The 56,539-nt window shown below is 42.6% G+C and carries 59 protein-coding genes and 1 pseudogene (2 of these 60 only partly in view); 31 read left to right on the top strand and 29 right to left on the bottom strand.

Features of this window, described 5'->3' with window-relative positions:
• A protein-coding gene (locus MmiAt1_RS03470; protein WP_318785508.1) for a mechanosensitive ion channel family protein crosses the window boundary here: on the bottom strand, positions 1-916 show its 5' portion. The gene continues 242 nt to the left of window position 1, outside the view; 916 of the gene's 1,158 nt are visible here — the first part of the coding sequence; it begins with the start codon at positions 914-916; the stop codon falls past the left edge of the window.
• A 283-nt stretch (positions 917-1,199) separates the two neighbouring features.
• Between MmiAt1_RS03470 and MmiAt1_RS03475 the strand changes: the two genes are divergently transcribed.
• The 10 genes from MmiAt1_RS03475 to MmiAt1_RS03520 all read left to right on the top strand — a co-directional run bounded on the left by MmiAt1_RS03475 (position 1,200) and on the right by MmiAt1_RS03520 (position 12,453).
• Positions 1,200-3,401 (top strand): autotransporter outer membrane beta-barrel domain-containing protein, encoded by a 2,202-nt coding sequence (locus MmiAt1_RS03475; protein WP_318785509.1) that lies wholly within the window; start codon positions 1,200-1,202, stop codon positions 3,399-3,401.
• A gap of 267 nt (positions 3,402-3,668) precedes the next feature.
• A complete protein-coding gene (locus MmiAt1_RS03480) occupies positions 3,669-4,049 on the top strand; it encodes a 50S ribosomal protein L18e (protein WP_318785510.1) in 381 nt (126 codons plus the stop codon).
• 11 nt (positions 4,050-4,060) lie between these two features.
• Positions 4,061-4,483: a 50S ribosomal protein L13 gene (locus MmiAt1_RS03485; protein ID WP_318785511.1), complete on the top strand. Its 423-nt coding sequence runs from the start codon at positions 4,061-4,063 to the stop codon at positions 4,481-4,483.
• A 5-nt stretch (positions 4,484-4,488) separates the two neighbouring features.
• Complete coding sequence (locus tag MmiAt1_RS03490; RefSeq protein ID WP_318785512.1) at positions 4,489-4,896, top strand: 30S ribosomal protein S9; 408 nt, start codon at positions 4,489-4,491, stop codon at positions 4,894-4,896.
• A gap of 11 nt (positions 4,897-4,907) precedes the next feature.
• Positions 4,908-5,096, top strand: coding sequence for a DNA-directed RNA polymerase subunit N (locus MmiAt1_RS03495; protein ID WP_318785513.1), 189 nt, complete (start codon positions 4,908-4,910; stop codon positions 5,094-5,096).
• Positions 5,097-5,215: 119 nt separating this feature from the next.
• Positions 5,216-5,401, top strand: coding sequence for a DNA-directed RNA polymerase subunit K (locus tag MmiAt1_RS03500; protein WP_133517917.1), 186 nt, complete (start codon positions 5,216-5,218; stop codon positions 5,399-5,401).
• Between the two features lie 182 nt (positions 5,402-5,583).
• A complete protein-coding gene (gene rpsB / locus MmiAt1_RS03505) occupies positions 5,584-6,216 on the top strand; it encodes a 30S ribosomal protein S2 (protein WP_318785514.1) in 633 nt (210 codons plus the stop codon).
• Positions 6,217-6,794: 578 nt separating this feature from the next.
• Positions 6,795-8,039 (top strand): thiamine-phosphate kinase, encoded by a 1,245-nt coding sequence (gene thiL, locus MmiAt1_RS03510; protein ID WP_318785515.1) that lies wholly within the window; start codon positions 6,795-6,797, stop codon positions 8,037-8,039.
• 99 nt (positions 8,040-8,138) lie between these two features.
• Complete coding sequence (locus MmiAt1_RS03515) at positions 8,139-11,960, top strand: S-layer protein domain-containing protein (RefSeq protein WP_318785516.1); 3,822 nt, start codon at positions 8,139-8,141, stop codon at positions 11,958-11,960.
• A 202-nt stretch (positions 11,961-12,162) separates the two neighbouring features.
• Positions 12,163-12,453 carry a hypothetical protein gene (locus tag MmiAt1_RS03520; RefSeq protein WP_318785517.1) on the top strand — a complete coding sequence of 97 codons (291 nt, stop codon included), beginning with the start codon at positions 12,163-12,165 and terminating at the stop codon, positions 12,451-12,453.
• 36 nt (positions 12,454-12,489) lie between these two features.
• On the opposite strand, the gene MmiAt1_RS03525 is transcribed toward MmiAt1_RS03520, so the two are convergent.
• Positions 12,490-13,008 carry a helix-turn-helix domain-containing protein gene (locus tag MmiAt1_RS03525; protein WP_318785518.1) on the bottom strand — a complete coding sequence of 173 codons (519 nt, stop codon included), beginning with the start codon at positions 13,006-13,008 and terminating at the stop codon, positions 12,490-12,492.
• 4 nt (positions 13,009-13,012) lie between these two features.
• Positions 13,013-13,147: a hypothetical protein gene (locus MmiAt1_RS03530; protein WP_318785519.1), complete on the bottom strand. Its 135-nt coding sequence runs from the start codon at positions 13,145-13,147 to the stop codon at positions 13,013-13,015.
• Positions 13,148-13,676: 529 nt separating this feature from the next.
• On the opposite strand from MmiAt1_RS03530, the gene MmiAt1_RS03535 reads away from it, so the two are divergent.
• The 6 genes from MmiAt1_RS03535 (at position 13,677) to MmiAt1_RS03560 (ending at position 21,403) form a co-directional block, all read left to right on the top strand.
• Positions 13,677-14,663: an ABC transporter substrate-binding protein gene (locus MmiAt1_RS03535; RefSeq protein WP_318785520.1), complete on the top strand. Its 987-nt coding sequence runs from the start codon at positions 13,677-13,679 to the stop codon at positions 14,661-14,663.
• Positions 14,664-14,955: 292 nt separating this feature from the next.
• Positions 14,956-17,985, top strand: a complete 3,030-nt coding sequence (locus tag MmiAt1_RS03540) for a U32 family peptidase (RefSeq protein ID WP_318785521.1) — start codon at positions 14,956-14,958, stop codon at positions 17,983-17,985.
• A 787-nt stretch (positions 17,986-18,772) separates the two neighbouring features.
• Positions 18,773-18,967, top strand: coding sequence for a DUF1699 family protein (locus MmiAt1_RS03545; protein ID WP_420891279.1), 195 nt, complete (start codon positions 18,773-18,775; stop codon positions 18,965-18,967).
• Positions 18,968-19,288: 321 nt separating this feature from the next.
• Entirely contained in the window at positions 19,289-19,771 is a 483-nt protein-coding gene (locus MmiAt1_RS03550) for a hypothetical protein (RefSeq protein ID WP_318785522.1), read from the top strand.
• A gap of 69 nt (positions 19,772-19,840) precedes the next feature.
• Positions 19,841-20,638, top strand: a complete 798-nt coding sequence (locus MmiAt1_RS03555; protein WP_318785523.1) for an ABC transporter permease — start codon at positions 19,841-19,843, stop codon at positions 20,636-20,638.
• Positions 20,639-21,403, top strand: coding sequence for an ABC transporter ATP-binding protein (locus tag MmiAt1_RS03560; protein ID WP_318785524.1), 765 nt, complete (start codon positions 20,639-20,641; stop codon positions 21,401-21,403).
• 329 nt (positions 21,404-21,732) lie between these two features.
• Here MmiAt1_RS03560 and MmiAt1_RS03565 read toward each other — a convergent pair whose 3' ends face one another.
• The 5 genes from MmiAt1_RS03565 to MmiAt1_RS03585 all read right to left on the bottom strand — a co-directional run bounded on the left by MmiAt1_RS03565 (position 21,733) and on the right by MmiAt1_RS03585 (position 24,692).
• Positions 21,733-21,909, bottom strand: a complete 177-nt coding sequence (locus tag MmiAt1_RS03565; RefSeq protein WP_318785525.1) for a preprotein translocase subunit Sec61beta — start codon at positions 21,907-21,909, stop codon at positions 21,733-21,735.
• 106 nt (positions 21,910-22,015) lie between these two features.
• Positions 22,016-22,510 (bottom strand): 5' nucleotidase, NT5C type, encoded by a 495-nt coding sequence (locus MmiAt1_RS03570; RefSeq protein ID WP_318785526.1) that lies wholly within the window; start codon positions 22,508-22,510, stop codon positions 22,016-22,018.
• 159 nt (positions 22,511-22,669) lie between these two features.
• Entirely contained in the window at positions 22,670-23,701 is a 1,032-nt protein-coding gene (locus tag MmiAt1_RS03575) for an S-methyl-5-thioribose-1-phosphate isomerase (protein ID WP_318785527.1), read from the bottom strand.
• A gap of 122 nt (positions 23,702-23,823) precedes the next feature.
• Positions 23,824-24,513, bottom strand: a complete 690-nt coding sequence (gene radB, locus MmiAt1_RS03580; RefSeq protein WP_420891283.1) for a DNA repair and recombination protein RadB — start codon at positions 24,511-24,513, stop codon at positions 23,824-23,826.
• Positions 24,480-24,692: a hypothetical protein gene (locus MmiAt1_RS03585; RefSeq protein WP_318785529.1), complete on the bottom strand. Its 213-nt coding sequence runs from the start codon at positions 24,690-24,692 to the stop codon at positions 24,480-24,482. Before MmiAt1_RS03585 ends, radB begins: the two co-directional genes overlap by 34 nt.
• A 26-nt stretch (positions 24,693-24,718) precedes the next feature.
• Between MmiAt1_RS03585 and MmiAt1_RS03590 the strand changes: the two genes are divergently transcribed.
• Positions 24,719-24,934, top strand: a complete 216-nt coding sequence (locus MmiAt1_RS03590) for a hypothetical protein (protein ID WP_318785530.1) — start codon at positions 24,719-24,721, stop codon at positions 24,932-24,934.
• A gap of 141 nt (positions 24,935-25,075) precedes the next feature.
• Positions 25,076-25,357: a hypothetical protein gene (locus MmiAt1_RS03595; RefSeq protein ID WP_318785531.1), complete on the top strand. Its 282-nt coding sequence runs from the start codon at positions 25,076-25,078 to the stop codon at positions 25,355-25,357.
• 152 nt (positions 25,358-25,509) lie between these two features.
• Here MmiAt1_RS03595 and MmiAt1_RS03600 read toward each other — a convergent pair whose 3' ends face one another.
• Complete coding sequence (locus tag MmiAt1_RS03600) at positions 25,510-26,937, bottom strand: RecJ family nuclease (protein WP_318785532.1); 1,428 nt, start codon at positions 26,935-26,937, stop codon at positions 25,510-25,512.
• A gap of 194 nt (positions 26,938-27,131) precedes the next feature.
• On the opposite strand from MmiAt1_RS03600, the gene MmiAt1_RS03605 reads away from it, so the two are divergent.
• The gene (locus MmiAt1_RS03605; RefSeq protein ID WP_318785533.1) at positions 27,132-28,067 is read left to right on the top strand and encodes a GLUG motif-containing protein; all 936 of its coding nucleotides are present in this window, start codon (positions 27,132-27,134) and stop codon (positions 28,065-28,067) included.
• Between the two features lie 139 nt (positions 28,068-28,206).
• Here the strand turns inward: MmiAt1_RS03605 and hisF are convergent, their stop codons facing one another.
• Positions 28,207-29,022 (bottom strand): imidazole glycerol phosphate synthase subunit HisF, encoded by an 816-nt coding sequence (gene hisF / locus MmiAt1_RS03610; RefSeq protein ID WP_318785581.1) that lies wholly within the window; start codon positions 29,020-29,022, stop codon positions 28,207-28,209.
• Between the two features lie 192 nt (positions 29,023-29,214).
• Positions 29,215-29,448, bottom strand: a complete 234-nt coding sequence (locus MmiAt1_RS03615) for a hypothetical protein (protein WP_318785534.1) — start codon at positions 29,446-29,448, stop codon at positions 29,215-29,217.
• A 19-nt stretch (positions 29,449-29,467) separates the two neighbouring features.
• Here MmiAt1_RS03615 and MmiAt1_RS03620 point away from each other — a divergent pair, with 19 nt between their 5' ends.
• Positions 29,468-29,689 carry a hypothetical protein gene (locus tag MmiAt1_RS03620; protein ID WP_318785535.1) on the top strand — a complete coding sequence of 74 codons (222 nt, stop codon included), beginning with the start codon at positions 29,468-29,470 and terminating at the stop codon, positions 29,687-29,689.
• A gap of 279 nt (positions 29,690-29,968) precedes the next feature.
• Here the strand turns inward: MmiAt1_RS03620 and hisB are convergent, their stop codons facing one another.
• The 3 genes and pseudogenes from hisB to hisG form a co-directional block, all read right to left on the bottom strand.
• Entirely contained in the window at positions 29,969-30,553 is a 585-nt protein-coding gene (gene hisB, locus MmiAt1_RS03625; protein WP_318785536.1) for an imidazoleglycerol-phosphate dehydratase HisB, read from the bottom strand.
• Between the two features lie 209 nt (positions 30,554-30,762).
• A complete protein-coding gene (gene hisA / locus MmiAt1_RS03630) occupies positions 30,763-31,500 on the bottom strand; it encodes a 1-(5-phosphoribosyl)-5-[(5-phosphoribosylamino)methylideneamino]imidazole-4-carboxamide isomerase (protein ID WP_318785537.1) in 738 nt (245 codons plus the stop codon).
• Positions 31,501-31,567: 67 nt separating this feature from the next.
• Positions 31,568-32,440, bottom strand: a pseudogene (gene hisG, locus MmiAt1_RS03635) (ATP phosphoribosyltransferase).
• A gap of 632 nt (positions 32,441-33,072) precedes the next feature.
• On the opposite strand from hisG, the gene MmiAt1_RS03640 reads away from it, so the two are divergent.
• From MmiAt1_RS03640 to MmiAt1_RS03650, 3 genes are all read left to right on the top strand, one after another.
• Positions 33,073-33,402, top strand: a complete 330-nt coding sequence (locus MmiAt1_RS03640) for a hypothetical protein (RefSeq protein ID WP_318785538.1) — start codon at positions 33,073-33,075, stop codon at positions 33,400-33,402.
• Positions 33,403-33,686: 284 nt separating this feature from the next.
• Complete coding sequence (locus MmiAt1_RS03645) at positions 33,687-34,895, top strand: methionine adenosyltransferase (protein WP_318785539.1); 1,209 nt, start codon at positions 33,687-33,689, stop codon at positions 34,893-34,895.
• Positions 34,896-35,141: 246 nt separating this feature from the next.
• Entirely contained in the window at positions 35,142-35,537 is a 396-nt protein-coding gene (locus MmiAt1_RS03650) for a hypothetical protein (protein ID WP_318785540.1), read from the top strand.
• 131 nt (positions 35,538-35,668) lie between these two features.
• Here the strand turns inward: MmiAt1_RS03650 and glmM are convergent, their stop codons facing one another.
• The 10 genes from glmM to MmiAt1_RS03700 form a co-directional block, all read right to left on the bottom strand.
• The gene (glmM, locus tag MmiAt1_RS03655) at positions 35,669-37,072 is read right to left on the bottom strand and encodes a phosphoglucosamine mutase (RefSeq protein WP_318785541.1); all 1,404 of its coding nucleotides are present in this window, start codon (positions 37,070-37,072) and stop codon (positions 35,669-35,671) included.
• Positions 37,073-37,170: 98 nt separating this feature from the next.
• Entirely contained in the window at positions 37,171-37,953 is a 783-nt protein-coding gene (locus tag MmiAt1_RS03660) for a proteasome assembly chaperone family protein (RefSeq protein WP_318785542.1), read from the bottom strand.
• Positions 37,954-38,087: 134 nt separating this feature from the next.
• The gene (locus tag MmiAt1_RS03665) at positions 38,088-38,264 is read right to left on the bottom strand and encodes an RNA-protein complex protein Nop10 (protein ID WP_318785543.1); all 177 of its coding nucleotides are present in this window, start codon (positions 38,262-38,264) and stop codon (positions 38,088-38,090) included.
• Positions 38,265-38,464: 200 nt separating this feature from the next.
• A complete protein-coding gene (locus tag MmiAt1_RS03670) occupies positions 38,465-39,265 on the bottom strand; it encodes a translation initiation factor IF-2 subunit alpha (protein ID WP_318785544.1) in 801 nt (266 codons plus the stop codon).
• A gap of 206 nt (positions 39,266-39,471) precedes the next feature.
• Positions 39,472-39,825, bottom strand: coding sequence for an RNA polymerase Rpb4 family protein (locus MmiAt1_RS03675; protein WP_318785545.1), 354 nt, complete (start codon positions 39,823-39,825; stop codon positions 39,472-39,474).
• 184 nt (positions 39,826-40,009) lie between these two features.
• Positions 40,010-40,309: a 50S ribosomal protein L21e gene (locus MmiAt1_RS03680; RefSeq protein WP_318785546.1), complete on the bottom strand. Its 300-nt coding sequence runs from the start codon at positions 40,307-40,309 to the stop codon at positions 40,010-40,012.
• A 511-nt stretch (positions 40,310-40,820) separates the two neighbouring features.
• Entirely contained in the window at positions 40,821-41,903 is a 1,083-nt protein-coding gene (locus MmiAt1_RS03685) for a class I SAM-dependent methyltransferase (protein ID WP_318785547.1), read from the bottom strand.
• Between the two features lie 81 nt (positions 41,904-41,984).
• A complete protein-coding gene (locus MmiAt1_RS03690) occupies positions 41,985-42,506 on the bottom strand; it encodes a COG2426 family protein (RefSeq protein WP_318785548.1) in 522 nt (173 codons plus the stop codon).
• A gap of 161 nt (positions 42,507-42,667) precedes the next feature.
• Positions 42,668-43,630 carry a replication factor C small subunit gene (locus MmiAt1_RS03695; RefSeq protein WP_318785549.1) on the bottom strand — a complete coding sequence of 321 codons (963 nt, stop codon included), beginning with the start codon at positions 43,628-43,630 and terminating at the stop codon, positions 42,668-42,670.
• A gap of 198 nt (positions 43,631-43,828) precedes the next feature.
• Positions 43,829-45,151, bottom strand: a complete 1,323-nt coding sequence (locus tag MmiAt1_RS03700; RefSeq protein ID WP_318785550.1) for a hypothetical protein — start codon at positions 45,149-45,151, stop codon at positions 43,829-43,831.
• A gap of 878 nt (positions 45,152-46,029) precedes the next feature.
• On the opposite strand from MmiAt1_RS03700, the gene MmiAt1_RS03705 reads away from it, so the two are divergent.
• The 4 genes from MmiAt1_RS03705 (at position 46,030) to MmiAt1_RS03720 (ending at position 48,281) form a co-directional block, all read left to right on the top strand.
• The gene (locus tag MmiAt1_RS03705) at positions 46,030-46,995 is read left to right on the top strand and encodes a DNA integrity scanning protein DisA nucleotide-binding domain protein (RefSeq protein ID WP_318785551.1); all 966 of its coding nucleotides are present in this window, start codon (positions 46,030-46,032) and stop codon (positions 46,993-46,995) included.
• Positions 46,995-47,432 (top strand): ApeA N-terminal domain 1-containing protein, encoded by a 438-nt coding sequence (locus MmiAt1_RS03710; protein WP_318785552.1) that lies wholly within the window; start codon positions 46,995-46,997, stop codon positions 47,430-47,432. The genes MmiAt1_RS03705 and MmiAt1_RS03710 overlap by 1 nt, the downstream gene beginning before the upstream one ends.
• Positions 47,433-47,543: 111 nt before the next feature.
• Entirely contained in the window at positions 47,544-47,903 is a 360-nt protein-coding gene (locus MmiAt1_RS03715; RefSeq protein WP_318785553.1) for a hypothetical protein, read from the top strand.
• A 21-nt stretch (positions 47,904-47,924) separates the two neighbouring features.
• Positions 47,925-48,281, top strand: coding sequence for a HEPN domain-containing protein (locus MmiAt1_RS03720; protein WP_318785554.1), 357 nt, complete (start codon positions 47,925-47,927; stop codon positions 48,279-48,281).
• Positions 48,282-48,284: 3 nt separating this feature from the next.
• On the opposite strand, the gene pyrI is transcribed toward MmiAt1_RS03720, so the two are convergent.
• Together pyrI and pyrB are read right to left on the bottom strand one after the other, a co-directional pair.
• On the bottom strand, positions 48,285-48,788 hold the full coding sequence (gene pyrI / locus MmiAt1_RS03725; RefSeq protein ID WP_318785555.1) for an aspartate carbamoyltransferase regulatory subunit: 504 nt from the start codon (positions 48,786-48,788) through the stop codon (positions 48,285-48,287).
• On the bottom strand, positions 48,785-49,729 hold the full coding sequence (gene pyrB / locus MmiAt1_RS03730; RefSeq protein WP_318785556.1) for an aspartate carbamoyltransferase: 945 nt from the start codon (positions 49,727-49,729) through the stop codon (positions 48,785-48,787). Before pyrB ends, pyrI begins: the two co-directional genes overlap by 4 nt.
• Positions 49,730-49,953: 224 nt before the next feature.
• Here pyrB and hxlA point away from each other — a divergent pair, with 224 nt between their 5' ends.
• The gene (gene hxlA, locus MmiAt1_RS03735; RefSeq protein WP_318785557.1) at positions 49,954-51,243 is read left to right on the top strand and encodes a 3-hexulose-6-phosphate synthase; all 1,290 of its coding nucleotides are present in this window, start codon (positions 49,954-49,956) and stop codon (positions 51,241-51,243) included.
• Positions 51,244-51,304: 61 nt separating this feature from the next.
• The gene (locus tag MmiAt1_RS03740) at positions 51,305-52,474 is read left to right on the top strand and encodes a pyridoxal-phosphate-dependent aminotransferase family protein (RefSeq protein ID WP_318785558.1); all 1,170 of its coding nucleotides are present in this window, start codon (positions 51,305-51,307) and stop codon (positions 52,472-52,474) included.
• Positions 52,475-52,599: 125 nt separating this feature from the next.
• On the opposite strand, the gene pyrE is transcribed toward MmiAt1_RS03740, so the two are convergent.
• Both pyrE and MmiAt1_RS03750 read right to left on the bottom strand, forming a co-directional pair.
• The gene (pyrE, locus tag MmiAt1_RS03745; protein WP_318785559.1) at positions 52,600-53,139 is read right to left on the bottom strand and encodes an orotate phosphoribosyltransferase; all 540 of its coding nucleotides are present in this window, start codon (positions 53,137-53,139) and stop codon (positions 52,600-52,602) included.
• Positions 53,140-53,281: 142 nt separating this feature from the next.
• The gene (locus MmiAt1_RS03750) at positions 53,282-53,872 is read right to left on the bottom strand and encodes a CDP-2,3-bis-(O-geranylgeranyl)-sn-glycerol synthase (RefSeq protein WP_318785560.1); all 591 of its coding nucleotides are present in this window, start codon (positions 53,870-53,872) and stop codon (positions 53,282-53,284) included.
• 759 nt (positions 53,873-54,631) lie between these two features.
• Here MmiAt1_RS03750 and MmiAt1_RS03755 point away from each other — a divergent pair.
• The gene (locus MmiAt1_RS03755) at positions 54,632-55,015 is read left to right on the top strand and encodes an MreA family transcriptional regulator (protein WP_318785561.1); all 384 of its coding nucleotides are present in this window, start codon (positions 54,632-54,634) and stop codon (positions 55,013-55,015) included.
• Between the two features lie 211 nt (positions 55,016-55,226).
• Here MmiAt1_RS03755 and MmiAt1_RS03760 read toward each other — a convergent pair whose 3' ends face one another.
• Positions 55,227-56,153 (bottom strand): S4 domain-containing protein, encoded by a 927-nt coding sequence (locus tag MmiAt1_RS03760; RefSeq protein ID WP_318785562.1) that lies wholly within the window; start codon positions 56,151-56,153, stop codon positions 55,227-55,229.
• A 203-nt stretch (positions 56,154-56,356) separates the two neighbouring features.
• Here MmiAt1_RS03760 and MmiAt1_RS03765 point away from each other — a divergent pair, with 203 nt between their 5' ends.
• Positions 56,357-56,539, top strand: partial view of a pyridoxamine 5'-phosphate oxidase family protein gene (locus MmiAt1_RS03765; RefSeq protein WP_318785563.1) — the start only. Its footprint extends 237 nt past the window's final position; the window shows 183 of its 420 coding nt (coding positions 1-183); the start codon lies at positions 56,357-56,359; the stop codon falls past the right edge of the window.

Genomic DNA, 56,539 nt, shown 5'->3' on the forward strand with positions numbered 1-56,539 from the left:
AGAAAACTTCGGGCGTCGGATCTTCTAAAATGTGGTCGAAATTGTGTGCGGCATCCTTTGCGATTTCAAGCAATATTTCTTTGACTCTGACAATGTCGGAATTGTAGCTGACGAAATATTTGAACCTGACTTTGATTTTAATGTCGGGAAGCGCATAATTTGTGATAATGCTGTTGGACACGGTGGAGTTGGGAATCGTCATCAATTCGTTGTCCAATGTCCGGATGCGCGTGCTGCGGTTTCCGATGTCCATGATATCACCGACATGATCACCGATCTTGACACGGTCGCCGATTTTAAATGGACGGTCCAGATAAATCATCGCGCTTCCGAAGAAGTTGCCGAGCATATCCTGCGCGGCCAATGCGATTGCAATACCGGCAATACCCGCGCCGGCCAAAAGCGGCGTTAAGCTGATATGATAAATTCTCAAAATGACTAAAAATGCGACAAACCAAATCAGATAAACGGACAGCAAATCCAAAAGACCCAGGAATCGGGCGGTAAAGTCTCTTTTTGAGCCGCGCGCCGTTCCGTGAATGAATTTACGGCCATAAAATTCCATGATATTTTGAACCAAAGCCGAGACGAACCAGGCGGCAATGATGACAAAAAAGACTTCATTCAATTCGGTTTCCCGATAAAGCGCTAATCCTTCGGGCGTTAAAATATACTGAGAAAAACCGTAATAAGCCGGAACCAAAAGCGCAATAATTGTCGCAGGCTTTCCGAAAGACGCGAGTAATATGTCGTCCCATTTCGTTTTTGTCCCTTGGGCCTTCAAAATTAAGACTTTTCGAACTTTTCGCATCACGGCAAACAAAAGAAAGCCGAGAAAAATAAAAAAAATGCCGATGAAAACAGTTTCGGTTTGATTGATATACGGCAATATCCTTTCTGCAACAAAAGATTCCATTATTTTCCCATCCAACTTCTACTTTCTAATTATTTCCTTCTAAATAATTATTTCGCAAATTTTGGCCTTTTCCAAAACAAAAACTCAGCTTTTTCTTTTCTTTCTGTCCGCAAAAAATTCATTTATTTTGATAAATCCGGTTGAAATGTTTTCCTGACGGTAAAGGTATTTATATCAATGTTTGTTTTTCTTTTTATTTATCTTCAATCGTTATGCTGTCAGGCATATCAGGTTTTTAAAATTTAAAAAATATTTAAGGGTTTTAACAGGGAAAAATATGCGTTTGGTTTCATTATCTCGGATATTGCTGAGTGTTTTAATTTTATTTTGTTTGATTGGAGTTGCTTCGGCCGACACTGTTATTGTCCAAACGGGAAGCAACGATTATACAATCGTTCTTGATCCGAATATTCAAAACATCAGCAGTATTATTACAGGGACAAATGGGGTAATATATACAGATACGGTTGATACTGGAACATTTGCATTTAATCTTTATTTTGAAAGCACTTATCAGAATCTTACGGTCCGTTATGATTTTAACGATTCCATGGCTTATGTTTTTGCTGTTGATATCGGGGAGTTTGCATCTCCTTTAAACGTTACTTTTAAACTAATTGCCGGGTGTACCTATGATAATCCTTCACATGATACGCTTCTTGTGATTCAGAATACTGATTATCTTAATTCTCATAATATCATTTTGGATTTTGAAAATATAAATATTCAAGACAATGTGAATTTATCCGGCAGCACTGTAGGTTTTGGAAATGTTTCGATTTCGGGACTTAACTCTTCTGCAGGCAATTTAGATATTCAGTATGTTAATGAATCTGCGTCCGATATTTCTCTTTTAAATTCAAAGGTTACCGGAAATTTTACATTGTCTGATGTGGGAGACGGTTTATCTATTCCTGCGGCTCTTCAAGTCAATGTTGATAATCTGACTTTAACAAACGGAACATTGAATTTTACTTCCGTTTTTTCCAAAAACATTGCAATCAACAATTCGAATTTTGCAACAACGACATCGTCCGATCTGATTTTTTTGAGTGTGACAGCCGACAATTTCGAACTCAGCAACTCAGCGTTTGACGGCGGTGATATCATTGTTAACTATGCTGATGTCAGTTCTGTTTTTATTTCCGAATTGGACATGAATGGCAGTTCAATGACTTATGATTTCGATTTGCCGAGCAACGCATCAAGCGTATCCGTTGACGGATTGACGGTGTCAGACGGATACATTCGTTTCTGGCGGTCAGGTAACGATTCGCATTCTCTTTCCCTTACAAATTCGAATATTACAAACGGACATCTTTGGCTTTCTTCTTTGAATTGTTCTGTTTTGGTCCATGGCAATAAAATTTCAAACTTTGGTCAAGTTTTAACTCTTGAAAATCTCTCGGTGAACACATCTGAAATTTTCAATAATGTTTTCATAAATTCCGGTGCCGATTATATTGATTATTCGTCGGGTGCGAGCAGTTCTCTCTCAAATTTGGTTTTTTATAAAGGTCCGTATTCGGACGGATTAAATATTATGGGCGCACCGTGGACTGCCGGCAATTATTGGGGAACTTTTAATAATGACGGTTATTCTGATTTGTTGCCGAAAGAAAAAACCGGCTATTCGACAGTGCCTTACTTATTTAATATTACAACAGTTCTTGACGGTACTGTTGAATTTGAAGATCTTTATCCTTTAACAAAACTTCCTTCGAATAATCCCGGCGGCAGCGGAGATCCAGACCCGACAGAGCCCGACCCGATAGAACCTGAAGACCCTCCGGTAACTCCGCCTGAACAGCCTCCTGAGTTGCCGCCTGAACAACCGCCCGAACCCGGTGGCCCGGGTGATAACAAAAATCCCGGATATTCAGGCAGCGGAAACAGTTTTAACAGTATATTGGTCGGCTTGAACGAAAACGGAATGCCGACAGAAGAGGTTATTCGGGATTATATTGCGCCGGCAGCAGCTGTTCTCGGCGCGGCGGCCGGATCAATCTTATTGATTATTGCGGGTCTGACTGATTTCTTCTTTGATGTTTCCTCCACTCAGGTCCGAAATATCATGAAGGGTAAGGTGTCGTTCAAATTTAACCCGCCGGGATTGTCTCAGATTCTGACGGCCAGAACCGCTTATTTGGTGCTTTTCTTTATATTCGGTATCGGTGTGATTGACACCTTCTTGGGAGATGCGGTTGACGCGTCCCTGGACGGCGGCCTGCTGTCACCGTATGCGGCGTACATCTCTCCGCTTGCTCTCGGAACGCTTGTTAACATCGGCGGCGGTTTGTTCTTTGATGAGATTTTGGAATTTATCTTTAAAAGAACCGGCAAGTTCGTCAACAGCAAAACCGGCATTTTGGATTTGATCAGCGCGAGCGGAAAACTCAATGCGGTTCTTTTTGTCAGTCTGATCGTTCTGGCGGCGGGATTGCTGGCATTTTGTATTTACTTTTTGGAATGGTCTCTGCTCTGAATGAGCAGAACCTTTTCAGCATTTTTTAAAAACGGTATTTGTCGGCGATTTTCATTTAATCCGCAATGCGCGGATTTAAGAAACCTTTATATGCCATTACTCCTTTCTAAGCGGTCACCTATAGGAAAATAGCGTATATCTGATTTTGTAAGATATCTTTTTTGATATTCATTTCAGGGTACTTTATTTTCGAACGCAATCGGCTTTTCAATTTTTAAGCAAACTGCGTGAGTAGGATTTTTTCAAAAAATCTTGCGGAGGAAAATAATGGGTAAGAGAACACTTGTAAAGCTCTCGAGAAAGACAAATCCGAGAATGATTAACCTTATTTTGACGCTTAAGAGCGCCAGTACAGAAAATGATGCACCGATCTGGTCAGCAATTGCCAAGAAATTGGAAAACCCGTCCAGAAACTATGCCGATGTCAATTTGAGTCAAATCAACAGACACGCCAAAGAAAACGATGTCCTTTTGGTTCCGGGAAAAGTTCTCGGCGCAGGCGACATCACCTTCCCCGTGACCGTTGCAGCATTGAACTTCAGCGTCGGTGCGTTTGACAAAATCACCGCAGCAGGCGGCACATGTGTCCGTATCGAAGACATCATCGAAGAGAACCCGACCGGTTCCGGCATCAGAATTTTCCAGTGAGGTGCAAAAGTATGACAGTTATTGACGCAAACGGATTAATTATGGGACGTCTGGCAAGCATTGTCGCAAAGCGTCTCCTTGCCGGTGAAAAGATCGATATTATCAACGCCGAAGGCGCGGTTGTTTCCGGAAACAAGTATGCGATTTTTGCAGACTACCGCCACTCTGTCGAGAGAGGAAGACCCGAATACGGTCCCTACTTCCCGAAGAGACCGGAGAGAATCTTGAAAAGAACAATTCGCGGCATGCTCCCGTACAAGAGACTGAGCGGCCGTAAAGCTATGGACAACCTCAAAGTCTACGTGGGTGTTCCGGCAGAACTTCAAAATGCGCAGGCCGAAACAATCGATGCCGCAAGTATGAAACGCCTCAGCTCCGCAAAATACGTGAAGCTCGGCGAAATCGGTAAGAACCTCGGCGCTAAGGTGGAGTGATTCAAATGGCAGAAAAAGTTGTAAACACTTCAGGTAAACATAAAACCGCTGTTGCCAGAGCAACCGTTAAGAGCGGAACAGGCATCGTCAGAATTAACAAAATCCCGCTTCCGATTTACGGCAACTGGCTTGTGAACCAAAAAGTTTCCGAGCCCGTCAACATTGCCGGTGAAGCCGTTATTTCAAAACTCGACATCAACGTCTCCGTTAAAGGCGGCGGATTTGTCGGCCAGGCAAACGCAGCACGCACGGCAATCGCAAAAGGCATCGTTGAATTTACCAACGATACAGCTATCCGCGACGCATTTGCCGAATTTGACAGAAGCTTGCTCGTCAGCGACTCCAGACAGAAAGAACCGAAATACTTCGGTGGTCCGGGCGCCAGAGCAAAATACCAGAAATCTTACAGATAAAGTGATAAACCATGATACCGGTCCGTTGTTTTTCATGCGGGAAAGTCATTGCTTCCGGATATGAAGAATTCAAAGCCAGAACTGAAGCCGGCGAAGATAAAGGCCAGGTCTTAAACGACCTCGGCTATACTCGCTACTGCTGCAGAAGAATGCTTTTGAGTCATATCGATATGGTTGACGTGATTGCACCGTACCAGTAAAAACAAGACATCAATTTGATTGATAAAACTAAAACAGCAGAAGCAGCCGTGTTTCGGTTTGTTTCTGTTCGTTTTCATATTTCAGAAACAGCGACGGACATTGTTCCGGGTGAAAGGGTATGAAACTCCAAGTACAAGAATATACACGGTTCGAAAGAGCCAGAATTGTCGGTGCCCGCGCCCTTCAGATTTCAATGGGTGCCCCCGTCTTAATTCAGGATTATGAGAAATCGGGTGTCGATCCGCTCTACATCGCTCTTGAAGAGTTTGAGAGAGGCGTCGTTCCGATTACCGTTAAAAGATAAAAGATTCAGCGGTTGCAAATCCATGAATTCGGATCGGATAGATTCGAAGAAATGTTTTGAAAACGTTTAATCGTTTTATGATTTTTGACGGTCATAATTTACATTCATCACTCATCGAATTAAGGAAATTAATCTAAAAATTAAGGAACTCAATTTAAATTTAAATTTACAGGTGATATTAAATGGAAAACCAAGAAGCACAACCTGCAGTTGAAGAAACCGCAGCAGCCAACGAGCAGAACTATCTCGTCTCAATCGACGAATACTTAGCAGCCGGTGTTCACATCGGTACTCAGCAGAAAACAAAAGACATGATGCGCTTTGTTTACCGTGTCAGAACCGACGGTCTTTATGTCCTTGATATTCAGTCCACCGACGAAAGAATTATTGCAGCCGCAGAATTGCTTTCCAAGTTCGACATCTCCCGCGTTCTGGTTGTCTCTTCCAGACAGTACGGCCAGTATCCGGCAAAGATGTTCGCCAGAGCAACAGGATGCCGCTCCGCACTCGGCCGTTTCATTCCGGGCATGCTGACCAATCCGCAGATGGACAACTATTTCGAACCCGAAATCGTTATCGTAACAGACCCTGCCGGCGACGCTCAGGTCATTAAAGAAGCATTCGACATCAACATCCCTGTTGTTGCGCTTGCCGACTCCAACAACCTGACCAAAAATGTCGATCTTGTCATCCCGACCAACAACAAAGGAAGAAAAGCACTTTCCCTCGTTTACTGGCTTTTGGCAAGAGAACTCTGCAAAATTAACGGCGTTCCCTTCAATTACGAACTTTCCGACTTTGAAGTGCCGCTTTAATTCAGCTGATTTTAAATTAATTCATTTGAACAAGTTTTTACTTGTTCACTTTTCTTTGTTTTTTTGATTCTCATTTCTTTGTTTTTGATTTCATTTCTTTGTTTTTGATTTCATTTCTTTGTTTTTGATTTCATTTCTTTGTTTTTGATTTCATTTCTTTGTTTTTGATTTCATTTCTTTGTTTTTGATCTTCATTCTTTTTTTATTAATTTTCAGTCTTTTCTTGCCGTTTTTAATCGTCATGTCTTCCTCTGTATATTAAATCTAATTATTCATATGTAACTTCAATTTCGATTGCAGTTAAAGGAAGACATTTATTATATCGGTTTTTATTGTTGTTTGCTTCTTGAACGAAAAAATGCGCAAACACTTCCCCAAAACAACCTCGGTTCCGAAATAAAACCCGATTTCATTCCCCAATCCATCCTGCATTTTTTTGTTCAGAAGCTGATATTGACTTTCGAATCAGATTTAAATATCAGAGATGAGATATGATTTGTTAATCGGAATGCAGGTCATTCTTTTTGAACTGTTTTGAAAAATTATTTGATGTAATCAGCGATTTAGAGATGTTTCAGATGAGCGGGAAGCCTATACCAAATACGGAAGATCCGGATGCATTGGATGCGGAAATTCTGTCTGAAAAAGATTTCATTCATCTTTTCTCTCAAATTTTTCAGTTCAAAAATAAGCCGCTTTTGTCGGGCTCCGAATTCGACGACTGCGCCGCGCTTCGTTTGGATTCTTTCTGCAAAGATCTGCCGCTTCAATCTTTAACATTCAGCACGGACACCGTTCGCGAATCTTCGGATTTTCCGGCCGGCATGACTTTTTGGCAGAAAGGATGGATGGCGGCGGCCGTCAATCTCAGTGACTTGGCCGCAATGGGCTCCGATCCCGTTGCTTTTTTGGCTTCTTTCGGCCTCCCGAAAACCATTTCTTTAAACGATGCCGGGGCGCTTGCGCAAGGAATTCAGGACTGTGTTTCTTTTTTCGGCGCCGAAGTCATCGGCGGAGACACGGAATCCAATGACGAACTGACAATCACGGGAACCGTTATCGGGATTTCCGAAAACAAAAATCTGATTCTCCGGAAAAACGTAAAATTCGGCGATTTGCTTTGCGTGACCGGGCTGACAGGATCGGCCGGTGTCGCGCTTTCGATTCTGCTCGGAAAAATCCGGGCGGAAAATGTTTCGGATGCCTTTTTGAAAAACCTGACCGAACCGTTTCCCCGGATTTTTGAAGGGAAAATGCTTGCAAAAAGCGGCGCCGTCAATTCAATGATTGACACAAGCGACGGCCTGGCCTCTTCGGTTTACGAATTATCGGCGCTTTCGGGCGTCTTTTTTGAAATTGACGAACAAAGTCTTCCGTTTGATGAGGAAGCTTTGGAAATCATTTTCTTGCATTTGAAAAACAAATGTGAACAAAATAAACACGATCAAAACGAAAACGAAAACGATAAAATTGGTTTAAATGGAAACGACGCGGCATTTGCCGCAGAAGCGCGTGCAATTCTCGCGCACGAAGCGCTTTACACGGGCGGCGACTACGAATTGCTGTTTACAATTCCGCCCGACAAGCTTTTAATTGTCGAAAAATTATTTGAAACATTCAATTCAAGCACTGTTGCAGATACGGCCGACCGTTTTAACGGCCTTTCTTCCGCCGGCAAATCCGGCCGATTTCCTTGCAAGTTCACGGTTATCGGAAAGACAATCGCCGAAAAAGAAAACGTCGTTCTCAGACATACAGAGTCCGGACAAGTAAGGCAGCCTCTGCTGAAAATGGGTTATGATTCGTTCAAAAAATATATATGATATGAAATTGTGAAATTATTCATCTGGTTTTGCTTTTGAGTAAAAAATCAAAGAATTTCACAAAAGAATTATAGAACATTCAAAGGAAAAAGATAAATTATGAAAAATATATTAAAATTCGCTGTCGTTTTACTGCTTTTGTTTGCGATGGTCGGAACGGCGAGCGCTGATGTGGGCACTGTAACTGCATCTGCTGAACCTCACACAACGAATGACGGTAATTATAATGTTACAATATCATGGACTGGATCAGGTACCGGGCCTTATACTGCTACTATTCAAGGCACATCTATTTCAGCTAATACAACTGGAGTCAATTCTGCCTTTTTTGAAGATGTTACTTTAACCCCCGGTGTTTTTACCGTCACGGTTGAAGATAGTCTTGCTGAGTCTATTCCTGGTACACTTGACATTCCTGCGCCTATCACACCTTTGGAAAAACCTGTCATGGATAATTTTAAGTCAAGTACAACTGCAGGAACAAATGTTTATTCTTTAACATGGGATTGGGTTGCTTACCCTGCAGGAACTTCACTTCTTTATAATAATTCAAACACTTGGACTACTGTTACAGCTGTTCCTTTTGAGGTCACTGGTGATCCGCTTTCTAATCAAATTTTTGAATTTAAGTTGAATGATTCTACCATTGACAGTCCGAGCACTACTTTTGAGTTTAAGAAAATTGGTTTTGCCAATACAACTACAACAGATTCTATTACCTGGACTTTAGATACTTCCGGCTGGGAGGATTTCGAATATAATGTAACTAAAGTGGATGGCGGAGATGTTGTTGTTGCGGATACCACCGTATCTTCCGGCTCGCCGACAGAAATTAAAGCGGAAAATTTGGATCCTGAAACAGAATACAAACTTACAATTCGCGGTAATAATTCAAATGGTAAAGGTCTTTGGACAACAAACACCGTTAAAACAGAAGATGCCGCAGTAGTTTTGATTAAATCTATTGAACCGACTAAATATTATGACGCTTCCAAAGGTGAAAACCAAAATCCGATTAATGATGTGGAAAACGGCACAACTCTGAAATTAAATGTGACGACTGAAAAAGCATCCACTTTCAAATGGACTTTAATTTATGACAAAGGATTAGACGGCACCGAAGACAAAAATTCGGAACTTAATAACGGATCAAATACAAATGATACGTTCTATGAATTGACCTGGAAGCCTTCTAAAACCGGAAAATACATCTTGTCTCTGGAAATTGCTGACAAGGATACGCCTGCCAAAAAGCAAAATGTGAAATGGGAAATTAATATTCCCGAAAGATCTACCGGCAGCCGTGTTTGGGAACAAGGAATGCCCACGGATTATACTTGGGACGCACGCAGCTTCTCCGGATTTTATTATAATTTGGATACCGGTCAAGGCAATGAAAGTATGACTATCAAAAATATTGGTCGTACAATTGATGACGGAGACTTAACTTATACAACGACAACATCTTCCACCGATTATGATTTCTCAAGTTGGGGAAGTTATGATATTGTCGGTTTCATGGGTGACAAATACTTTGCCGGCGACAGTAAGAGCAGTTTGATGAAGAACGGAAATCTTTCAAAAGTATTGATTGATACCGATGATAAGATTCAGCTGCGTACCGGTCAGCAATATGCTCTTGAAGAAGGATATTCCATTTCCGTCCAGCAAATTGATATTAACGGCGGTAAAGCGCAAATCATCTTTTCAAAGGATGGCAAAGAAATCGGAAGTTACATCACAAACGAAAATGAAGATGCCATCTATGCGAAAAATGTCGGCAGCGGCAGCGGCAATAATACAACCTTTGTGAAAACACGTGTTAAAAGTGTTTTCCAGGGAACAGAAAGCGCAATTGTTGAACTTGAAGGTTTCTTCCAGATTTCCGACAAATTGACGAGACTAGAAGAAGGAACAACAATCGGTAAAATGGAAATTACCAGTGTTTCCGGTGACAGAATCGAAATGGAAAATGACGGAAGAATCAGCTTGAGTCAGGATTCTGAAGTTGAATTGATGGGCAGAGTCAAACTCGTCGTTGCAGATTCGGGCACTTTGAGATTTATGCCGGTTATTGAATATAATGACCCGGGCGTTTATGAAATCCGCGGTACCGTTTCAGATTTCGGCAATTCTGATTACATCATTATGGAATGGAATCCTCGCAATTTCGAAGGATTCTATTATGATATCAATGATGACATGAAGACTTCTGAAGTTCTCACGATTGAACAAACACTTACCAACAGTTCCCGTACAATCGACAAAGGAAATTTGACATACACGTCTAAAATTCAGGAAGTCAGTTACAATTATTCCGGATGGAATGAAAAGTATTCCGTTGTCGGTTTCATGGGTGAAAAATACTATGCCGGTGATGGCGGCAGTTTGCTGAAAGACGGCAATTTGTCCAAAGTTTTGGTTGACCGCGATGATGGATACCAAATGCGTGTCGGATCTTATTTGACGCTTGAAGAAGGCGTTTCAGTCAAGGTCGAACAAATTGATACCAATGGTAATAAAGCCCGCCTTGTCGTTGAACGAAACGGAAGGGAAATTTATTCTGATATCGTTTCCGCAGGAAATGATTTGGTTTATGAAGGCAACTTCAGCAAAATCAATGATACGTCTTTCATCCGTGTTCGCGTTGACTCTGTTTTCCAGGGTACTGAAAGCAGTATCGTCTCTATTTCGGGTGTCTTCCAAGCTTCTTTGGAATTAACGAAACTTGATTCAGATACGAAGTACGGCAAAATGAAAATGGATGATTACAATAAAGAAGGTATCAGCCTTTCCAGTGATGAAAGAATTACGCTTTCACAAGACAGTGATGTTGATTTCATGAAAGTCGGAAACGACACGATGTACTTTAAGGTCGGCGACAACAGCACATTGAGATTTGCGCCTGTTGTTGAGCGTACAATCGGCTCCACTGATCCGTTGACGGTTTCTTTGAATCAGAGCAATGTCACGGTTGGGGATTCCGTTAAAATCACGGTCACTGACCGCGGATTGGAACTTGAAGGCGTCACAGTTTACGTCAACGGATCCAGCATCGGTACAACCAACAGTTCCGGTGAAGTCAATTATACGGCAAATTCGGTTGGTTCTTTCAAAGTGACGGGTGAAAAATCCGGCTTTGTGAACGGCAGCACAACTTTGAACGTTGCCGAAAAACTCGTCAACATGACTGTCCGCGTCTCTCCCGAGCAGCTTTACTACGGCATGACCGGAACAATCAAAGCCACCGATTCTTTGAACGGATCGGCTGTTGCGGACGCAACGGTTTATGTCAGCGGCGAGAGAGTCGGTACAACCAACTCTTCGGGTGAGTTCAACTACACGTTTAACAACACCGGCAACATAACGATTGATGTTTCCAAGGACAAATACAACAACGGCAGCACAACTGTCAGTATTTCTCAGGAAGTTGCTTTCGTTTATGAAAACTTTGCTTTGAGTCCGGACGAACCGGCGGCTAAGAAAGCTGTTAAAGTGACATTCGATGTTTCCAACAACGGTATTAAAAGCGGTTCTCACGACTTGAGTCTGGTTTTGACGGACAGCAGCGGAAACGTTATTGATCAGGACAACAGCACCGTGACGGTGGATGTCGGTAAAACAAAGAGCGTTACTTTGTCGGTCAAAGCACCCGAAGAAGGCACATACAAACTGACATTGAAAGAAGTCGATTCCAACAGAACGATTAACCTGCCTTCGAGCATGTCCACGATTTCAGTCGGTGAAGCAACATTCGGCTCAACCGTTCTGTATGTCGTCCTGGCGATTGTGGCAATCATTGTTATTGCCGTCATCGGCTTTGTTGCTTACCTCTTCGGTGTGAAAGGCGCAACCAAAGACAACTATCAGTCTGTTGCTCAGGAAATCTTTGACGATGTCAAATCAAAGTTTAAGAGATAAAATTTGATGAAATAACGGGTTTGGAGTTTTCCAAACCTTATTTTTCTTTTTTCTCTTTTTCTTTTTTTATTTTGTTTTCATTTTGCCTTCGTTTGTTTTTATTTTCGTTTTGTTTGTTTCGCTGTTTTCATTTTCATTTTCGTTTTTTACATTTACAGTATTTGCTGCAACGTTTGTCTGCGATGCGGTCAGCGAATTTGCATTGCAGTCGGCGTTTCCATATGCATCCGCTTCTTTTTTGAGCAGCCGTTCGCTTGCGCGAACGGGGGCACAGCTACCTTACTGTTTCCGTTTGCGCTGCTGCCTTACTGTTTCCGTTTGCGCTGCTGCCTTACTGTTTCCGTTTGCGCTGCTACCTTACTGTTTTCGTTTGCGCTGCTGCCTTGCCGCTTCCGCCTGCGGCCGCGCGCGTACCCATGCAATTTTGAAACAAACAAAAAACAATCTGCGCTTTTTGAAAAGCAAAAAAACCGGAATCCGGTTTGAAAAATAAAAAAGAAATTTAAAAATCAGAATAATGAAAATGCATTCATCCGACTTTCCGCATCGCAATTTCGATGGCTTCCGTAATGCTTTCTTTGGGCATGATCGTTGTGACGGGGATGGATACGATTTTTTCAACGGTGTGGCTGACAATCGGGGCGCACACCAGCGCTTTGGCGCCGTCTCTTTCGGCGCGCGTGGCGACGATGATGGCTTCTTCGATGGAGTTGGCGGAGTATTCTTTGACCGTAATCAGGCGGCCGCCGATTTTTCTTTTTGTTTCCGTGATTGTGTCTAAAACCATGCGTGCGGCAATGACGGCAATAAATTCGTCCGTCGGCATTTCATGCTTTTTGACGGTGTTGACAATCTGGCGGAGCGTTTTGATATTCGGGGCGCGGTTTCCGGATAGGATTTTGTACAGCGTGCTGTGCGGAATGCCGGCTTCGTTTGAAAAATCAACGGCGTTCATGTTTAAGTCTTCTTTAATCACGCGGTGGAGGACAATTTGGAAATTCTTGTCCGATTCAAACGCGGCTTTAATTAAACGGTCCGATATGTTCATTTTATCACTTTTTCCTCATCATCATTTTTGTTTTTGTTTGCTTTTCTGTTAGTTTTGTTAGATTTGTTTCCGTTTTTGTTGGTCTTGTTGTTGCTTTTGTTGGTCTTGTTACCTTTTTTGTTGCCGTTTTTATTTTCATTTATTCGCCTTTTTTAATTTTCCTTTTTTAATTTTTTGAAATAAAATTCGGGCGGCATTTTTAATGATTTTGTCTGATTTTCTATTGTCCATAAAAGGAAACAGAGTATAAAAAATTATCACAATAATGATAAAAATCGTTCGATTTCGGATAGCTTTTTATATTAATTTCAAAGAATTACAATTTGCGGCTTGGTTTGCCGTAAAAAACAAAAAAATTCCCTTTCCGAATTAAACAATTCGGAAAAAAAGTGTTTCGAGGAAATTAAATTCGACATGACATGCTGATCTATCTCTCAGTTTGTCACTTTTCATTCCCCTGTATTAAATGCCGTTAACCGTTTTCTCGAAACACTTCACTCATTGAAACTTTACAGTATTACACTTTGCATTATATTTGAATTACACTTTGAATCATTTATATTGTATTGCAGCATATTAAATTTTAAAATTATACGTTTGAATTTATTCTAAAATTCTAATTGCACAATTCAAAATATGATTGTTTTTGATTTTTTCGGAGGTTTATTATGAAAAAAATAATGCTTCTCGGTCTTGCCGTTCTGCTGGTCTGCGCTGTTGCGTTTTCCGGCTGTCTGAGCAATGACAAAGACACAGATGTTATTATCGGCTACCAGCCGAGCACGCACCAAATGGCTTACACCAGCGCAAAAGCGCTTGACTGGTGGGCCGAAAACTTAACGCAAATTGAAGGCATCGGCAAAGTCAGCGACAAATCCTTCCCGAGCGGTCCGTCCGAAGCCACAGCGCTTGCGTCCAACGCTATCCAGGCCGCTTACATCGGCGCCGCGCCGCTTATCCCGTCCATTGCTCAAGGCAATGATTTGAAAATCGTCGCAGCCGTCCAAATTAACGGATCCGGCTTGATCGTTCCGACAAATGCGGATTACACAGACCCCACATACTTTGAAGGCAAAAAAATCGCAACCTTCCCGCCCGGCTCCATTCAGGACACACTTTTGAAACAGTGGCTCGCCGACAACGGCGTTGATATGACAAAAGTCGACATTAAAGGCATGGACTCCGGTGAAGCGCAAACCGCTTTGAAAGCAGGTTCTGTCGATGCTGTTTTCCTGCCGCACCCCGCACCCTCCATCATTGTGCAGGCCGGCGACGGTAAAGTTGTGATGGACTCCGGCGAAATGTCACCCGACCACGCCTGCTGTGTTTTGGCTGTCAGCCAGAAATTCATCGACGAACACCCCGATGTTGTTGCCGAGCTTGTCAAAGTCCACGCCGACGCAACAAAATACACCAACGAAAACCCTGAAGAAGCCGCCAAATATTATGCGAACATCACAGGCGTTTCCGAATCAATCATTCTCCAGTCCATCAGCGACTGGGACGGCGCATGGATTTCCGACCCGTACGTCATTGAAGATTACGTCGTTGCTTACGCAAAATCTCAGTATGATCAAGGTTTGGTTTCCAAACAATTGACATCCGAAGACCTCTTTGACATGTCATTCTACGACGCCTATGTCAAAGCAAACTGATTTCTCTATCGAAATCCCTCTTTGAAACAGTAAAACGAAAATAAGCTGCCGGCAATCGGCAGCTTTTATTTTTATTGTTTTTGATTTTCGTTTCTCTTTTTATTGTTTTTGATTTTCATTTCTCTTTTTTGATTTTTCTTATGCTTTTGTTTTTGTTTTTGCTTTTGTTTTTATTTTCCGTCTATTGTTTTCCCGTTTTCAATTCTGATCTTTTTTAAAAAAGCAAAGTTATTTTAACGGGTATTCCTGTTTTTCAGATAAATTCAGATATTATTTATTTCGAGGGTTCTGCTTGTCTTCTTCTGATTCTTCCAAAACCGATTCTCAGGATATTGTTTCTGACATCTCCGACGAGTTTGACGGTTCCAATCTTTCCGATGCTTCCGATACTTCTGATGTTTCCGATTTATCGCCGCCCGAACTTTTGGCACCGGCAGGTACGTTCCTCTCGCTTATTGCCGCCGTTCAAAACGGCGCCGATGCCGTTTACATGGGCGCTTCCCGTTTCAGCGCGCGCGCGTACGCCGGCAATTTTTCGGATTCGGAACTTGCCGCGGGAATTGATTACGCGCATGCGTTCGGAAAAAAAGTGTACGTGACGCTGAACACGCTTTACAAAGACGATGAGCTGGACGATGTCATGCTTCTGCTTGACGAACTTTACTGCCGCGGCGTTGACAGCGTGATTGTTCAGGATTTGGGCCTGCTTTTCAGAGCCGCTTCAAGATATCCGGATTTCGCCGTTCATGCCAGCACGCAGATGACCGTTCACAATTCTTATCACGCGTCTTTTCTTCAAAAGCACGGCGTTTCCCGTGTCGTTCCTGCTCGTGAAAATTCGATTCCCGAGCTGGCGGAAATTAAGAAAACAGGCGTCGAAGTTGAAACATTCGTTCACGGCGCGCTTTGCATCTGCTATTCCGGCCAATGTCTTTTCAGCAGCCTTGTCGGCTCGCGCAGCGGCAACCGCGGAAAATGTGCTCAGCCGTGCCGAAAAAGATATACTTTGCTGGTTCGCGGGAAGCCTGTTTTCGTTGACGGCCAATACCTTCTCAGCCCGAAAGATTTGAACGCATCAGAAACGCTCAAAAATCTCATTCAGGCAGGCGTCGACTCTTTTAAAATTGAAGGGCGTATGAAAAAACCCGAATATGTGGCAGGCGTCGTTTCCGTTTACAGAAATCTCATCGACAGAATCATTTCCGAACAGAACTCCGGTACCTTGCCGACACCGGCCGAAGAAGAAAAACTTTTAAAACTTTTCAATCGCGGATTTACCGGCGGTTATTTCTTCAAAAACCCGAAAAACGATTTGATGAGCCGAAAACTGCCGTACAATAAAGGCATTCCCGTCGGCAAAATCACGCAGACCGACCGCCGAAACTCAAACATTTCCGTCTTGCTCGAATCGGAACTTTCCGCGCACGACGGCATTTCAATCGGCGACATCGGCAAAAATATGAACTCAACGGAAGATCCGCGCATCGGATTCACGGTTAAAAAAATGTATGTCGGACGCAAAATCTGCAGCAAAGCAGGCCCCGGCGATACCGTTGAAATTCCAATGCCGCCTGCCGAATACGGCTCCAAATTCCCCGCCGCGGGCGATTCCGTTTACAAAACATTCGATTTTGAACTTCAAAAAGATCTCTTAAAAACTTTCCCCGCCGCCGCCACGGATGAAGAAAGAACGGCACTGATTGAAGAAACCGTTTTATCCGCTTACGGTGGTTCGTCTTCATGCAACCTGTCCGCTGCTGATTCTTCTGCCGTTTCTCCGGCTGATGATTCTTCTGTCGTTTCTCCTGCCGATAGTCTTTCTGTTCCCGAAATGATTGAAAAATTATCTCCTTCGGAATCCATTCAAATTCCGGTTTCGTTTGACTGCAAACTCACTGTCGGAATGCCGATTTTAATCACCGCTTCCGATTCTGAAGGGCTGTCCGTTTCCGTATCTTCCGATTATATTATCGAGCCTGCTCAAAAAAATCCGTTTTCAAAAGAACAGGCATCGGACCTTTTGTTCAAACTCGGCGGCACGATCTGGCAGACACAATCCGCCGATGTTTCCGTTTCCGGAGATTGTTTTGTTCCGGTCGGCGAATTTAAAAATGCCCGGAACAAAGTGCTTCAGGCATTGTTAAATGAGCGCATTGTCCGCCGCCAAAGACAGCTGCCCGGGAATTTAAATTCAAACGATTCAAACAAAGCATCCGGCATTCTGCAGACCGATTCGGAATCCGATTTTCCGGCGCCCGAAATTTCCGTTTGCGTTTATTCAAAAGAGGGATTGTTTGCAGCACTCAATGCCGGCGCCGATCGGATTTATGCCGGCGGCGATTTATTCAAAGATCCGGTTTCCGGTGTTGAATTCGGTTTGACGGCCGAAGATCTTCGCGGCCTTCAAAACGAGCTTTCAGCTTCGGATTTGGATAACATTTTCTTCAAAACGCCGTCGGTGACAAAAGAAAATGATTTCGTTTCATTAAAGCAAAATCTTGAAATTTTAAAAGAAACCGGCATTTCCGGCATTTTGGCATCCAACGTCGGCGTTTATGAATTCATTCAATCCGATTCCGATTTTGCGGATTACTTTAAAATCGCGATTGATCTTTCTTTTAACATCTTCAACTCAAATGCCGCCGATTTCTTTTTCGGTCAAGGCGTGTCGTCGGTCATTGTTTCTCCGGAACTTTCGATTTCCGAGATTGACAAACTCATTCAATCCTCTGCTTCTGCGGCGGATTCGTTCCCCGTATTCGAATGCTGTGTTCACGGCCGACAAAGACTGATGATTACGGAACATCCGCTGCTTCAGTCTCTGCTTGCGGGTAAGTCTTTTTCATCGCCGCAGGCATCCGCGTTCGAGTCAGAATCCGAGACCGCGTCCGATTTCAAAACAAATTTCGGGTCAAATTCCGAATCGGTTTCATTATCCGATTACATGCTCAAAGATTCCAAAAATTATCAGTTTCCGGTTTTAACAGACGCGGCCGGCAGAAATCATCTTTTTAATTCCAAAGAATTGAATGCATTTGATCTGCTTTCAAAAATCCGCAAAGCAGGCATTTCATGCTTCAGGATTGACGGCATCGGACATACAAGCGAAGAGATTTTTTCGTTGGTAAAATCTTATAAAACCGAACTCAGCCGCATTGATCATACGGCGGAAAAAACAGACGGGAAAATGATTGAAACGGCCGAAACAACCAAAACAGCCAAAACAGAAAATCTTTCCGAAAATCGGTCGGAAGATGTTATTTTGTATTCGCAGGACGGCTCGGAATATACAAAAGGAAATTTCCTGCGAAGCACGGATTAATTTCAATTCAAAAACGATATCCGACTTCAACTCCATCTTTGAAACTCGATGTCGGTTTTTGAAGCCCGTTTCCATTTTTCAAATCTGATTTTGATTTTGATTTTAATTTGGTTTGATTTTGATTTTGATTTTGATTTTGATTTTAATTTGATTTGATTTGATTTGATTTTAATTTGATTTGATTTGATTTTTTGAATTTGATTTCATCTTTAAATTTGATAATTTCTTTTTGAATTTAATTTTCAATTTCGGTATGGTTCGGCAGCATTCATGTTGTATTTCGATTGAAAATGACAATTTTTGAACCGGCGAGATGTTATGTCGTTCTTCTGTTATTTTTATTTTAAAATCGATATTGCTCTGCCGATTTTTTAATAATTTCATTTGATTTATTTCAATTAAATTTAAATAAGTTAAATGATTGGTTATAATAATCATTCGCAATTAATATTAAAATTCTTAGACTGTTATGTTGAATTCGTTCATTCTGATTCTTCCTTAACACTTACTTAATTGTCATCTCGTATAATGGAGTATTTCATTAGTATTATTTTTTAACAGTAGTATTCCGTTATGCTTTTAAATTAAAACATCTTATAAATATTAAGTAAGTTCTAAGGTATAGAGTTATACAAATGTAATTTTGAAACAAAACCTTTAATTACAACCGTTTCACTTATACCTTTTATTAACCTTCATCAATGATCATTACATTTAAAAATTTTATACACTGTTTGGTCTTGATGAACCCTTACATCTATTATTACAAAAACAGAGAGAGGGAGCAATGAAAATCAGAATTGTCAGTTCAAAAGATGAAATCGGAACATTGAAATCGGGTGACAAAATTATTCATTTGGCATTCCGGCCTTCCAATAAGGATATTATGACATTGATTTCGCGCTGTTCAAGCGTTCAAGCAATTCATATTCCGGGTTCTTACAAAAAAACATTATCTGAAAAAAATAATTTGAAATTTTAAAAACGATACAGGTTTTGTTGGTTTGCCGGTTACGGCCGATGTCAGCTCTTATTATCTCTGATACCGTCGGCCGCGGCACAATTTATTTTTATTTTTTTGCATTCTATCTATCGGTTTTTATTTTTGACAGTCTTGCATTCTATTTTTGACAGCATTGTATTATTTTGTTTTTTGACAGCACTATATTATTCTGTTTGACAGTGACAGTCTTTGCATTCTATTATTGACAAAATCATTTTTTAGTGCCGGTTCGGCTTTTCTGTTGAATACTTTCTCTCCGCGCGGCAAATTCTCATATATCTGTATGTGCCTTTTTGATTTATGACGGAATTTGAAAGAGGCTTAGTCACTTCTTTTAACAATTATTTCAAAGAAAACAATATGCGCGGCATTTCATATCGATTGAAGCAGCACCGTTTCACATCTCAGTTTCTGGATGTTTTAGTCGATTCGCTCCATCCCGATTATTACATGGGCATCGAATGCAAAAGCATCTCTGTTGAAAAAGGAACAAAAGCCCTTTATTTTACGCAGCATTTCACGACGGATAAAAAAGGTGTGCATCAAATCGAACGCATTTCTGATTTTCTGAATTTGTCCGGAAGATGCGGTTTTTTGGCCGTTGAGCTTCGTTACGGCGTCGGCCGGCCGCGGGAAGCCTATGCGATTCCGTGGAAAGACATTTGGGCGCGTTTTCAGTCCGAATCTTTGAAATTCACAATTGAAGAAATCAGCAGTTATCCCTCGATTGTTCGTTCCGGCGGCGGTTATCGGGTGGAGCCGGAAATGTGGGTTAAAAAATAATTCCTGTCTCATTCACAGCTCTTTCCTTTTTGTATAATGCTATCGTTTTTCCCTACAAAGTTATAAACAATGAATTCATTTATTAACGGCATGGACACACAAAACGTTCAAAAAGTTGCTGTCGGGGTTTTATCGTTGGCCGTCTTCGCAATTCTTTGGGAATTGCTGGCGATTTATATCAATAATTCATTTTATCTGCCCCGCTTTTCAAGTGTCGTCATGGCATTCTTGAGTGTCATTCAAAGCTCTGTTTTTTTAAATGACGCAGCGATCAGTTTGTATCATTTCGGCATTGGTTTTCTCTTTGCATTGATTGTCGGCGTTCCGATCGGCATGCTGATGGGCTGGTATCCGGTTTTGGATAAAGCGCTCAATCCGATTGTTGAAATTTTCAGACCGATCCCGCCGCTGGCATGGATTCCTTTTGCAATTATCTGGCTGAAACTGACGCATCAGGCCGCAGGATTCATTATTTTTATGGGAATGGTTTTCCCGATTATCATTAACACTTATTCCGGTTTCAAAAACGTCCCGAAAATCTATGTCGAAGCGGCAAAGGTTTTAGGCAGCGTTTCCGACCTCAAGCTGATTAAAAACGTTGCCATTCCCGCAGCGTCTCCCATGATTCTTTCCGGTATCAAGACCGCCATGGGCGTCGGCTGGATGTGTTTGGCTGCTTCGGAAATGTTCGGCGTCAGCGACACAGGCATCGGTTATAAAATCTGGTTCTATTACGGGATTCAAATGATGGATTATGTTGTCGTTTATATGCTCATCTTAGGATTTATCGGATTATTGCTTGACTTCCTGTTCCGGTATTTCATCCAAAACCGCGTCTTAAAATGGCAAAAAGGAACGGTGGTTTGAATGGGCGATTTAGTCATTGAAAATTTATACAAAAAATTCAAAAAAGGCGACACCGAGTTTTTGGCGCTCGAAGACATCAATTTGTCTGTCAAAGACGGAGAATTCGTCACCATCCTCGGCCCGTCCGGCTGCGGCAAAACCACGCTTCTGCGCATTATCGCAGGCCTTGAAACTTATTCCGGCGGAACCGTCTCCTTAGACGGCGAAGTCATTGCCGGCCCCGGCCCGAAGCGCGGCATGGTTTTTCAGGAATATTCTCTTTTCCCCTGGAAAACCGTTCTCGGAAACGTTATGTTCGGTCCGCAGATGCAGGGCTTTTCCAAAAAAGAAGCCGAAGAGAAAGCACTGAACTATTTGAAATTGGTCGGTTTGTCCGAATTCAAAAACAGTTACCCTTACGAACTTTCAGGCGGCATGAAGCAGCGCGTCGCAATCGCCCGCGCATTGGCGAACGAGCCTGAAATCATTTTAATGGACGAGCCGTTCGGCGCGCTGGATGCGCAGACCCGCAACAATCTTCAAAACGAGCTTCTCCGCATTTGGGAAGAAGAAAAGAAAACAATCATTTTTGTCACGCACAGTGTTGACGAAGCCGTTTTCTTATCCGACCGGATTGTTATTTTATCCAAACGCCCGGGAAGAATCAAAAAGACGATTGACATTACCATTCCGCGGCCGAGAGACAGAACGCGCCCGGAAGAAAATGCCATCCGCAATGAAGTCCTCCGGCTTTTGGACACAAACGCGAATTGCGAAATAGATTAAAAAAGAAAACAGCCCGGCTGTTTTTCTTATTTTTTATTTTTTTGTTTTGTTTTTTGTTTTGTTTTTTATTTTGTTTTGGTTTTACTTCGTTTTTTATTTTGTTTTGGTTTTACTTCGTTTTTTATTTTGTTTTGGTTTTATTTTGTTTTTTACTTTGATAATCGTTCTACTCTTTGTGTTTTTAAAACACGGGTCTATTTTTATTTTTTCAAAAAAAGGTGGCAATCGCGCGCGAGCATCTGCCGGAACAAAGCGGCATGTCTGCTTTCGCGTCTCAATTTTTAAATAAAAGAAAAATGGTGAAAATGAAATGAAAAATTCATTTTCAATTATGTTGTAAGCGGCCAGGTGCCGTAGAAATAAGAAACAACTAAAATAGAGAGGCCGATCACAATACCTGCGATTAAAACATAAATCGGTTTAAATGTGATTGCTTTTTTGTCCGCGTCAAAATATCTCATCAATCCCGCGGAAGACTGAAGACCGTTTCCTTTTTGCTTCACCATAAAAAGATCTTTCCTCTAAATTTTTAAATTACGTCTAATATCAAAGAATACATCATAGAGCGTCTGTTCTTATATAAACATTTATCTTTCATTCTTTATTTTTGCGTCACTTCTTTGTCAGCAGATATTGTTTGACTGCCGCCCAATCCGGAAACTCGGCCGAGCCGAACCGAATCAGTTCGCCTTCAAAATCGCCCGCGCCGTTTTTCTCGCGGTCGTCAATCAGAAAGTCGCCTTTGTTCAAATCTTTGCGGTGCGTTAAAATCAGGCGCTTGTATGCGCAGTCCCCGAGATTTTCTTTCACCCAAATCAATTTGTCGGACCACGCCGAATTGTTTCCCCAAGGCGCGGTTGAAAGAATGTAAATTTCGAAATGAAGCGAAAGTTCCCGAAAACTTTCAACGGCATCTTTAATCGGCGGCATTGTTTTAAAAATGCCGGGAATTTCATCAAAAGTTGCCGCTTTGTTTTCCTCAGGCTTTGCGCAGCATCTCTGATACGTTTCTTCATCCGTTTCATCAATGACGCGCTGAAAATCAGCCAATACGCCGTCCATGTCAACGTAAAGTATTTTCTTTGCCGATTCTCTTTTTTCAGTCATTTTAATTCCTGCCGTTCGTTTTCATCATCTGCTTACTTCATCTGCTGTTGCTTTCATCTGCTGCTGTTTTCATCTGCTGCTGTTTTCATCTGCTGCTGTTTTCATCTGCTGCTGTTTTCATCTGCTGCTTTCATCCTCTGTTCCCGTTCGGCTTTGCCGTCATCCGAGGATGATTTCATCCAGCAAAATCGGCGGGTAGAATACACCGTTTTCCGTAATGATTGCCGACACATTTTCCATCGGTGTTTTGTCAAACGCTAAATTCAGAATCGGAACGCCGGCGGGAACATTCAGGTCTTTGCAGGAGCCGATGTAGCGGATTTCATCTTCGGAGCGCCTTTCGATTTGAACATTCTCTTCCCAGCTTTCGGGGTCAAGCGTTGAGACGGGGGCGGCCACATAAAACGGGATGTTGTGCTCTTTTGCCAAAACGGAATGCGTGTACGTTCCGATTTTATTGTAAACGAATTCCTGCGTGATTCTGTCGGCGCCGACGATGACTTTGTTGATCACGCCTTCGCTCATCAGAAATCCGGCCGTCGAATCGGTGATGACTTGGACCGGAATTTTGTCTTCATGCAGTTCCCAGGCGGTGATGCGGCTGCCCTGATTGAGCGGGCGCGTCTCGCAGGCAATGACTGTGATTTTCTTTCCGTCGGCAACGGCCGATCGGATGACGCCCAGAGCCGTTCCCCAGTCCACACAGGCTGTCCGGCCTGCGTTGCAGTGCGTCAGAACGACATCGCCGTCACGGAGCAATTTTGCCCCGTATTTGCCGATTTTTTTGTTGACGGCAACATCTTCATCGGCCATATTTTTGGCTTCTTCTAAGGCGATATTTCGAATCAATTGAGGGTCTAAACCTTCTTCTTCGGCGACCTGAAGAACGCGGTCTACGCCCCATCCCAGATTGATTGCCGTCGGACGTGTTTTTTTGATCGCCTCTCCGGCCGTTTTCATATCTTTGATCATGCCTTCGACCGTATTTGCGCTGCTCAGCTGTGCAGACAAAGCAACGCCGAAAGCGCCGCAGACACCGAGTGCCGGCGCGCCGCGGATTCTTAAGCTTTGGATGGCTTCGCAGACTTCGGCAATGTTTCTGCAGTTGATGAATTTGAGTTCGCCCGGTAAAAGCGTCTGATCAATCATTTTTATGGATGAATCGGAATCATCCCACTCAATTGTTCTCATAATTTCGCCTGAATTATTTTGTAAATCTATAAATTTGAATTTTTAAATTTCATTTGCCGTTCTCTCAAATTGTCGTCCGTTTCTCTCAAGTTGTCGTCCGTTTCTTTCAAGCTGCCGGCTGTTTATCTCAAACCGTCGGCCGTTATTGTAAAGTAGCACATATCGCCTTCGGGTTTTGAGCGGTGTTTGATGATTTTTGCGCTTCTCTCTCCCGTTCCCACGCGGTCCAATTTCAAAATCGTTTTTGAAATGTGTTCGATGCCGCGTCCGCCGATGGGTTTGACATTTCCGCTGTTTTCGACGTCGCTGAAAATCTGATTTGTAATTAAGACGGATATGCCTGTTTTTCGCGCGATGCTCTGTAAAAATCCGATTTGATTGGAAAGTTCGCGCCGCCCTTGGATGCCGGCGTCGTCATCGTCCAGCTCGTAGCGGTAAAAAGAAGTCGCGGAATCCACGACAATCAAGCCGATATTTTCGTTTGAAATTTTTTCGACTTCGCAGATGGCGGTGTACTGTTCGTCGAAACTCATCGGCTCGTAAATCAGAATATTTTGAGCGATTTCTTTGGAATTTTCGCCCGCAATCTGCGTAAAACGGTCAAAAGACAATCCTTCGGTATCGATGTAAATCACTTTTTTGCCGGCTTTGGAACATTCGACCGCCGCTTGCAGACACAAATTCGTTTTACCCGAGCCCGGCTCGCCGTACACTTGCGTGACGATGCCGCCTTCAATGCCGCCGCCGAGCAATTCGTCAATCGGCGGACATCCCGTTGTCAGGTAATTTCCGATATTTGCACCTCTTTTGATTGTTTGTTTGAAAAATTTCGAGTTTGTGTCAAAATCGCTTCATTGCTTTTAAGATGATGAAGAAAGGATGCAAAGCTTTTAAAGTATTTTGTTTTGTCGCGCCTGTTCCGGTCTTTGCCTTTCACGCCACCCTTTATTATGCGTCTGTTTTTATTTATTTTTTGGACGACAAGAATCATATAAGAAGAAACCGTCACGTTGATTCATGGCAAATCCGATTCTTTCAGCAGTATTTTCGTTTTTCATTCCCGGTCTCGGGCAGTTTTACAGCGGCAGTTTTTTCAGAGGCATTCTTGTCTTCGTCGGCGCGATTGTGGCTTCAGCCGTCGGCGTTGTTGTTCCGATTATCGGCGCTTTGATTGTTCTTGTCTACTGGCTCTGGAACATTTATGACGCTTATTCTTTGGCAAAACAGACTTGAATCATTTTAAAGAATTATTTTAAAATTTTATTCAACTTTTTTTTCGATTCATTTTTGTTTTTGATTCATTTTTATTTTTGATTCTTTTCCTCTTTCAAAAAATCAGAAACATATTTAAATTATAATGATTAATTATTATGTATGGCAAGTCAGGCCCTTGTTGTTGCCCTGTCTGCGGTCATACCGGGATCGGGACAACTTTGTTCGGGACATTTCTTGCGCGGTCTGCTCATATTTGCTGTTCTCAGCATTTTGGTAGCTTTTGGTTGGATTTTGTATATTCCCTTTATTACGCCGCTGTTCTTTTCACTGTCGGCGTTTTTGTTCTGGCTGTGGAATATTTATGACGCTTATCAATTGAATGCTGAAGCCGGTTTGAAAAACAAGACACGTTCAAGACCTGTTTCCTTTAAGGTGAATTAATTTCGTGTTTTCACCGTTGTCATTGTTTTCAAAGCGATCCGATTGACGGAATCGCTTTATTTTTATTTTTTTGCTTCTGTCTTTTTTGCTTCTGTCTCTTTTGTTTTTGTTCTATCCGTTTTTGGTTCTTGTTTTTATTTTGCTTTTTTGCTTTACTTCTTTTCGTTCAGCTGCGCGCCGATATATTTGTCCAGCAAATCAATGAATTCAACCGCGCGCTCCGGGGGAACTGTTCCGCCGGCCGCAATGTCGTGGCCGCCGCCTGCGCCGCCGACCATTTCTGTGACTTCGCTCATGGCTTTGGACAAATTCAAACCGCGGCGGATTAAATCCTGCGTGCCGCGTGATGAAATTTTAATGCCGTCTTCGGAGTCGGCCATGCCGATGATCGGTTTTTTGCGGTCAACGCCGTCAATGGAGGTTGCCATCCCGGCAATAATGCCGACAATTGTTTCTTTGATTTCTTCGCCCGAATAGAAATACTGGATGCTTTCAAGCTGGATCATGCCGTTTTCTTTGACAAAATTCAAACCGTTGACCAAATTTTTCCGGTGCTCGGAAAGCAGCGTTCTTGCTTCGCTGAGTGCTTCATCGCGGTCGCCCATACAGACGCGGACACCGATTTCCGCTTTATCATAGCGGCCGGTTGCATTCAGAAGCGTTGAGAATTCGGATGCGTCTCTCATTTCAGATCCTTCTTTTTCCGAGAGCAGCGTGTAGCATTCGCGGATCAGCTCTTCGACGCGGTGCGCCGGAAATCCGCGGTCCTGACAGAATTTCATCAGCGCAGAAATGACGCCCACGCGTTCTTCCTGCGAAAGTTCGATCCATAATTTTGCGCCTTCCCGCTGGTCATAGCCGACGCCTGCGTTTTGCAAAAAGCGAATGCAAGCTTCTTCATCGCCTGTCAGTCCCGGCAAATACGGCTCGGATGAATATTGAAGCATTTTATAAATCGGACGCGTTTGTTTGCCGAAAAGAGACAAGTCCGGCGCGTTCTTTAAAACGCCGGCGGCAACGCCTTGTTCCAAAATTTCTTTGTTCAGGCCGACAAGTTTTCCGTATTTGCGGTTCTGCATATCGCCAATCGCGCCGACGATTGCAAGGCCCGCCAAATCTTTGTTGTCGCCGAGCGCGTTTGCCAAAATGTAGGAAACGCCCGACCCGCTGATTTCAAAACCGCCGTTTGCGCCGAACAAATGCGGATTCATATGATACGGAAACGCGGTTGAATCCGCCGCGATGTTTTCGGGGCGGCCGTTGGGCTGGTGGTGGTCGGCAATGATTGCTTTCATGCCGTTGTCAACCATGAAATCCGTCATGGCGCTGCCGAGGTCGGTAAAAATGAGAAGTTCATGATTCTCTTCCAAAAGGCGCGCCATAATTTTTTCGTCCAGTTTTTTGACGAATTCCGCCGTATAATCAATACCGGCGCGCTCAAAAGAGAGGCACATAATGGCGCCCGCCGTAATGCCGTCCGCGTCGATGTGCGAAACCAAATGAACGGAATCGGCTGTTCTTAATTCTGCGGCGCATAATTCCGCCCGTTCGCTTAATTTTTGAAATGTATCTGCTGCCATTTTTTCACTCGTTATTAATTTCTCAAGATATGTCTTTGACAAATGATTTTCTGCTTTAAAAAGATGATTAAATTTCACAAATCCGATGCAACTTTGTTGAAATTGTTTTTATGGTTTTACTTACGAATCTTAGTAAAATATATTAAATAGAGGTTTAATGTCTCTTCATTAAAAATTTTAAACAGGTGATTTTTATGAAATACCAATCCATTCTTTTTGTATTGTTGATGCTTTTCTGTTCACTTTCGCTTTCGGACGCACTTTCTATTCCCGATCCACGTTTTCACGGAGTCATCGAATCCGAAGACGATCTTAAAAAAATCGGTACAGAATGGCCGTTAGACGGCGTGTATTCTTTGCAATCCGATATTGTCATCAGCGATTCGACATGGCGTTGCATCGGTTATTCCAATTCGCCGTTCACAGGAGAATTTGAAGGCAACGGCTACGTTATTATTTTCACGAAAGATGTTTTGTTTGAACAGCCGTTCGGCCCGACGATTGATGCCGGCAGCCAAGGTTACGGCTTTTTCGGAAACATTCGCGGCGACGCTGATATTCGAAATTTAACGATTGTTTATAACGGCGACATTCTCAATCAAAATGATTCAAATGTCAGCGCTTTTGTCGGAATCGCAAGCAGTGGGACAAATACGTTTCACTACAAAATTACCGGTCTTGTTGAAAATGCGGTTCCGGAAATTGTCAATTGCTCCGTTATGGGAAACGAATTCGCCGTTTTCGGAAACAGCAACGTCGGTGGCTTTGCGGGATTGATTCGAAATTGTGATATCTCGGACAGTTCTTCCGATATGTCCGCGACGGCAAAAAATGAAAACGCGGGCGGTTTGATCGGTTATATTTATCAAGGAAATATTACGAATTGTTCGGCAACAGGCTTGTCATATTCTCCTGTTGATGAAAATTTATTCATCGGCGGATTCAATGAAAATTACGGGTCAAATGTTGTTGATTGTTCATATGATCCTGTTCCCGAATATCCCGATACGCCGCCTGCCATCGACTATAAATATCCTTATCTTAAATTTGTTCTATGGGGCGGCATAGCTGCTGTTTTAATTATTGCAGCAGCTGTTTGTTATCGGTTTTTCCAAAAAAAGAATAACTAAGAAGTGAAATCGAAATCAAAAAAAGCAAAAACAAAAAAATAAAACAAAAAAATAAAATAAATAAAAAGGGCGATTTTAATCGCCCGGTTCGTATTTTTTAATAAACTGAAAATGAAATAAGGATTCGGTGATTCAAAACTTAATCTTTAACGGGAATTCCTCTCTTGCGGAATTCTTCTTTGACGTCGCCGACGGTGTATTTGTTGAAGTGGAAAATGCTGGCCGCCAAAACAGCGCCTGCATCGCCTTCCGTGACGCCTTCGACCATGTGTTCCAGTGTTCCGACGCCGCCGGATGCAATCACGGGGATGGAAACTGCTTCGGCAACGGCGCGTGTGATCGGAAGGTCATATCCGTCACGGGTTCCGTCGCGGTCTTTGCTGGTCAAAAGGATTTCGTATGCGCCGAGTGCTTCGACTTGCTTGGCCCACTCGACCGTGTCCATTCCGGTGCCCTCGTTGCCGCCCATGATGACGACTTCGTACCAGAACTTTTGGCCGTTTTCTTCAAAAACGTTCACGCCTTCAACGCTGATGTCGGGGTTTCTTTTGCAGTCGATTGCAATGACGATTTTGTCCGCGCCGAATTCTTCGATTGCTTTTGCAATGAATTCGGGATTTTTCACGCCGGCGGTGTTGATTGAAACTTTCGTTGCGCCCGCGTCCAAATTCTTTTGCGCGATTTCAAGCGTTGAAATGCCGCCGCCGATTGTAAACGGAATTGAAATGGCTTCGGCTGCTCTTTTAATCACATCCAGAATGGTTTCCCTTCCTTGAACAGATGCCGTGATGTCTAAAAAGACAATTTCATCAGCGCCTTGCGCTTCGTATTTTTTTGCAAATTCGACCGGATCTCCGGCATCAACGAGCTCTTCAAACTCAATGCCTTTGACAACTCTACCACCGTTCTCATCAAGAAGAAGGTCAAGACAGGGGATAATCCGCTTTTCTCTCATCATAATTTAAACTGATTTGAAGTAGAATATAAACCTTTTTAGTGGAAAATATCACGCTAAATCATGATATTACTGCCAAACATAATCATTCTAATTCTTCATTACGTTTTTGAAAAACAAGATATGAATGAAGTCATGACAATTAAAAATGAATAATTCTGATGAATTAATATGAATCTCACTCATAATTTGTCATTTGATTTGAAAAATTTTGTTTTTAATTTTTAAAATCGGGTTTCGTTTTTCGTTTTTTGAAGAAACCGGTTTCCGGTTTTGTTCAATTCGTAAAATTGATGCCTTTCGCGCGTGAAAAGCGCTCCCGGCCGGGCAGGACTGCCAATCTGCAACTGTATTGACGAAAGCCTGAAGGTAATCTGTGCCCACGCTCGCGCAGCGAGCGGATGTGATGAAAATGAGATGATGCATACGGATAGAGTCTCCCTCATTGCCGGCAGATGCTGACACACAAACAAACGCCGACGCACACCCAACGCTGATGCACACCCAAACGCTGACGCACACCCAAACGCTGGCGCACACCCAAATGCAGATGCGTATATACAAATTCAGGCGGATTTTTGTTTTAATTGAGAATCATTTGGTTCATCTCCAATCCTCATTTTGCTCGCTTCGCTCACAAAACTCGGATTGGAGGGGCGGTTCTTGAAAATTTAATTCATTTTTCCAATCGAAACATCGGTTTATTTAAAGTTAAAGAAAAACGAACCCCGTCTTTGAATCATATATTTTTATGGAAGGCGGGGTTCGGGTTTGAAAAATTGTGAAAAAACGATGTTTCATTTTTGAAAAAGAAAAACAAAACGAAAAACAAAACGAAAAACAAAGGGAATGAAAAGGATTGAAAAGTAAAAGAAAAGTAAAATGAAAAAATATGAATGAAGAAAAACGAATAAAAAATACACAAATCAAAAAAAATAAACTGAAATTAAAGCACGCCTTTCGTGCTTTTAATTTCCTGTCCTTCAATCACGGTTGCTCTTTTCATGGCGTATGCAAACGCTTTAAAAAGCGCTTCGGTTTTGTGGTGATCGTTGTCGCCTTCGACTTTCATGTTCATGTTAATGCCGGCGGCGGAAGCGAATGATTCAAAGAAGTGTTTCGTCATCTGTGTGCTGTAGGTGCCGACGACGGGGGAAAAGAAGTCCGCGTTCATCACCAAAAAGCTGCGGCCGCTGATGTCAACGGCAACTTCCGCGAGCGCTTCATCCATCGGGATGCGCGCCTCGCCGAAACGGGCGATGCCGCGCTTGTCTCCGAGCGCCTCTGCCATTGCCTGTCCGAGAACAATTCCGGTGTCTTCGACCAAGTGGTGGCCGTCCACATGCAAATCTCCGACAGCGCTGACGTCCAAGTCATAGCCCGAGTGGCGCGCAAAAGCGTCCAGCATGTGGTCGAAAAAGCCGATGCCCGTATCAATGGCGGACTTGCCGCTGCCGTCTAAATTGATCTCAATGGTGATGTCCGTTTCTTTTGTTTTTCGGGAAACGGAAGCTTTTCTGGATTGTGACATCGTTCTTTCCTCTTTTATAAACGTATCAAAAAATAAACGTACAGACAATGAATTGCCGTTTCTATTATTTATTTTTAATTTGCTTATTTACTTTTAATATGTTTTTAATTCGTTTTGGATTTGTTTTAGATTTGTTTTTAAATTTATTTGGCTTCGTTTTTTAATTTGTTTTGAATTTGCTTTAATTTATTTTGAATGAATTTCGGCCTTCATTCTTTTTCCAAAACGGCGATTGCTTCTTCTAATGTGAATTTGTCCGTGTAAAGCGCGCTTCCGACAACGGCGCCGTATGCGCCGGCGTCCCGAAGTTTCAATAAATCATCGGTCGAAGTGACGCCGCCGGAAGCAATGACCGGAATGCTGACGGAGTCAATCAAATCTTTTGTCGGCTTGATGTCAACGCCTTTGAGCAGTCCTTCGGTATCGATGTTTGTAAACAGAATGTAGCCGGCGCCTAAATTTTCAAATTGTTTGCCGACGTCCGTCGGACCTTTTTCGGAAAGTTTTGTCCAGCCTTCGACAGCGACTTTTCCGTTCTTGGCATCTAAGCCGACGACGACAGCCGATTTCCCGAAACTTTCTGAGATTTCTTTGATGATTTGAGGATTCTGCATGGCAACCGTGCTGAGAATCACGCGGTCGGCGCCGGCTGAGAGCAGTGTTTCGGCATCTTCAAATGAACGGATGCCGCCGCCGATTTGAATCTCAATGCCGAGCGGTTTTGCGCGTCTGACAATCTCTTCAATGATTTGGCCGTTCTTTCTTTTACCTTCAAAAGCGCCGTCCAGGTCAATGAGGTGAAGCGTTTTTGCACCGCGCGCCACCCAGTTTAAAGCAGCTGCCGCCGGATCATCCAGCGACACCATTTCGCTGCCGGGAACGCCCTGAACAAGCTGAACACATTTGCCGCCTTTCATATCAACGGCGGGAATAATTTGAAATGACATGTTTTCCGCTCACATTTATGTTATTCATGTATGTTATTCATGATGTTATTATGTATGTTATTCATGTTTACGGAATCAATCTCTCGACCGGCAGAACCAGAATGTCTCTTGCGCCGAGAATCTTGAGTTTTCGGACAACGGAGAAAATCGAATCGGCATCGACAACGGCGTGGACGGCGAACATTTTTTCGTCTTCTTTGGTGCTTTGCACTTCCATCACGGTCGGACCGTTCATGCCGGGGAGAATCTTCTACACATCATGCAGCGCTTCTGCGGGCAGATTCATCATGATATATCTCTTGGTTTTTGCCAAAAGAACGCTTTCCAATGCGGTTTCCACGTCTCTGATCTTTTCCTGTGTCGCCAAACTCTTTTTGTTGGCGATTAAAAACACCTTTGAATCGAAAACAACATCAATCGCTCTTAATTTGTTGATCATCATCGTTGTTCCGGAACTTGTGATGTCAACAATAGCTTCGGCAACGCCGATGTGCGGCGTCATTTCGCAGGCGCCGCTGACTTGAATGACTTCAACGTCTTCGATTTTGTTGAACTCAAAGAATTGTCTCGTAATTTCGGGAAACTCTGTCGCAACGCGTTTTCCGCTGAGATCTTCGGGTTTTTGGATTTCGGACGATTCGGGAACCGCCAAAACAAGCCGGGAACTGCCGTATTTGAGGTCGATCAAACATTCAACGTCGGCGCCTCTTTCGGTCACCAAATCCAAACCGGTGATGCCGATGTCTGCCGTTCCTTCCGCGACATAAAGTGGAATGTCGGCGGCGCGGGCAAAAATAAACGTGATGTCCGGGTCGTTTGTCTTTGAAATCAGCTGACGGCTTTCATTGCCGCCGCCGAAAATCGGAAGTCCGGCGTCCTTAAAGAGCGCCATCGTCGGTTCGTGGAGACGGCCTTTATTCGGAATTGCAATTCGAATCATTTTTTTTCCTTGTAAAATGAATTGATAATTTTTTAAATAATAAACTTGATAATGAATTTACGAATGTTATGAATTTTACGAATTTAATTGATTTAACATTCTGTTTTATCTTATTTAAGTCAATATAGCCGTATTGAACACATTGTGTTTATAAAAACTTTGTTTGACGGTCTTTCTTTTCCTTTTCTTTCTTCCTTTCTCTTCTCCTCTACTTTTTTTCTTTCCCCTTTTCCTTTCTTTTCTTTCTTTTTTCGGAGTCCAAAACCGAAACATCGTTTTCATAAATTTTTCAAATCCGAACCCCCTCTTTCATAAAAATAAAAAGTTCAAAAACGGGGTTCGTTTTTCTTTAACTTTTTAAAAAACGATGTTTCGTTTTTAACAATAAAATGAAAAATACAAAAACCGCTGTTCAAATCCAATAAATTTCATGAACCGCCCCTCCAATCCGAGTTTTGTGAGCGCAGCGAGCAAAATGAGGATTGGAGATGAACCAAATGATTCTCAATTAAAACAAAAATCCGCCTGAATTTGCATATACGCATCTGCATTTATTTGTGTGTCAGCGTTGAGTGTGTGTCAACGTTTGTTTGTGTGTCAGCATCTGCCGCAATGAGGGAGGCTCTGTCCACATGCATCATCTCATTTTCATCACATCCGCTCGCTACGCGAGCGTGGGCACAGATTACCTCCGGGTTTCTGTTTGCACAGATTACCTCCGGGTTTCTGTTTGGCGTTGCTGCCTCACCATATTTCGTAAATACAGTTGCCGACTTGCCGGCCTGCTTACCAATCTGTTTGCTGCCGCCGTCCGCTTCTGTCCGCCACCCGTTCTGCCCGCTGCTCCTCGCGCGCAAGCTGCCGAATTTTTAAAATCTTCCGAAATCACACTGCTATTTTTGTTTAAATTTCTGAAATCTCACTGCTATTTTTGCTTAAATTTCCGGGAAAATCCGGTCTGATTTTTGTCAAATTTGTTTGTTTTCTTTTCAAATTATTTTGATAAAAAAGGGGAGATTATTACCGAAATTCATGACGCCTTATTACTCTCAGTAATATCGTGGTGTAACAATTATATACTATCGCTTCATTTGTTTAAATCCTGATTTTACTGTTATTCGAAAAATCATTCTTGTTCTGAGGGATTGGCGCGAAAGCGGACCCTCTCTAAAAACGGCAGGGCTTTATTATTTTATTATTAATCAATAATTTACACAATAATTTACACAAAAAAGGAATCGTTTACATGAGTCAAAGAAATATTTGCGTTGAGCAATATCTGGAAACACCGATTGAAAAACAGCAAATCGAGCTGGTTGAGCGTAAAGGAATCGGCCATCCCGACAGTATTGCCGACGGCTTGGCAGAAGCTGTCAGCCGCGCGCTCTGTAAAGAATATATCGATAAGTGCGGCGTTATTTTGCATCACAACACCGATGAAACACAAATCGCTGCCGGCCACTCCATTCCCAAGTTCGGCGGCGGCCAAGTGGTTCATCCGATTTACATTTTACTCGTCGGGCGCGCAACCAAACAATTCGGCGACATCGATATCGCCGCCGACACCATCAGTTTAAAAACCGCCCGCAATTACCTGAAAAACACAATTCCGAATCTGGACTTGGAATCCGATGTCGTTTTGGACTGCAAGCTCGGCCGCGGCTCTTCCGATCTTTCCGATGTTTTCGGCCGCGACGGCTATGTTCCGATGGCAAACGATACATCATTCGGTGTCGGTCACGCACCCTTTTCAGAACTTGAAAACATCGTCTACAACACCGAACGCTCTTTAATCGAAGACCTGAAGAAGAAAAAAGGACTCAACGCCATCGGCGAAGACATCAAAGTCATGGGTCTCCGAAACGGCGAAGACATCACACTGACAATCTGCTGCGGCATGGTTGACAAATATGTCGATGACATCGGCGCCTACGTCAGCTACAAAGAACAGCTGGAAGACTATGTCAAAGACTTGGCGCCCAAATACACCAACCGCACTGTCAACGTTCACATCAACACGGCCGATGATATTGAAAACGAATCCGTTTTCTTAACCGTCACCGGAACATCCGCCGAAATGGGCGACGACGGCTCCGTCGGCCGCGGCAACCGTTCAAACGGTCTCATCACACCGAACCGCCCGATGAGCATGGAAGCGACAAGCGGCAAAAACCCGATCAACCACATCGGAAAAATCTACAACCTCATGTCAACGCAAATCGCCAGACAAATCGCCTCGGAACTTGACGGCATCGACGACGTTTACGTCAAACTCCTGTCCCAAATCGGCCACCCGATTGACGAACCCCTCGTCGCCAGCGTTCAGATCAGCGTCAAAGACGGCGTTAAATTCGATTCCATGAGAAAAGAAGCCGAAGGAATCGTTGACGAATGGCTTTCCAGCACAAAGAAAATTACGGACATGGTGTCCAAAGGGGAATTAGATACTTTCTGATTCTCTTGTTTTCATTTTTATTGCTTTTCTGATTCTTTCTTTTGTTTTTAATTTTATCTGCAAAAGTGTTAACTTCTTCAAAATCTTACTTTTTTAATGTGTTTTTGAAATTTGCACTATTCGCGCGCGGGAGACGCTCCTGTACCGTTGTTTTATTTTTCTGAATTCTATCATTTTCAAAATAATTTAATTTTCTATAAATACTTCCTCTGTTTATTCATTTTATTCAATTCTCAGGTGATTAAAATGGTTACAGAAATCTCTAAACAATCGCTTTCTCTCACTGGTTCTGACTTTAATGAACTCAGCGATATGCTTCTTAATGCCAAAGACACTGTATTTTCTTATCATCTGACAGAATTTACCGGCTCCGTTTCCTCCCTGACGCTGCGTCGCTCTCTGGAACTGAATCTCAGGTATGAAGACGGACTTTATATCCTTGCAAACGACGAATTGAACCTTTTTTCGTTTTCGGATTCTCTCAAAACAGCCGTTTCAGATATTGAACAGTATTTATTATTCCTGTGGGAAGAATACGTTTTGGAAGATGAAGCCAATTTAACGCCTGAAAGCATTCAATTGAAAAAAACGCTTCAGGAAATTCTTCAAATATCTCAGGAAATGGAATCCAAAAAAAGTTAACAATAGACGTTAACAAAAAAAGTTAACAATAGATGTTAACAAAAAAAGTAAACAATAGAAGTTAACAAAAAATCAGCAAAAAAGGTTATCAAAAGCAGTTAACAAAAAAAGTTAAATTTTTAAAAAGCAGCTTAATTTTGATTTGCTGCTTCATTCACGTATTTTTTGCCGATTTCCAAATATTTCAAAGCATCTTCGGGGCTTTTGGCTTCCGAGGTGATGCGGATAATCGGCTCCGTTCCCGACGGGCGGATTAAAAGCCAGCCCGAGGAAAACCATAATTTCAGACCGTCAATCCGTTCGGCTTCCGAATAATTAATCTCTTTTCTGTCGGAAATGATTTCTTCAACGGCAGACGCCATTACTTTCTTTAAATCTTTGTCCGGCAGGCGGATTTTGAATTTTTCATTGAAATAAGTCGGCACGGTGTCTTTGATTTCCGACGCTTTCATGCCGGTGTGCGCCAGCATTTCAAGGACCAGCGCCGCCGCCATCGCACCATCGCGGCAAACCTGATGGCGCGGGTAAATAATGCCGCCGTTTCCTTCGCCGCCGAATACGGCGCCGACTTCAACCATCCGGCGCCCGACATCGACCGAGCCGACCGGCGTGTAATAAACATCCGCCTCTTCGTCCTTGGCAATGTCCGTAAAACGCTGAGACGTGCTGACCGTTGTGACAACCGGTCCTTTTTCTTTATGAAGGATATACTTCTCAACCGCTGCCAGCATGATTTCATCATCAATGAAATCGCCGTTCTCGTCAATAAAAACAGCCCGATCGGCATCCCCGTCCTGAGCAACTCCGAGATCAAAGTCCGAAGAGCGCATCACAGCCGTTGCTTCCGACAGCGCTTCGGGAAGCGGCTCCGGATTGCGCCACGGGAACGTTCCGTCCGGCTGCGCGCCGAGCGCCAGCACATGACAGCCCAAAGCGCTCATCAATTTCGGCATCGTTAGCGAGCCCGCACCGTTTCCGGTGTCCGTCAGCACTTTAAACTTTTTCTTTTCAATCGATTTCCGGTCAATAATTTCCAAAATGCCGGCCAAATATTCGTCGTTGCAGTTCAGATCAAAAATAATTTCGCCCGTTTTCGACCAGTCGGCGGCCGTAAACCTTCTCGCAGTGTAAATGTCTTCAACGCGCTTTTCATCGTCCCTTGAAAATTCGGTTCCGTCACCGTCAATAAACTTAATGCCGTTGTATTCGCGCGGATTGTGCGAAGCGGTGACAATAATTCCGGCGGCCGTTTCCGGATGGCTTTTGACATAATACTGAAGCGACGGCGTCGGAACAACGCCGGCATCAATGACGGCAATGCCGCTTGCAAGCAAACCGGACGCGGCGGCCGACTTTAACATCATCCCGGAGATGCGCGTGTCTGTTCCGAGAACAACAACAGGCGCTGATCGCCGGTCGGCATCTTCCCGCTCCGATAAAAAAACAGCTAAACTGCGCGCCAAATCCAGCGCTTTTTCAGGTGTCAAATCTTCATTGACGATTCCGCGGACACCGTTGGTTCCGAAAAGTGCCATTTCTTTTTCCGCCGTTTAATTTTTAGAATTTAAATTTAAATTTAAAATTAAAATTTAGAATTAAAAAATAGAAATATGAAATTAAAAAATAAAGGATTTCAGCCGAAATACACCAAATCCTCGTCCGATGCCGGAGATTCGTAATATTCCTCGCCGTCTTCGCCGATCACAGAATCTTTGAGTTTTTCAACAATCTGATCCATGTTTTTGATTTTTTCATCCAGCGCGTCGGCGTTGACTTCAATGTCTAAAATGCCGCACAGTTTGCCGAGCAGAACTTTTGAGCTCTTCGGGTCGGCAATGTATCCCGTCGTCGTTCCCATCAGACAGGCCGCGTCAATGTTTCTGAGTTTTGCAAAAGCCAAAATCAAACCGGACGCGCCGACAATTCCGCCGGGCGGTTCGGAAGGATTGAACTGAATGCCCTGTTCTTTCAGCCCGTCAATCATTTCAACATTGTTGACGGCGCCGATGACATAATTTTCTTCGTTCACAATGCCTGTCGGGTAGCCGCCGAGCGTAAAAATGCGATTGACATTAAATTGTGATGCAAAACCGATGTAAAGTTCGCATAAAGAATAATGGCCGGCCGGATCCGTACTCTGCGAATCGCCCGCTAAAATCAGTAAATCTGCTTTGTCCGTTTTTGCCAAATACAAACGGTTTCCGACAAGTTCGACAGTGCTGTCTTCCTTAACCATCACCTGCGGAGGGAAGTGTTCGGAATAGATGTCAATCATTTTCTTGGCATCCAGCGCTTCAATCAGATGATCGGCAACCAGTTTTCCGACATGTCCGACGCCGGGGAGACCGACAATCATGACCGGGTTGGTGAGTTCCAGATTTTCCTGGTCCATGTGATAAATTATTTCGTCATTCATTTTTTAACCCCTGAGGGTATATTTATTCGAATTTCGACTGCGGATATATCAAATCTTTTCCGGCTGAATCGAATAAATACTTTTGAATAAATTCTCAGAATAAATACTCATTAACATAACAGAATTTTTTGGTCTTATTCCTTTCGGGGGGAATTCAAATTCTGTCTGAAAATTCTGCGGTATTTTCCGTATCTGTCTTCCGGCGAATACGATGCCGGTTTCGGGCTGATACAAGCGCCGCCGCAATCGGGACAAATTTCCGACAGCGTGTATCTGCCGCATTCCCGGCATTTTTTAATCCGCTTTCCCATTTTCTCACCGGTTTACCGAATTTACTGTAATCGAATTTACTGTAATCGAATTTACTGTAATTGAATTCACTGTAATTGAATTTACTGTAATCGTATTTACTGTAATTGAATTTATTGTCATCGAATATTTTATAATCGGATTTGCTGTAATCAGATCCGATTTCCATCAGATCTGCTGCAGTCGAATTTATTGAAAGTCCTTATGATTTGACCGATTCGATATGACGGTTGAAAAGTCCTTCGCCGCCGTTGTCCGTGATTAATTTAATTGATGCGGCCGATGCTTTCTTCAACACCGCTTCCGCCTTTTTATAATCGGGCGCGACAACTTTAATTCTGTAGCGCGGGGAACCGACATAAGTCACTTCAACGCGGACGTCATTCTCATCGACGGAATCTGCCGCGGCTTTCAAAGCATCCCGAATCATTTCAATGCCGTCGGGCGCGGTGGTCGTTAAGTCGACATAGCCGGCAATTTCAACGAACGCGTCTTTAATATTTTCCCGGGCCACATTGACGACGGCTTCCAGCATCTTTTTGTTGATGGACATGTTGTCAAAAGCAGATTCGCCTGAGATGGCGGCTTCTTCAAAAGCCGTGTATGCGCTTCCGAATTCGGCGGCAAAATCATAATAAAGCTCTTCCACCATTTTTTCATCAAAACCGGATTCTGCAGCTGCGATCTGAATCCATTTCTCAGCTTTCTGCTCATTTTTCCAAAGCTGAACTTTTGTTCTTTTCTGATGTTCGTTGACATCTTTGAGTGATAAATCGATATGACCGCGGGTTCTGTCAATGTTTAACACTTTACAGACAACTTTCTGTCCTTCGCGGATGTAATCGCGGACATATTTGACCCATCCGGCTTTGATTTCGGAAATATGGATAAATCCTTCTTTTTCTTTGAACTCTTCAAGTTCGACATATGCGCCGAAATCCGTCACATTTGTGACGTTGCAAACAACATAATCGCCGGCTTCCGGCCAATCATTACTTTTCATTTTTGTCCCTCTTTTTGCCTGATTTTTCCTGTCAGGCGGTATTAATTTTAAAAGCGTTGATTTTCTTTGATCAGCGCCTCAATTCTGTTTCGGTCAGACAGAACTGATTAAGAAATTATATGATATAAAAGGTTCCAAACATCTGCTGAAACCTTTTTGTTTGAAAAAACGTAAAAATAAGTGAAAATGAATGAAGTCTTTTTCATTTAAGCATATTTTCGGACAACGTCCAAAATGGCGTCCAGCTCTTCATCTTTTAACGTGAACTTTTCTTTCGCGTAAATGGATCTGAGCTCGTCTCTGGAAAGCGGCAGAATGTCTGTGATTCTGACAGCGATTGTCGGTTTCATTTTCTCAAATTCCAGCAATTCCGCAACCATTTTTTTGGCGTCGGCAGCGCTTAATTTTGAGAAAATTTCGGCGTGGTTCAAAGCTTTTCTGAACTCATAAACCTGTTCTTCGTCGCTTTCTTCACGTCTTTCTTCCATAATTTGAATTAACAATTCCTTGACTTCTGCAAGAGTTAAAAGTTCTTCGCCAACAACTTCTTTGACAATCATTCCAAAACACTTCCGGTTAAATCTTTTTCACTTATTTTGACGAATCAAAAATAATCATAAAATAAAAAGAGTAAGGCTTAATTTTATATAAATAAAGCTAAGCCGTTTATTCATTTTTGTACAAATGTACCAAATTAATTTCAATTTGAAATTTCAGATTAATAAATCCACATTCAATTACAATTTAATTGTATTTCTGGGGCTTCAAGTGCTGGGGGAGGGAGATGACTTCTTTTTGAGCTCTTCCGTCTCTGACACTTAAAACATATGCGCGGCCGCGCTGGCCGATCACTTTGCCGGTGGAGCCCTGGAATTTGGGGTTCGGGTGGCCGTGCTGTGTGCTTGCGTCGATGTCGATGTGAACCATCTGTCCTTCTTCGAATTCCTGAATCGCTCTGCTCGGTGCGGAAGTTCCTCTCTCGCGGATCGAGTTCTTCAATTTATATCTTGTGCAGCGTCTTTCGCCTGCTGATTTTGATGACATTTTTAAATCCTCCTAAATTATGACATAATCGTTGTCATGTAATGATGGGATGAACGTAATTTATGAACCGTGCGGCTCATCGGCCAAATACGGCCTGTCAGAAACGGCTCGCATTCGGGCAGTTCCTGTTAACGGTTCTGATTTCAAATGAGTCCAAATGAATCGGGATGAACCGTTTTTAGATTTCTTGATAATGAAAAAACAATTATTTTCCATAACTCGTTTTTAATCAAAGTTAAGCCATGAATAATTATTTTGGTATATTAAGTTTATCGAATAGAAGAAAACAGAATACAAATCCAACCTTAATAAACGTATGCTTTTTGCGGATTTGTTTTCGCTTCCAATTTTCATTATTTTTTGTTATTTTAATTCAATCCGAAGGTTCGGTTTGAATTCGTTTTTTAAATTCATTTATTTTGATTGTTTTTATTATTTTGATTGTTTTTATTATTTTTATTGGCACAGTCCGTGCGCGGGAACAGTCTGCCGCCTGCCGACAGCAGCGTTTTTAATGCTTTCTGGCAAAATAAATCCAAGAGTCATAATTCGTTTCATCCCGATTGTCAATGATTTCGCCGGGGATTCCGCGTTCATTCAAATGCTCGGCAATCCATTTTGCTTCATGCTCTTCTCTGAGCGTGAACAAAAGAAAGCCGCCGGGCTTAAGCATTTTAATTGCTTCGTCGGCAATTGAAAACCAAATATTTTTATTAAACTCATAAATCGTCCCGATCATAAAACCGATGACGGTATCAAACTGTTCGACATTCATATTTCTTGAAAGTGTCGTCGCGTCCATAATGATTGTTCTTTCAGGCTTTAAAACCCCGTGCGCCAAGCCGATGCAAATATCTTCTTCATTGATGTCAACGCAAATCGGCGAGATATTTTCGTCATAAAGCGCAAGCGTTGACATGCCGTTGCCGCAGCAGACTTCCAAAACATTCATGTCCGGCGCCAAAAAAACTCTGCCCGAATTCAAAACGTTCGGATTTTGCCTGATTTTTTGAATCGTTGCCGCCGCTTTTGAAACGCGGGCGGGCGAATAAACAGAATCGTACGGCGGAACGGTTTGATTTGATTCTTTGAAAAAAGCAAGCGCGTTTTTTGAATAATATTCGCGGACATCGTCGGCAAGGTCGTCGGGCGAAATTTCAAGCTGATACGTCGGGCAATTCAAAACGGCCGATTTAGAAATCAATTCCGGAAGAATGGCGTAAAACGCTCTTTTCGCTTCTAAATCCGATACGACGGGCGTAAAAACCAAACAATTGCCTGTGTCGGGAAGATTCGGATTCGCCGACGGTTGCCTTTCAACCATCACAAAACCCGTAATTGCCGCCTGCGCGCTCCGCCGGATAAATTCGTCCGTGTCGGCCGGATTTTTTTCAAAATACGGCATGTTTTCATAAAGCAGAAGAACGGTTTCAAAATCAAATTGCCCGCTTTTTTTCATTTCGACAAGATCTTCAAGCTGCGGAATGCCGGCGTAAAGAAACCTTTGAGAAGCATAATCGTCTTCCGTCAAATAAAACGAAGCGTCGATTCCGAGTTTTTGAAGAAAAAGAGAAGATAAGTTTGACATTTTCATAATTTGATGCCTCTGCATTAATTCCGCTCATTGATTATTCTGCTCATTCATTATCCGTCAGTCATATTTTCGATTTTCCTGTTACGAAAACCAGCCGAAAATCAAATCCAAAACGTGAATTCCCGAAACCGTCAGCAATGTAACGATAATTCCCGCAATAATCACGCCGGCCAAAATCGATAAAAACGCATTTTTAAACGGATATTTCAGCACAAGCGCGGCGGCCGTTCCCGTCCAGGCGCCGGTCAGCGGCAAAGGAATGGCAACAAACGTCATCAGCGCCAAATCTTTGTATTTTTCAACGCGTTCGTTGCCTTGCCTTTCGACGCGGGTAAAAAGCCAATTAAAGAAGCGGGCGAAAAGTTTGCTGTGCGCGGAGAGAAATTTGGAAACGGGCTCCAAAAAGTAAAAAATGACGGCAACGGGAAGCATGTTGCCGATGACGGCCAAAACAAACGCCAAAAACGGATTCATGCCGTAAACGCCGATTGCAACCGGAATTGCGCCGCGCAGTTCAATGACGGGAATCGCGGATATGATAATCGTTACAAGCCAAGACGGAACGCCTTGAAGAAGGTCAATAAAAAACGCGGCAAAATCCATATTTTAATCTCTGATCTTTTTTAATTTTCGATCTGTTTTCGGGTCTGTTATTCAAATCTGTTTTCGGGTCTGTTTTCGGATTCGTTTTCAAATCCGTTTTCGGATTGTTATTTGCTTCAGTTTCGTTCTTCCCGCATGTCACGGTTTTTTCAATTGTTTTTTCAATTGTTCTTTCGAAGCAATGCAAAATGCGCAATCAAAGCTTCCAATTGAATTTTCTCATTCGCGCCTTCCGTGATTCTGAAGTCGGTTTCGCCGACGGCGTCAATCAATTGAATCATTTCGCTGTCGTTCAAATCTTCGATCTTGAAAAGCGCGCGGTAAATCTGATTCATGACATCGTCCGCCGAAAGTCCCTGCTCAAAGACAAGCACGTTTAACTTCTCGCGCGCGCTTTTGAATTCGCCGGCAAGCGCCGTCTGAATTAAATCTAAAACATCTTCGGGGCGCGCCGTTGCCGTAATTTTGTAAATCGTTTCTTCGTCAATGTCCTTTTGAATGAAAGCCGCCGCCTGCAAAGAGTTGACCGCTTTTCTCATGTCGCCGCCGGCCACATACACAAGCGCTTTCATGCCGTCATCTGTAATCGTTAAATTTTCCTGCTCGGCGATGTATTTGACGCGCTTTTCAATCGCCTCGTCCGTTAAGCTGCGGAATCTGTAAATGGCGCAGCGCGACTGAATCGGTTCGATAATTTTGGACGAATAATTGCATGAGAGAATAAAACGACAGTTGCCGCTGTATTTTTCCATTGTGCGGCGAAGCGCGGACTGCGCGTCGTTTGTCAGCGCGTCGGCTTCGTCGAGGAAAATAATTTTAAAAGAAGCGCCGCCGATCGGCGCGGTTTTCGCAAACGTTTTGATTTTGTTTCGGACAACATCGATACCGCGCTCGTCCGATGCGTTGAGTTCCGTGAAATTTTCGTTCCAGTATTCGCCGAACATTTCACGCGCGATGGACACGGCGGATGCGGTTTTTCCGACGCCCGGCGGTCCCGTAAAAAGAAGATGCGGCAGATTTTTTGAGCGGACATAAGATTTTAAGCGCTCAACCGTCTCATCCTGGCCGAACACATCGTCCAGCTTCATCGGGCGGTATTTTTCAACCCAGATTTCTTCTCTCATAATTTCCCTCAATTCTTATTTTCCACAGATTTTGTTTTTTCAGATCATTTCTGATTTTTCGATAATTCTGATTTCTCAATAATTTCTTCAATATATTCCAATCAAATCAAAGTATACCTATATACTTTTTTCGAATCATTCGGCGCAGCCGGCCGGAAAAAACAGGGCGTCCGAACCCTCAGATAAAAGTCAGCCAAGTCAGCCGACATATGTGATTAATTTCCCGTGCTTGTAAATCGTAATCGGGCCGTCATCCGACACTTTGATGGCGATGCCGTAGATGCTGGCGTTCCAGGCCGCCGTGCTTCTTGCGCCGGGCAGAACTTCCAGATTTTTCAGGCCGTGCTCGTTCAGGCGAATCTCATCCGGCTCTCCGATCATGCAGGAAACGTCCAGCACATCGCCGTTCTTGGAAATGACGACTGCGCCGTCTACTTTGGCGGCGGCCATGATGATTTTGCGGTGAATTTTATGGCACACGTTTAACCCTTTCACCGTGCTTCGAAGCGTTTCATTCACTTTTTCATTCTGACAGTAATCGGGAATGATTTCATCCAGCAACTCTTCGTTTTCCGGAATGAAAATCAATGTTCCTTTCCGCTCGTACGATAAATCCAAAACCAATCTCAATACGGAAAGCGCAATGTGCTTTTCAATGAAATCGGAAAGCGTCGTATGAATGTTGGCATAATTGACATAATGCCATTTGCCCTGGGTTTTATGAAACAGCGTTCTTTTCGGAAGAACAATGTAAATGCTTCCGTTTTCAGAGGTGAGCATAATGAATGTTTTAGGCGGCATGCGCGCGATGAGCGGAATTAAATCTTCGTGGGGCGCCAAAAGCGTATTCGTCTCAATTTCTTCTTCATTCAGTGAAGATTCCGGCAGCGTAAACATGCCGAAAATGTCGCCGTCTTTACCGTATCCGGCAATTCCGACCGCATGCCCGCTCATTGAACCGCGGATCCATTTCTCTTCCATGATGCCTTTTTCAAAAGGAACGACATTTGAAAACGGCATAAAATTATCCTGCAGCGTTTGCTGAATGCATTCTTTTTTCTTTGCCACCAGCATGCAGAATGTAAACGGCTTGTTCTCGTATTGAAGATGCGTGCTGTTTTCGGCAATCTGAAGCCATTTGATCATCGGGTTTGTGTCAAAAGATGAAAACTTGGCAATCGCCCGGCTGAATTGACTTTGCTTCAGCGTCATCCAAACTTCCGAATGCTTCTCTTGTGCCGGAATGATTGTAATGTCGTCATTGAAAACTTGGCAGAAATTATCCCCGAATATCAAATCAATGTCCTGAACGTCACTTAAAAGTCGAATCAAAAAACCCGAGGCAATTTCTTTTTCCGGCCCGCCCCGATACAAAACAACGATTAAGCCGTTTCGTCCGTCACTCCAAAAAAGATTTTCCGCGCCGTTTCTGTCCGCCGTTTCCAGCTCGCGGCGGATTTCATCTTCCGTCAGCGGCCGGGCAGATTCAATCGGAAAAATATACTTTAAAGAAGAAATCAATTCATTTTCTGTCTCTTCACTGGCGAACCTTTGCATGTATGGAAAAGTAATCTTATAGCTTAAATTCTTTTTTTCTTTTTTAAAGTGAAAAAGAAAATGTAAACAAAAACAAACAAAACTGAAAAATAAACAAAACAGAAAACAAACAAAACAGAAAATAAACAAAACAGAAAATAAACAAAACTGAAAAATAAACAAAACAGAAAATAAACAAAACAGAAAATAAACAAAACAGGAAAATAAACAAAACAGAAAATAAACAAAACAGAAAATAAACAAAACTGAAAAATAAACAAAACTGAAAAATAAACAAAACTGAAAAATTAAACAAAACTGAAAAAATAAAAACGTAAAAAAAACAAAAATTAAAAAATGAAAATATAATATCAAAAAAAGAAAAAAATCAATTTCGCATTTTTTGACTTTTTCATTCATTTTTTATAGTTTATTGTCGAAAAATTCGACGAGAAATTCGACAAACTCCCGTGACTGTTGTCGAATAAACAGGTCATTTCACTAAAAAGTATATATAAAAGAAGTTTACTTCTAAAATATAGAGCAATCGTCTCAAATTATGAGAACCGCTCAAATTAAAATTTAAGACTTTACATTCGAAGGATTCTGTCTTAAAGATTTAAGATTTTAAGGTCAGGATTGTTATTTTAAAAATTTAAAGTCATTTTAAAGATTTAACTCTTGAATTCAATCATCATTCTAACGTTTCGGAAATGATCTCAATCATAAACAGGCAATGTGTTTCAGAATCTTATTTGTTTGAATTTCAGTTTAAATTTCAATTTGAATTTTATATGCTCAAAACGAAAAAAATCATAAATCAATGATGGTTTCATCATTTGAATTATCCGGACGAATCATCAATGGAAGAAATAACGGACAAATCGGAACCCAAAGTGACAGCGGAAACGCCGATTTTCAATGCTTCAGCTTCAGACGACTTATGCGGCATTCTTTTAAAAGACAGTGTCGTGCATTTGGTCAAATTAACGGGAGCTGTTGCTGTCTTTACTTTCGGAAATATTGACGTGAAAGCCTTTCGGGAACTGGATATTCCGGTGATTGACATCACGCAAATCAAAACGATTATTGAAAAATTAACGTATCTGCGAAACGAAAATCAATTCCAGATCCAGGAAGTTTCCGAATCCATCCGAAACGAAGCGGACAAAAACGCGTCTCTTCTGATGAGCGCGGCCGCTGTTGAATACAGCCTCGGAAATATCGGCTGCGGCATTGTTGTCGGCTTAATCCGGTCTCAAAATTCCTATTCGCTCGTCGTTCACAGCATGGAAGAAAACGAAACCGTTCAAATCATCCGGGAATGCGAAAAGCGCGTGACGCCCGAAACTTTCAGAAGCGTGCTTCATTTGTCTCTCAACATTGCGCTCAAAGGCAGAGAAGGCAAAAAAGTCGGAACCGCTTTCATTCTCGGCGACGACGAAGAAGTTTTGGAACGTTCCCACCAAATGATTCTCAATCCGTTCCGCGGACAAGATGCTTCTTTTGAAGTGAACATCAACAAAAAAGAGAACTGGGAGTCTGTCATGGGATTTGCTCAGCTCGACGGCGTCTTCATCATCAGCGAAAACGGCAAAATCTTATCGGCCGGACGCTACCTGGACGTGGACACGCGCGACATTCACATTGAAAAAGGACTCGGGACACGCCATCTCTCCTCCGCCTCCATTACGCGGGACACCAATGCAATCGCCGTTGCCATCTCGGAATCCGGCGGCACGGTCCGCGTGTACATGGACGGCAAAGAAGTGATTTTAATCGAGCCGGATGCATCTTTAGTTAAAATCGATGATAATAAGAGGAAATAATGATTCAAATTACAGGGAAATGGTTTCTTCCCTCATCTGAAACAAATCAGGTTGATGGGACATTAAACATTACTTCATCAGAAATTACTTTGGAATTGTATGGTTGTATCTGTTCAAATGGATTTGAAATTGAACATATTTATGGAATTTCAGCACAGGATGAAAAAATAACACTATTTTCATGTGGTAAATTAGATGAAACGATTACTGTTGAGAATTGTGATTCTGTTTCATTATCTCAATTAAGAACACCAACAAAAATGAGATTTTCAATTGAATATGTTATGTGTGGTGCCAATTTTTTTACTTATGATTCGAAGTTTAATAAAATGTTAATTTCAACTCAAGGAATTAATTATATTTTATCATCTTCTCCTCAAATTGAATGTTTAATTCCTCAAAAAAATGTAAAAATAGCTTGTTATGGAAATGAATAGTTTGAATTGGAAAGCTCATATCCTATATTTTATTATAAACACGGTAAAAATCGAGAATATGCTTGTTTCAGAAATTATTCATATCAATTATGTTTGTTGGTATCTTGTCTTTTGGGACAGCTCCACAATTTTTCTTGTATAAGACTCTATTATTTTGACGAAAATGGTGATGAAAAATATTGTAAAGTGTTTCTTGCACAACTAGAATCAAGTACACCTATAAATCCCCATTATGTGATTAGTTACAATGAGATTAAAGATAATTTTTGTGAAATTTTGAAAAAATGGTATAATCTTGATTCTGGGATTAAGTATAAGCATTTACGCAAATCATTATTTTCTTCATTTATTGAAAATAGTTATGTTGAAACTTTTAGGAATATGGAGTATTTAGTGACCGAATCAAAATTAATAAATACACAGGCGATTGAAAATCAGATTCTGATTCCAGTACTGGATAAAAATGGATAGACGATTCAAAAAGAAGGAACTGTGATTAAAAAGCCGAAATCTGGCGGGCCATCAGCAGCTGACAAATTGACTATATTTTTAAATGAATTGCCGAAAGATTTTCAAAAAAAGATAAGATATAAAGATGGAAATATCTTTGATTTGAAGGATGCTTTTGTCGATGATTTAATACCTACTAGAGATTTTTACATTCATGGTTTAAAAGAAGATAAAAAGAAAATTAAAACAGTCTCAGAACTTTCACAGGTTAATGATATACTTAATTTAACGACTGATTATCTTTTGTTAAAAAATACACACATAAATCCAGATTTGATTCAATCAAAATTAGAACTACGGTATAATTATTTAATAACGGAGGAAGATTCTGAAATTTAATCGTTACTCAATAAAATGAATCAAATCTTCCGTCATAACGCTTTCACAAAAAATGCATCGAAGCGCCAATCCTTTTTCATTTTCCGTGACGGCAAATCTTGTTTCAATCGGTTCGCCGCTGTTGGTGATGCAGTTCGGGTTGATGCATTTGACGATGCCGCAAACCGAGTCGGGCGTCTTGATATGTCTTTTCTGAACCACTTCATAATCGCGGATGATGCTGACCGTCGCCTTGGGCGAAAGCAGAGAAATCGCGTCGACTTCTTTTTCCGTCAGTTCGCGGCCTTCGATTTTCACGACATCTTTGTCCCCGCGGGAACCGCCGGCATTCATGACGACACTGACCGTGTTCGTGAAATTTTCCCCGTCGCTGAGAATGTTTAAAACATTCAGCGCCTGGCCGGGAATGATATGGTCGATGACCGTTCCGTTTTCAATCGCTTTGATTCTTAAATCGTTCTTGTCGCCGAGCTTTTTGGAACGTCTTTTGTCTGTTTCAGGACTCATTCTGTCATCTCCCGAATTTCATTTTCCATGCCGAGCACTTTGCAGAGAATCGCCATTCGAACCGGAACGCCGTAAAATGCCTGTTTAAAATAAGCGGCGTGGATTGTGTCGTCCACATCGTATGAAATTTCATTGACGCGCGGAAGCGGGTGCATGATTTTCATTTCCGGTTTCGCGGTCTGAATCAGCTCTTTTGTGATGCGCATGCTGTTTGAGACACGGTTGAATTCGGCAGGATCCGGGAAGCGCTCTTTTTGAATGCGTGTCATGTAAAGGACATCAATGTCTTCAATGACGTCTTCCATGTTGGTTGTCACCGTCACGTCAATATTTCGTTTCAAAAGGTCGTCGACAATTCTGTCGGGCAGTTTGAGTTCGGGCGGCGAGACAAGATTGATTTTGGCATTGTAGCGTGAAAGCGCGTAGCAAAGAGAATGAATGGTGCGGCCGTATTTCAAATCGCCGGCCAGAGCGATGTTTAAATTTTCCAGATGACTTTCGCGCTTGATGGTATAAAGGTCCAAAAGCGTTTGCGTCGGGTGATGTCCCGCGCCGTCGCCGCCGTTAATAATCGGCGCGGCCGAACATTCCGAAGCCATCAGCGCCGCGCCTTCGCGGGGGTGCCGGAGAACAACCGCGTCGGCATATTGAGACGTCACGCGGATGGTGTCTGAAAGCGACTCACCCTTCGCAATTGAGCTTGCTTCGACTTGTCCCATGTTTAAAACTTGACCGCCGAGGCGAAGCATTGCCGTTTCAAAAGACATGCGCGTTCGCGTACTCGGTTCGAAAAAAAGAAGCGCTAAAATTTTGCCGTCCATAATTTTGGACCCGACCTCGCCTTTGGCGATGGGTTCCAATTTTTCGGCCATTTCCAGAATTTCGTCGAACATTTCTGTTGTGTATTCTCGTGTCGAGATGATATGATGCATCGGCCGCATAGGTAACTCCTGTTTTCTGTTTGTTCAAATGTGGGTTGAAACAACGAACTCGGATATAACTTTAATGTTAGAACGGGAGAAACGAATATAAATTTACTGTCTTTTTTAATTTTATTGTAATTTTTTGAAAAAATCGGGAATGATTTTATAAAGTGTGATGAAATAAAGCGAATTATATTGCGTTAAAATCAATTTATTGACCTGAACAGTGAAGGAATTCAAAAATGGTTCAAATTCAAGTTGCTTTGGATGTTGTTGAGCCGGACCGCGCGGTTCGAATCGCCGAAGAGGCGGCTGCCGGCGGCGCCGATTGGATTGAAGCCGGAACGCCGCTGATTAAAAGCGCGGGCATGGATATTATCCGCAGGCTCCGCAAAATTTTTCCGGATAAAATAATTCTCGCCGATATGAAAACAATGGATGTCGGCGCAGCAGAAGTTGAAATGGCCGCCAAGTCCGGCGCGGACGTCGTCACAATTCTTGCGGCCGCCGACGATGCGGTGATTCGGCAGTCTCTTCTTTCCGCCAAAAAATACGGTGTCCGCATCATGGTCGATCTGATCTCATTTCCGGACCCGCTTGCGCGCGCCAAAGAGGTTGAAGTGCTCGGCGTGGATCTAATCAATGTTCATGTCGGCATTGACGCCCAGATGACCGGCGTTTCGCCGATTGAAACGCTCAAAAAGCTGGCGGCAGAGACGGACATGGAAATTGCCGTTGCGGGCGGGCTGACACCCGAAACTGCGGGAGAAGCAGCCGATGCCGGCGCGGATATTGTGATTGTCGGCTCTTACATCATCAATTCCGACAACGTGACGCAGTCGGCAGCCGACATTCGAAAAGCTGTCGATTTAAGCGCGAAATCGCGGGCGCCCGCGGCAGAAAAAAAATCCAAAGAAACCGAAATGATTGAAATTTTCAAAAAAGTTTCAACATCGAACATTTCGGATGCGATGCACAGAAAAGGCGCAATGCAGGGCATTTCTTCGAAAAACCCGGGAAAGAAAATTGTCGGACGCGCCGTTACGGTCCGATCTTTCGGCGGCGACTGGGCAAAGCCGGTTGAAGCGATTGACATCAGCGGTCCGGGCGACATTGTTGTGATTTACAACGGCGATCGGGACATTGCCATGTGGGGCGGCCTTGCCACACTGACGGCCGTGAACCGAAAATTGGAAGGCGTTGTCATTGACGGCGCGGTTCGTGATTTTGACGAAGTTCAAAAATCAGATTTTCCGGTTTTTGCGTCAAATGTCGTTCCGAATGCGGGCGACCCGAAAGGACTCGGAGAAATCAATGTTGAAATTATCTGCGGCAATCAAACCGTCAATCCCGGCGATTATATCATCGGGGATGACAGCGGCGTTGTCGTGGTTCCCAAAGAGCGGGCGTATGAAATTGCGCGCCGTTCGGAAGAGGTTTGGAAGCGCGAAAAAAGGCTTTTTGAGGAAATCAAAAACGGAAAAACATTGGCAAGCGCTCTTGAGCTTCTGAAATGGGAAAACAAAAAATAATCGGCGGCCAAAGTTTTTGACTGCCGGACAGGGTTTATTTTAAATTTAATGGGGGAAAAATATGAGACAAAAAAGATCTAAAATGCCGGACGTACCGCTTTTAATGACGCCCGGGCCGACGCAGGTCCGTGAAAACGTTCGGATTATCCGTGCTCTTGAAATGACGAATCCGGATTTGGATTTGAAATTTTTCAGATTTTATCGGAAAACCTGCTTTAAGCTGGCGGCTTTTATGAATACGAATTCGCAGGTGCTGATTTTAAGCGGGGAAGGGATGCTTGCTTTAGATTCGGCCTGCGCTTCGCTTGCAGAACCCGGTGACCGTGTTTTGATTATTGACAACGGTCTCTTCGGAGAAGGGTTTGCCGATATGGTCAAAGCTTACGGCGCCGAGCCTGTCGTCTTTAAAGGCGCGCGGACGCGCGGCATTTCTTCGGAAAATCTGCGCGAGTTTTTGAATGAAGATTCGGATTTCAAATTCGCAACAATCGTTCACTGTGATACGCCGTCGGGCGTGTTGAACGATTTGAAAGAAATTTGCCCGCTTCTCAAAGCGCACGGCATTCTGACGGTCGTTGACGCTGTTTCGTCAATGGTCGGCGAGCCGCTTTACACGGATGACTGGGGCATTGACATTTGTATCGGTGCTTCTCAAAAAGGATTTTCCGCGCCGCCCGGGTTGGCTTTCTTAAGCGTCAGCCCCGATGCCTGGGACGCGATTGAAAACCGGAAAACGCCGATTCCGTCCTATTACTGCAATTTGCTGCTCTGGAAAAACTATTTCGAAGACTTCTGGTTCCCGTACACGCCGCCGATCAGCGACATTTACGGCTTTAACGCGGCTTTGAACAATGTTGTCAAAGAAAAAGGCACGCTCAAACGGCACCGCAGAATCGCGAAAGCCGTTCGAAAAGCAGTCATTCGTTCGGGATTGTCCCTTTATTTGAGATCCGATTACTGCAGCACCGTGACCGCAGTCAATGTTCCCGAAGGCGTGGACGGCGAAGCGCTGATTCAGAGAATGAAAAATGAAACCGGCATTTTAATCGGCGGCAATTTCGGAGAATTGAAAGGAAAAGTAATCCGCATCGGCCACATGGGCGAAAACGCGCGGCTGGAATATGTCTCAGAAACGCTGAAAGCGCTCCAAGAAACGCTTGAAAAAGAAGGCGTTGTCTTGAACGCCGATATGGAATCCGTTTTCTTGGAAGAAATGGTGAAGAAAAAATAAGAACGGCTTGCCGTCTTTTTTCTTCTTTTAATTTCTAATTTTATTTTAATTTCTAATTTAATTTTCATTTGAATTTTATTTTCATTCGAGTTTAATTTTCATTCGAATTTTATTTTTGCATCCGTTCATTCGACCAATTCGCTTGAAGAGACCAGCGGGATGAGTTCGACGCCGATTTCTTTTAATGATTCGGCGGCGCCGGATTCGCGGTCCACGATGGTAATGACTTTTCGGATGACGGCGCCGTCTTCTTTGAGTGCGAGAATCGCTTTTTTAACGGAACCGCCGCTGGTGGTAACGTCTTCCATTAAAATGATTTCTTTGTTCAAGTCCAAGTCGCCGACATAACGGCTTTTGGTTCCGTATTCTTTTTCGGATTTGCGGATGATGAGAAGCGGGCACTGTGTCGAAAGCGAAACGGCTGTTGCGATCGGAACGCCGCCGAGTTCAACGCCGCCGATAATCACATTTTCGGCCGGTGTTTCCGTAACGGACGGGAGCAGTTCGGCGATGCAGTCCGCGATAATTTTCAATGTTTTCGGATCGGTGCTTGCTTTTTTAATGTTAATGTAAAAATTGCTTTTCTGCCCGGATGCCAATGTAAATTCGCCGAATTGAACGGCGCTGCAGTCTTTTAATGCCTGAATTATTTTAGAATTATCCATAACGATCAGCTGAAAAAAATTGTAAATGAATTGTAAATGAGTTTAAAATGAAATTGTAAATGAGCTTAAAATGATTTGTAAAATTGAAATGAAAGAATTGTTTTGAAATTTGAATCAAATTCAGGATGATTAAACTTTGCGGTTACCAAGGTTCGTTTTTAATGCCGAGCCAGTAGCCGACGATATTTGTTCCGATGTGAAGCGCCGGCGTCATAATCAGAATGACGATGAATGTCAGCCAGTCCAGTGTTGCCGTCAGCCATCCGAAAGATGTCAGGGCTGTCAGCAGGAACGCGCCGATCAAAAAGTCATATTGGTCGGCAAGCGGCAAAGACTGTCCTCTTTGCAGGCCGAGGCGGCGTTTAATGAAACTGAATGCCATGTCGCCCAAAAGAGCGCCGATTGCGAGTGATAAAATCGCAACGCAGGCGGACAGGTCAAACGCGCCGGGAACGCCGGACGCGCTGAATCCGGGAAGCGAAATGCCGAAGAAATGAAAACCGCGGCTGAGCAAAAAGATTTCGGCAAGCCCGGTTAAAAATCCGAGAAGAATGCCTGCAAAAAAACCGCGCCATGTTTTGCCGTCGCCTAAAATGCGGCGGCCGTCTTTCATTGTTTTCCCGCCGTCGATCGGTTTTCCGCCGCCGAAAACTGCGGCAAAAGAGTTGGGAAGATATGCGGGGAGCATAACCCACAAACCGACAACGATTGCTGTTCCGATTTCAATCAACATTTTTTAAACCTTTGAATTTGTTTTTAACAGTATTTTTGAATTGACATACGTTTTGGATTGAACATATGTTTTTGATATTGACATATGTTTTTCGTTTAATTATGGTATAATTAGAAAATGAATGGCTGTTTCATAATTATATTTATCGCGGCAGATTCTTGAAAATCATATTCATCTTCATACAAAATGGTTATACTCATTATCCTTTTTGTATCTCATTTTTCTATCCGGCCATATTTTTCAATTTTAAACCGACTTCAAAAGACTTTGTCTGTCGGTTTTTTCTCAAATCTGAAAATCGTTTTGTTGTAAAATCCGGCGGCGAACTTTGAGTTGTTTTCATTTCATTTTCATCTAATTTAATCTTATAATATTCATTCGACCGCAATAGTTTTAATACCCTGTTTTATTTTAATATTCATTATTTAATATTTTCAAAAATATTTCGATTTATTTAAATAATTGAACACTAATTCCCAAATTGCAGGATTCAAATCAAAATTCAATGATTTCGTCTCAAAATCTCATTGAATCAAACCTAAGATCGGTTGAATACAAAACAGAATTTCTTTCATAAAAGCCGAAATTCGTTAAACAAAACAAAATCCGCTGAATAAATACAAAATTTATCGAATAAATTTGAAATTCGGGGTTTGAAAATTCCGGTGAAAATAAACAATGAAAAAAAATCAAAATGCAATTTGCCGCGTCTAATCTTCGGTTCCGCCGATTTTTATTCGGGTAAAAAAAGGTGATTATTTGATCGATTATGAAATCAAAATACTGGATGAAAAAGATTTAATTTTTGTCTCGGATTTAAGAAATTTGGGCATCCCGCGAAATGTTGCCCTTGTTCTTGTCTATTTGTCAAATGTCAAGGAAGCGTCTTCTCGGGAAATTGAAATCGGAACAGGTCTCCGCCAGCCCGAAATCAGTCTTGCCATTTGCTTTATGGACGACAACGCCTGGATTAAAAACCATATGCTGAAAGCCAACAAAAAAGGGCGGCCGCTGAAAGTTTATTCCCTTTGCGTGCCGCTGGAATCCGTCTATGCGTTCTATGAAAAAAAAGCGCAGCAAGACTATGAAGAATCCATCTCCAAAATCAATCAGCTCAAAGAATATCTTCAGAAGAACAGGTAAAAATGAATTATAAAAGACAAACGAGTTGTTTACAATTCATTTTTTCATGTATTTTTTAATTTTATACCTTTTTAATTTTGTACCTTTTTAATTTCATATTCTTTTAATTTTCATTTTTTTTAATTTTGTATCTTTTTTAATTTTGTATCTTTTTTAATTTTGTATCTTTTTTAATTTTCATGTTTTAACAACGGATTTTTGGGAGAACGTTTTAATCGTCCTCTCCTTCAAAAACCATGTCCGTTATGTCAATTCCGTCGGTTCCGATTTCTTCTTCCGGATCATATTCGACGCCATCTTCATCAACATAATTTTCTTCCGTAAATCCTTCTTCTGAAAATTCCTCTTCTGAAAAGCCATTTTCTGAAAATTCATCTTTTGAAATGTCCTCTCCTGCAGAAATTTCATTTCCGCTTTCACATTTCTTTTCAAAACCGTTTTCATCCGGTTCCGCGCCGAGTTTGCGGGCAATGATGTATGTTTCCTGCCTCTCGGGTTCAATGACTTCTTCAACGACATAGCCGGCTTCTTCTATTTTTCGAAGAACGGCGGATTTGGAACGGTTTTTCGGGATTTTAATGACCTGCAGCAAACGGCCGCCGGCCCTGAGAAGCGGCGTCATTCGAATAAGCGCCGACACGGAATCTGCCGGCTCAAGCGTCATATCATTTAAAAGAACGTCAAACAAACCGTTTTTGGAAACTTCGGCGCCGGCTGCTTCTTCAAGCGGAACCGTGAAAACATCGGCGAACATGACGCTGATATTTTCATTTTCATAAGCCAATTTTCCGAGTTCCGTCCGGAAATCTTTTGAAAATTCAATTCCGTGCGCGTGACCGGAAGCGCCGATGTGTTCCCCGGCAAACATCAGAAATCCGCCGGCGCTGGAACCCAAATCCAGAACATAATCGCCTTCTTCAAAAAGCGGAATTCTTTCATGAATCGCTTTAATTTTAAAATAGCCGCGCGGCATATCCAAGCCTTCTTCCACATCAATCACGTCTTCTGCCGTGATGTTTTTGGACGGCTTTGTGCAAACGGCGCCGTTTAATTTTACTTTGCCGTCCTCGATTGCCCTTTTCGAACGGCCGCGCGATTTGAATAAACCCGTGTCCACCAAATAACTGTCAAGTCTCATAGAACGTCCACAACTTCACTTTGATATAAATAACATCTTGCTGAAAGATGAAATACCTGCTTATTTACAATCATTTGAAACAATGTATTAAATAGGTTCGATAATAATTGAAATTGTTTTTCAATTTGAAAAACAAATGGGCTTTCAAATGAAAATCAAATTGAAAAATAAATTGAAAAGCAAAATGAATGGAGATTTACACAATGGTTAAATTAACAGCTGAAATGAAAGAAGACATTAAAAGCGTGGGCGTTCTTCCGCTTGCAACCGCAACCAAATCCGGCGTTCCGAACGTCGTTCCGATTGCAATTCTGGAAATTGACGACAGTGATGAGAAAGACGATTACATCAACATTATGAATAATTTCTTCCTCAAAACACTCAAT

It is taken from the genome of Methanimicrococcus hacksteinii, from assembly GCF_032714515.1.
In the GTDB taxonomy this organism is placed as follows: domain Archaea; phylum Halobacteriota; class Methanosarcinia; order Methanosarcinales; family Methanosarcinaceae; genus Methanimicrococcus; species Methanimicrococcus hacksteinii.

Excerpts from the sequence above, each read along its gene's own strand:
- hxlA (WP_318785557.1), top strand. The coding sequence starts at position 49,954 with ATGGTTCAAATTCAAGTTGCTTTGGATGTTGTTGAGCCGGACCGCGCG.
- MmiAt1_RS03560 (WP_318785524.1), top strand. The coding sequence starts at position 20,639 with ATGGGCGATTTAGTCATTGAAAATTTATACAAAAAATTCAAAAAAGGC.
- pyrB (WP_318785556.1), bottom strand. The coding sequence starts at position 49,729 with ATGCGGCCGATGCATCATATCATCTCGACACGAGAATACACAACAGAA.
- MmiAt1_RS03485 (WP_318785511.1), top strand. The coding sequence starts at position 4,061 with ATGACAGTTATTGACGCAAACGGATTAATTATGGGACGTCTGGCAAGC.
- MmiAt1_RS03680 (WP_318785546.1), bottom strand. The coding sequence starts at position 40,309 with ATGTCATCAAAATCAGCAGGCGAAAGACGCTGCACAAGATATAAATTG.
- MmiAt1_RS03710 (WP_318785552.1), top strand. The coding sequence starts at position 46,995 with ATGATTCAAATTACAGGGAAATGGTTTCTTCCCTCATCTGAAACAAAT.
- MmiAt1_RS03550 (WP_318785522.1), top strand. The coding sequence starts at position 19,289 with ATGACGGAATTTGAAAGAGGCTTAGTCACTTCTTTTAACAATTATTTC.
- MmiAt1_RS03515 (WP_318785516.1), top strand. The coding sequence starts at position 8,139 with ATGAAAAATATATTAAAATTCGCTGTCGTTTTACTGCTTTTGTTTGCG.
- MmiAt1_RS03665 (WP_318785543.1), bottom strand. The coding sequence starts at position 38,264 with ATGGGAAAGCGGATTAAAAAATGCCGGGAATGCGGCAGATACACGCTG.
- MmiAt1_RS03760 (WP_318785562.1), bottom strand. The coding sequence starts at position 56,153 with ATGAGACTTGACAGTTATTTGGTGGACACGGGTTTATTCAAATCGCGC.
- hisA (WP_318785537.1), bottom strand. The coding sequence starts at position 31,500 with ATGTCATTTCAAATTATTCCCGCCGTTGATATGAAAGGCGGCAAATGT.
- MmiAt1_RS03695 (WP_318785549.1), bottom strand. The coding sequence starts at position 43,630 with ATGAGAGAAGAAATCTGGGTTGAAAAATACCGCCCGATGAAGCTGGAC.
- MmiAt1_RS03530 (WP_318785519.1), bottom strand. The coding sequence starts at position 13,147 with ATGAAAATAAAAACGGCAACAAAAAAGGTAACAAGACCAACAAAAGCA.
- MmiAt1_RS03650 (WP_318785540.1), top strand. The coding sequence starts at position 35,142 with ATGGTTACAGAAATCTCTAAACAATCGCTTTCTCTCACTGGTTCTGAC.
- MmiAt1_RS03490 (WP_318785512.1), top strand. The coding sequence starts at position 4,489 with ATGGCAGAAAAAGTTGTAAACACTTCAGGTAAACATAAAACCGCTGTT.
- MmiAt1_RS03565 (WP_318785525.1), bottom strand. The coding sequence starts at position 21,909 with ATGGTGAAGCAAAAAGGAAACGGTCTTCAGTCTTCCGCGGGATTGATG.
- MmiAt1_RS03595 (WP_318785531.1), top strand. The coding sequence starts at position 25,076 with ATGGCAAGTCAGGCCCTTGTTGTTGCCCTGTCTGCGGTCATACCGGGA.
- MmiAt1_RS03575 (WP_318785527.1), bottom strand. The coding sequence starts at position 23,701 with ATGAGAACAATTGAGTGGGATGATTCCGATTCATCCATAAAAATGATT.
- MmiAt1_RS03660 (WP_318785542.1), bottom strand. The coding sequence starts at position 37,953 with ATGAATGACGAAATAATTTATCACATGGACCAGGAAAATCTGGAACTC.
- MmiAt1_RS03590 (WP_318785530.1), top strand. The coding sequence starts at position 24,719 with ATGGCAAATCCGATTCTTTCAGCAGTATTTTCGTTTTTCATTCCCGGT.
- MmiAt1_RS03645 (WP_318785539.1), top strand. The coding sequence starts at position 33,687 with ATGAGTCAAAGAAATATTTGCGTTGAGCAATATCTGGAAACACCGATT.
- MmiAt1_RS03525 (WP_318785518.1), bottom strand. The coding sequence starts at position 13,008 with ATGAACATATCGGACCGTTTAATTAAAGCCGCGTTTGAATCGGACAAG.
- glmM (WP_318785541.1), bottom strand. The coding sequence starts at position 37,072 with ATGGCACTTTTCGGAACCAACGGTGTCCGCGGAATCGTCAATGAAGAT.
- MmiAt1_RS03545 (WP_420891279.1), top strand. The coding sequence starts at position 18,773 with ATGAAAATCAGAATTGTCAGTTCAAAAGATGAAATCGGAACATTGAAA.
- pyrI (WP_318785555.1), bottom strand. The coding sequence starts at position 48,788 with ATGAGTCCTGAAACAGACAAAAGACGTTCCAAAAAGCTCGGCGACAAG.
- MmiAt1_RS03705 (WP_318785551.1), top strand. The coding sequence starts at position 46,030 with ATGGAAGAAATAACGGACAAATCGGAACCCAAAGTGACAGCGGAAACG.
- MmiAt1_RS03690 (WP_318785548.1), bottom strand. The coding sequence starts at position 42,506 with ATGGATTTTGCCGCGTTTTTTATTGACCTTCTTCAAGGCGTTCCGTCT.
- MmiAt1_RS03570 (WP_318785526.1), bottom strand. The coding sequence starts at position 22,510 with ATGACTGAAAAAAGAGAATCGGCAAAGAAAATACTTTACGTTGACATG.
- thiL (WP_318785515.1), top strand. The coding sequence starts at position 6,795 with ATGAGCGGGAAGCCTATACCAAATACGGAAGATCCGGATGCATTGGAT.
- MmiAt1_RS03615 (WP_318785534.1), bottom strand. The coding sequence starts at position 29,448 with ATGCATCATCTCATTTTCATCACATCCGCTCGCTGCGCGAGCGTGGGC.
- MmiAt1_RS03640 (WP_318785538.1), top strand. The coding sequence starts at position 33,073 with ATGCATCATCTCATTTTCATCACATCCGCTCGCTACGCGAGCGTGGGC.
- MmiAt1_RS03685 (WP_318785547.1), bottom strand. The coding sequence starts at position 41,903 with ATGAAAATGTCAAACTTATCTTCTCTTTTTCTTCAAAAACTCGGAATC.
- rpsB (WP_318785514.1), top strand. The coding sequence starts at position 5,584 with ATGGAAAACCAAGAAGCACAACCTGCAGTTGAAGAAACCGCAGCAGCC.
- hisB (WP_318785536.1), bottom strand. The coding sequence starts at position 30,553 with ATGTCACAATCCAGAAAAGCTTCCGTTTCCCGAAAAACAAAAGAAACG.
- hisF (WP_318785581.1), bottom strand. The coding sequence starts at position 29,022 with ATGAGAGAAAAGCGGATTATCCCCTGTCTTGACCTTCTTCTTGATGAG.
- MmiAt1_RS03535 (WP_318785520.1), top strand. The coding sequence starts at position 13,677 with ATGAAAAAAATAATGCTTCTCGGTCTTGCCGTTCTGCTGGTCTGCGCT.
- MmiAt1_RS03585 (WP_318785529.1), bottom strand. The coding sequence starts at position 24,692 with ATGATTCTTGTCGTCCAAAAAATAAATAAAAACAGACGCATAATAAAG.
- MmiAt1_RS03670 (WP_318785544.1), bottom strand. The coding sequence starts at position 39,265 with ATGAAAAGTAATGATTGGCCGGAAGCCGGCGATTATGTTGTTTGCAAC.
- pyrE (WP_318785559.1), bottom strand. The coding sequence starts at position 53,139 with ATGGATAATTCTAAAATAATTCAGGCATTAAAAGACTGCAGCGCCGTT.
- MmiAt1_RS03500 (WP_133517917.1), top strand. The coding sequence starts at position 5,216 with ATGAAACTCCAAGTACAAGAATATACACGGTTCGAAAGAGCCAGAATT.
- MmiAt1_RS03740 (WP_318785558.1), top strand. The coding sequence starts at position 51,305 with ATGAGACAAAAAAGATCTAAAATGCCGGACGTACCGCTTTTAATGACG.
- MmiAt1_RS03605 (WP_318785533.1), top strand. The coding sequence starts at position 27,132 with ATGAAATACCAATCCATTCTTTTTGTATTGTTGATGCTTTTCTGTTCA.
- MmiAt1_RS03675 (WP_318785545.1), bottom strand. The coding sequence starts at position 39,825 with ATGATTGTCAAAGAAGTTGTTGGCGAAGAACTTTTAACTCTTGCAGAA.
- MmiAt1_RS03750 (WP_318785560.1), bottom strand. The coding sequence starts at position 53,872 with ATGTTGATTGAAATCGGAACAGCAATCGTTGTCGGTTTGTGGGTTATG.
- MmiAt1_RS03600 (WP_318785532.1), bottom strand. The coding sequence starts at position 26,937 with ATGGCAGCAGATACATTTCAAAAATTAAGCGAACGGGCGGAATTATGC.
- MmiAt1_RS03555 (WP_318785523.1), top strand. The coding sequence starts at position 19,841 with ATGAATTCATTTATTAACGGCATGGACACACAAAACGTTCAAAAAGTT.
- MmiAt1_RS03495 (WP_318785513.1), top strand. The coding sequence starts at position 4,908 with ATGATACCGGTCCGTTGTTTTTCATGCGGGAAAGTCATTGCTTCCGGA.
- MmiAt1_RS03480 (WP_318785510.1), top strand. The coding sequence starts at position 3,669 with ATGGGTAAGAGAACACTTGTAAAGCTCTCGAGAAAGACAAATCCGAGA.